General features: G+C 54.5%; 32 protein-coding genes (2 of these 32 running past the window's edge). 23 read left to right on the forward strand and 9 right to left on the reverse strand.

Annotated features, from left to right (window positions below; translation table 11 throughout):
* Together BN2106_RS03355 and BN2106_RS03360 are read right to left on the reverse strand one after the other, a co-directional pair.
* Positions 1-240: the 5' portion of a sensor histidine kinase gene (locus tag BN2106_RS03355; RefSeq protein WP_050697163.1), read on the reverse strand. Its footprint begins 789 nt before the window's first position; the window shows 240 of its 1029 coding nt (coding positions 1-240); it begins with the start codon at positions 238-240; its stop codon lies beyond the left edge, outside the window.
* Between the two features lie 15 nt (positions 241-255).
* A complete protein-coding gene (locus BN2106_RS03360; protein ID WP_050697164.1) occupies positions 256-1866 on the reverse strand; it encodes a response regulator in 1611 nt (536 codons plus the stop codon).
* 181 nt (positions 1867-2047) lie between these two features.
* On the opposite strand from BN2106_RS03360, the gene BN2106_RS03365 reads away from it, so the two are divergent.
* The 6 genes from BN2106_RS03365 to BN2106_RS03390 all read left to right on the forward strand — a co-directional run bounded on the left by BN2106_RS03365 (position 2048) and on the right by BN2106_RS03390 (position 13746).
* Entirely contained in the window at positions 2048-3238 is a 1191-nt protein-coding gene (locus BN2106_RS03365) for an ROK family transcriptional regulator (RefSeq protein WP_050697165.1), read from the forward strand.
* Positions 3235-3855, forward strand: a complete 621-nt coding sequence (locus BN2106_RS03370) for a helix-turn-helix transcriptional regulator (protein WP_050697166.1) — start codon at positions 3235-3237, stop codon at positions 3853-3855. The genes BN2106_RS03365 and BN2106_RS03370 overlap by 4 nt, the downstream gene beginning before the upstream one ends.
* 374 nt (positions 3856-4229) lie before the next feature.
* The gene (locus BN2106_RS03375) at positions 4230-10247 is read left to right on the forward strand and encodes a GH92 family glycosyl hydrolase (protein ID WP_050697167.1); all 6018 of its coding nucleotides are present in this window, start codon (positions 4230-4232) and stop codon (positions 10245-10247) included.
* Between the two features lie 309 nt (positions 10248-10556).
* A complete protein-coding gene (locus BN2106_RS03380) occupies positions 10557-11771 on the forward strand; it encodes an ROK family transcriptional regulator (RefSeq protein ID WP_050697168.1) in 1215 nt (404 codons plus the stop codon).
* Between the two features lie 11 nt (positions 11772-11782).
* Positions 11783-12745: a type I phosphomannose isomerase catalytic subunit gene (locus BN2106_RS03385; protein WP_242846238.1), complete on the forward strand. Its 963-nt coding sequence runs from the start codon at positions 11783-11785 to the stop codon at positions 12743-12745.
* Between the two features lie 35 nt (positions 12746-12780).
* Positions 12781-13746, forward strand: coding sequence for an ROK family protein (locus tag BN2106_RS03390; RefSeq protein ID WP_050697169.1), 966 nt, complete (start codon positions 12781-12783; stop codon positions 13744-13746).
* A gap of 109 nt (positions 13747-13855) precedes the next feature.
* Here the strand turns inward: BN2106_RS03390 and BN2106_RS03395 are convergent, their stop codons facing one another.
* The 4 genes from BN2106_RS03395 to BN2106_RS03410 all read right to left on the reverse strand — a co-directional run bounded on the left by BN2106_RS03395 (position 13856) and on the right by BN2106_RS03410 (position 24044).
* Positions 13856-14581, reverse strand: a complete 726-nt coding sequence (locus tag BN2106_RS03395) for a polysaccharide deacetylase family protein (RefSeq protein WP_050697170.1) — start codon at positions 14579-14581, stop codon at positions 13856-13858.
* Positions 14582-14726: 145 nt separating this feature from the next.
* Positions 14727-15071 carry a hypothetical protein gene (locus tag BN2106_RS03400; RefSeq protein ID WP_050697171.1) on the reverse strand — a complete coding sequence of 115 codons (345 nt, stop codon included), beginning with the start codon at positions 15069-15071 and terminating at the stop codon, positions 14727-14729.
* Between the two features lie 224 nt (positions 15072-15295).
* Positions 15296-22048 (reverse strand): glycoside hydrolase family 38 N-terminal domain-containing protein, encoded by a 6753-nt coding sequence (locus BN2106_RS03405; protein ID WP_050697172.1) that lies wholly within the window; start codon positions 22046-22048, stop codon positions 15296-15298.
* Between the two features lie 211 nt (positions 22049-22259).
* Entirely contained in the window at positions 22260-24044 is a 1785-nt protein-coding gene (locus BN2106_RS03410) for a YciI family protein (RefSeq protein ID WP_207641691.1), read from the reverse strand.
* Positions 24045-24325: 281 nt separating this feature from the next.
* Here BN2106_RS03410 and BN2106_RS03415 point away from each other — a divergent pair, with 281 nt between their 5' ends.
* From BN2106_RS03415 to BN2106_RS03430, 4 genes are all read left to right on the forward strand, one after another.
* The gene (locus BN2106_RS03415) at positions 24326-26014 is read left to right on the forward strand and encodes a hypothetical protein (RefSeq protein WP_050697174.1); all 1689 of its coding nucleotides are present in this window, start codon (positions 24326-24328) and stop codon (positions 26012-26014) included.
* A gap of 729 nt (positions 26015-26743) precedes the next feature.
* A complete protein-coding gene (locus BN2106_RS03420) occupies positions 26744-32281 on the forward strand; it encodes a glycoside hydrolase family 3 C-terminal domain-containing protein (protein WP_050697175.1) in 5538 nt (1845 codons plus the stop codon).
* Between the two features lie 830 nt (positions 32282-33111).
* Positions 33112-33750 (forward strand): dihydrofolate reductase family protein, encoded by a 639-nt coding sequence (locus BN2106_RS03425; protein ID WP_456236311.1) that lies wholly within the window; start codon positions 33112-33114, stop codon positions 33748-33750.
* Between the two features lie 12 nt (positions 33751-33762).
* Positions 33763-34245: a nucleotidyltransferase domain-containing protein gene (locus tag BN2106_RS03430; RefSeq protein WP_050697177.1), complete on the forward strand. Its 483-nt coding sequence runs from the start codon at positions 33763-33765 to the stop codon at positions 34243-34245.
* A 160-nt stretch (positions 34246-34405) separates the two neighbouring features.
* On the opposite strand, the gene BN2106_RS03435 is transcribed toward BN2106_RS03430, so the two are convergent.
* Together BN2106_RS03435 and BN2106_RS03440 are read right to left on the reverse strand one after the other, a co-directional pair.
* On the reverse strand, positions 34406-36712 hold the full coding sequence (locus BN2106_RS03435) for a GH25 family lysozyme (protein WP_050697178.1): 2307 nt from the start codon (positions 36710-36712) through the stop codon (positions 34406-34408).
* A gap of 266 nt (positions 36713-36978) precedes the next feature.
* Positions 36979-38013, reverse strand: coding sequence for a reverse transcriptase family protein (locus BN2106_RS03440; RefSeq protein ID WP_050697179.1), 1035 nt, complete (start codon positions 38011-38013; stop codon positions 36979-36981).
* Between the two features lie 497 nt (positions 38014-38510).
* Between BN2106_RS03440 and BN2106_RS03445 the strand changes: the two genes are divergently transcribed.
* The 7 genes from BN2106_RS03445 to BN2106_RS03475 all read left to right on the forward strand — a co-directional run bounded on the left by BN2106_RS03445 (position 38511) and on the right by BN2106_RS03475 (position 50730).
* Positions 38511-43811 carry a glycoside hydrolase family 97 N-terminal domain-containing protein gene (locus BN2106_RS03445; RefSeq protein ID WP_050697180.1) on the forward strand — a complete coding sequence of 1767 codons (5301 nt, stop codon included), beginning with the start codon at positions 38511-38513 and terminating at the stop codon, positions 43809-43811.
* Positions 43812-44108: 297 nt separating this feature from the next.
* Positions 44109-45479, forward strand: coding sequence for an FG-GAP repeat protein (locus BN2106_RS03450; protein ID WP_050697181.1), 1371 nt, complete (start codon positions 44109-44111; stop codon positions 45477-45479).
* A gap of 73 nt (positions 45480-45552) precedes the next feature.
* A complete protein-coding gene (locus BN2106_RS03455; protein WP_050697182.1) occupies positions 45553-46257 on the forward strand; it encodes a response regulator transcription factor in 705 nt (234 codons plus the stop codon).
* A 36-nt stretch (positions 46258-46293) separates the two neighbouring features.
* Positions 46294-47757 carry a sensor histidine kinase gene (locus BN2106_RS03460; RefSeq protein WP_242846239.1) on the forward strand — a complete coding sequence of 488 codons (1464 nt, stop codon included), beginning with the start codon at positions 46294-46296 and terminating at the stop codon, positions 47755-47757.
* Positions 47750-48727: a DUF1385 domain-containing protein gene (locus BN2106_RS03465; protein ID WP_050697183.1), complete on the forward strand. Its 978-nt coding sequence runs from the start codon at positions 47750-47752 to the stop codon at positions 48725-48727. The genes BN2106_RS03460 and BN2106_RS03465 overlap by 8 nt, the downstream gene beginning before the upstream one ends.
* A 177-nt stretch (positions 48728-48904) precedes the next feature.
* Positions 48905-49759 carry a peptide chain release factor N(5)-glutamine methyltransferase gene (gene prmC / locus BN2106_RS03470; RefSeq protein WP_050697184.1) on the forward strand — a complete coding sequence of 285 codons (855 nt, stop codon included), beginning with the start codon at positions 48905-48907 and terminating at the stop codon, positions 49757-49759.
* Between the two features lie 98 nt (positions 49760-49857).
* Positions 49858-50730 (forward strand): helix-turn-helix domain-containing protein, encoded by an 873-nt coding sequence (locus tag BN2106_RS03475; protein ID WP_050697185.1) that lies wholly within the window; start codon positions 49858-49860, stop codon positions 50728-50730.
* 115 nt (positions 50731-50845) lie between these two features.
* On the opposite strand, the gene BN2106_RS03480 is transcribed toward BN2106_RS03475, so the two are convergent.
* Positions 50846-51631 carry a Cof-type HAD-IIB family hydrolase gene (locus tag BN2106_RS03480; RefSeq protein ID WP_050697186.1) on the reverse strand — a complete coding sequence of 262 codons (786 nt, stop codon included), beginning with the start codon at positions 51629-51631 and terminating at the stop codon, positions 50846-50848.
* A 313-nt stretch (positions 51632-51944) separates the two neighbouring features.
* Between BN2106_RS03480 and recA the strand changes: the two genes are divergently transcribed.
* The 6 genes from recA to cysS all read left to right on the forward strand — a co-directional run.
* Positions 51945-53120 (forward strand): recombinase RecA, encoded by a 1176-nt coding sequence (recA, locus tag BN2106_RS03485; RefSeq protein ID WP_074017397.1) that lies wholly within the window; start codon positions 51945-51947, stop codon positions 53118-53120.
* A gap of 45 nt (positions 53121-53165) precedes the next feature.
* On the forward strand, positions 53166-53786 hold the full coding sequence (locus BN2106_RS03490; protein ID WP_050697187.1) for a regulatory protein RecX: 621 nt from the start codon (positions 53166-53168) through the stop codon (positions 53784-53786).
* Between the two features lie 4 nt (positions 53787-53790).
* Positions 53791-55155: a 30S ribosomal protein S12 methylthiotransferase RimO gene (gene rimO / locus BN2106_RS03495; RefSeq protein WP_242846240.1), complete on the forward strand. Its 1365-nt coding sequence runs from the start codon at positions 53791-53793 to the stop codon at positions 55153-55155.
* Complete coding sequence (gene pgsA / locus BN2106_RS03500; RefSeq protein WP_050697189.1) at positions 55139-55738, forward strand: CDP-diacylglycerol--glycerol-3-phosphate 3-phosphatidyltransferase; 600 nt, start codon at positions 55139-55141, stop codon at positions 55736-55738. The genes rimO and pgsA overlap by 17 nt, the downstream gene beginning before the upstream one ends.
* A gap of 411 nt (positions 55739-56149) precedes the next feature.
* Entirely contained in the window at positions 56150-56797 is a 648-nt protein-coding gene (gene epsC, locus BN2106_RS03505) for a serine O-acetyltransferase EpsC (protein WP_050697571.1), read from the forward strand.
* An 82-nt stretch (positions 56798-56879) separates the two neighbouring features.
* Positions 56880-57671, forward strand: the 5' portion of a protein-coding gene (gene cysS, locus BN2106_RS03510) for a cysteine--tRNA ligase (protein ID WP_050697190.1). 615 nt of this gene lie beyond the right edge of the window; the window shows 792 of its 1407 coding nt (coding positions 1-792); its start codon is at positions 56880-56882; its stop codon lies off the right edge, out of view.

Below are 57671 nucleotides of genomic sequence, written 5' to 3' on the forward strand. Positions count from 1 at the left end.
GCCGTCTACAAAAAGATTCAGCATCTTTTCCGTTTCCCGGTAGGGCAGATAGACCCAGCGGTGGCCGAGATAGAGGATGGCGGTCAACAGTGCCGCGCCGCCCAGCAGTACCCAAACGGCCCAGGGTTGTTCCGCGATGGAGATGGCCAGCGCGGCCAGCAGCAGGCCGACCAGAATGCTCAGCAGGGTGACGATTCGCGCAGACCGGTGGGAAAGAAAGCGAAATTGCAGTTTTTTCATTTGTTCACCCGCCTGTCAGGAGTAGAGCTTGCGGAACTCGTTTGGCTTGAGACCGGTCGCTTTGCGGAAACTCTGGGTAAAGTGCTTGAGATCGCTGTAGCCAACCTGGCTGCAGATGTTTGCCACAGTCAGATTGGTCTCTTTTAGAAGCTCCTTGGCGCGGTTCATGCGCACCTCGGAGAGGTATTCCAAAAAGTTTTTCCCGCTCTCTTTTTTAAAAAGCGTGCTGAAATAGGAGGCGTTGAAGCCGACGAAATCCGCCACCTCCTCCAAACTGATGGGGCGCATGAAGTTTTCCTGTATGTATTGCTTGGCGGCACGGACGGGTTTCTTTTCCGCCTGGCGACGGTCCTGCAGAATGGCGTCGACGGAATTGCACACCATGCCGGAGAGATGGCGGAACAGCTCCTGCGCGCTGCCGCACAGATCGCAGCGTTCGGAGAAGCGCTGATAAAGATCGTCCGTGTTTTCCACATGAATGTGGTGTTTGCGCAGCACGACCAGATAGGTGTGACAGGCGTCCAGCGCCAGAGAGATCAATTTTTGCCCGCTGACGCCGGGAGCGGCTAGCGCCGCTTTACGGAACCGGTCCAGCGCGCCGGACACCGCGTCGCGGTCAAGAATTTCCAAAGCGGTTTCCAGCTCCCGATTCAATTCCGCCAGCAAGCTGTCGCTCTCATAGGGAAGTTCCGGGTGGGAGGCGTCCTCCAGCACCTTGCCGGTCCCGTCCACCAGACGCTGCGCGCAGACGTTTTCCGCGGAGTGCAGGGAAAGGACAAGCTGTTCCGGCTGTGTCACCGCCTTGCCGAGTGCAATCGTCAGCTCCGTGTTCTCAAAAATGCCAAGCTGCACCTGCAATTCGTCCATGGCGGTTTTAAAGAGCTTGCGCACATTGGCCTGCCTGCTCTCCGCATAGTTCAGCACGCCGTAAGCGCGGCTGCCGATAAAGCAGATTTCCATGTCAAAGCAGATCGGCTGCAAAACGGCGCGCAGCTGCTGGGCCACCTTGAACTCCAGAATTTTGGTGCTGTCCTGGCAGAGCTGGCCCGGCGGGCAGTCCACCTTGACAATAAAAAGCCGGAACAGTCCCGGCTGAAATTGAAAATGATAATCCGTGTTTGCCTGCTCCAAAAGGAGCGGTTCCTGCATCTGCTGTGCCAGCAACCGGCTGAACAGGCCGGAACGGAGCTTGTCGATGTCGCTTTGCAGGCGGATTTTCAGGCGTTCCTCCTGCGACATCTTCTCCGTGCGCATCTGATAGCGGCTGCGCATCTTTTCCAGCGTGGCGGCAAGTTCCTCTTTCTTGATCGGTTTAAGCAGGTAATCAGACACGCCGAACTTAATGGCGCTCTGCGCGTAATCGAAGTGGCGGTACCCGCTGATGATGACACATTCCAGGTCGTCGCGCACCTGCTTGGCTCGCTCAATCATTTCCAGGCCGTCGTATCCCGGCATACGGATGTCTGTGACCAGCAGGTCCGGGCGGAGGCGTTCCACCATTTCCAGCGCTTCCACACCGTTGTGGGCCACTCCGATGATTTCCATATCAAACGCCGCCCAGTTCACCAGATTGCAAATCAATTGGCAGACCTTGACTTCATCGTCCGCCACGATTACTTTGATCATAAAGCTGACTCCTTATCCCCTGCAGCCGTTTTTTCTCCTTTTTACAACTGAAAAGTAAAAGAAAATAGAAAAACGAAAAAAAAATCGGCTGAATTCATAAAAACATTTGCATTTTTCTCAATTATTATATAATATGTATATTAGTAAAGTCAATATACTATTATTGCCTGGGGGAATTATTTTGGAAAAAACTGGTGGAATGAACAACCAGAATTTAAAATATCGAAACCGGGGACTGCTGTTGAAGCTGATCTGTACCCACGAGGGCTTGTCGCGCGTACATCTTGCGCAGGATACAGGGCTGACCAAAATGGCAGTGACAAATATCATTGCGGAGTTGATCGAACAGGGATACGTGGTGGAGAGTACCCCCAGCCGCAACACGGGAGTGGGGCGCAATCCAATTACACTGGAAATTGCCCCGGACGCGCCCAAAGTGCTGGGAATTCAGATCAGCCGGGAGGGCTGCACCGCCGTGCTGTTCGATCTCAAGCTGCGCATCCAGATGAAGCGCTTCATTCCCTTTTTACAGGAGGACAGAGCGTCCATCCAGGATAAGCTGTTTTGGATGGTGGACCAGATCAGCGAGCGGGAACCCAATATTTTGGGCTGCGGCGTGTCCGTGGTAGGTCCGCTGGATGTGGAGGACGGTGTGGTGCTGAACCCGCCCAATTTTTTCGGCGTCTCCAATTGGCCGCTCCGGAAAATTCTCTCGGAGCATACCGGCCTGGAAGTCTTTTTGAACAATGATATGAACTGCGCCGCGCTGGGAGAGAAGATGTTCGGCGCGGGGCGGGATTTTCACAATTTCCTCTATGTGGGCCTTTCAGTCGGCATCGGCTCCGGCATTATTGAAAACGACGGCCTGTACCAGAACAGCAGCGGCTTTGCGGGGGAACTGGGGCATACCAGCATTGACTGTGAGGGACTGCCCTGCGGCTGCGGCAACCGCGGCTGTTTGGAAGAATACATCGGCATGCCCATTGTCCTGGGGCGGCTGCGCGCCGTGACCGGCTGGGATTGCAGTTTTCCGCAGTTCTGCGACCGCGCGGGGGATCCCCGGGTGGACGCGGTTCTGACGGATATGCTCGGCAAGCTGGCGCACGCCCTGGTGAATGCAGTCAACCTGCTCAATCCGCAGGCGATCCTGATTGGGCATAACGGGGTGTACCTGCCGGAGCGGTATCTGATCTTTCTGGAAGAAGAGATCAACCAGCGCAAATTTTCACAGGAATATCGGAAGATCCGGGTACGGAAATCACGGTTCGGGGTGGATTCCTCTTTGTACGGGAGCGGCTGCGTACTTTTGAAACATCTTTTTGAAAATGGGAAGGTGGAACAGGATGCGTATGTACGGGTAAATCCGCTATGATACGGGTGCTGATCGCGGCAGGCGCGCCAATGGCCCGGCTGCTTCTGGCGTCAATCCGCTGGGAGGCCCTGCGGGCGGAGGCGGTTGTCGCCGGGACGAAAGAAGATGCCCTGCACGCCATGCGGGAGCGGAGTCCCGACCTTCTGCTGGTGGAAGATGGCGCGCCCTTTGAGGAACTCTCAAAAATAGAGGGAGCTGGCGTCCAAGTGGTGCGGCTCGACCCATGTGCGCTGTTGAACCAAACCGGGCCGGTTGGAAAGCGAGAGGCAGGCACTCCGGCTGGACGGGATACGGGCGGCAGCCGGGCGATCCGCCGGGCGCGGGCTTATCTGGAACAGAACTTTGCGGAACCGCTCCGGCTGGACGATGTGGCCGACTACGTGGAGTTGAACCCCGCGTATTTTTCCGCCCTTTTTAAAAAAGAAACCGGAAAGACGTTTTCTGATTATCTGGTGGAGCGCCGTCTGCGGGCGGCGCAGTCCCTTTTGCAGTCGACCGGGAAAAGCATTTCTGAAATTGCGGAAACAGTGGGCTATAACGACGTGAAATATTTTTCCAAGCTGTTCAAAAAGCATATGGGTGTAAAACCTTCTGAATACAGGCGCATTTCTCCCTGACGGCTATTTCTGATGGGGAGAAGATAAGGTTTTTTCACTTATTAAAATCAAAATTATAAGTCAGCCCTATAAAGGTTTGAATATTTATAAATAAGCAATAAATTTGTGTTAAATTGGAATAAATATCACAAAAAATAAAATTGATTTGAATAAAAACCAAAATTTTTCCACTTTTTCTATGGAATACACCTTTGACGGATGAAACGATCATTGCTAGAATGTAGCTAAATTACTTATATTTGCGCCGCAAGTTCATTTCTATTGGTCGAAATAACAGGTGAGCTTACGGGCAGAAATCCTTTACCGCAAAGGGGGGCAGGCACGGAGATTCAATCATTGGCCCATGTGTACGAGTAAATTTAAGGAGGAAAACAATGAAAAGGTTGCAAAAACTGATGGCAATCGCGTTGGCGGCAACGCTGGCCCTTCCGGGCAGCGTGCTTTCCACCGTTGTCTCCGCGCGAACGGCGGAATCCGAAGGGTTCTATACCTCGTTTGAGAAGGAGGAGGAGCTGTCCGGCCTGTTCCAGGAGTCCACGTTGGAAGTCGTGGACGGTGTTGGAAAATCTCAGAACGTCATCAGCAGCACGAGCGAAGGCCTGGTGGGCGACGTTACCTGGATGGTGGATAAGGACTCCATACAGGGTTCTTCAGACTACAATAACAATGAAACGAAGGAAAAGCTGTTTGACAGCAATCCCAGCACAAAATACCTGTGCAACGACGGCGCTTCGGAAAGCGGACCGGTTTGGGTTTCTTTCCGGCTGAAAGAGGCAAAAGCCATCAAGACGTATGCGATGGTTTCCGCCAACGACGCCGAAGGGCGCGATCCGGAGAACTGGACGCTGTCCGGCTCCAACGACGGCGAAACCTGGACGGCGCTGGACAGCCAGACCGGTGTTCGCTTCAGCAAGCGGTATGAGACAAAGACGTTTGAACTGGACAATGATACCGCGTATCAGTATTACAAAATCAGCATTACAAAGAATCGAAGCGGCCAGATGGTCCAATTTGCGGACCTGAACCTGGCCACGCTGGACGAAGCGGACAGCCAGGGCGCGAAGGTCGCCATGGCCACGACAATTGAGAGCGGCCCCGCTTCCGTGCACGACGCCGCTTCCAACCAGGGCTGGACCGGCGCAAAGGCGCTGAAGGTCAGCGGGTATCATCAGGGCGAGGATGAAGCCTACGCATACAACGTCCTCTACGATGGCCTCAACATCCCGGTTACGGAAAATACACAGCTCAGCTACATGATTTTCCCGGAATGGACGACCGACAATTACGACTTTGAGTATACCTCCACGTATATCTCAGTGGACCTGGCGTTCAGCGACGGCACCTACCTCAGCGACCTGAATGCCATTGATCAGAACGGAAATATCGTTTCCCCGAAGGAACAGGGCCTCTCCAAAACGCTGACCACCAAGCAGTGGAATAAAATCTCCACCTATCTCGCAACCGGCGAGGACGTTGTCGGAAAAACCATCACAAAGGTTTTGGTTGGCTATAATAAGCCTTCCAACTCCACGGGTGATCTGGATGCGTTCACGGCGGACATTGACGATATCCGCATTGAGGATGTCACGCCGGTCGAACAGGAGCATCTTTCCGACTATGTCTATACCCTGCGCGGCACCAACGACGGCACGCACTATTCCCGCGGCCTGGTCTGTCCGGCGACGACGATGCCGCACGGCTTTAACTTCTGGGCGCCGGTTACCAAAGCGGGCGACAACAAGATGTACAATTACCAACACAGCCGTGACGGCGGCACACTGAAACATCTGACGATCAGCCATCAGGCGTCCTTCTGGACGGGCGAGCGCGGCACCTACGAGTTCATGCCGAACAGCAGCTTCGACGCGGCGTCCGTTTCCAGCATTGGAACCGGCGAACGGGCGGCGGGCTTCAGCCACGACAATGAGACGGCGCGTGCGCACTATTACAGCGTAAAGTTTAACGAAGGCGACGCAAAAGCCTCCAACGTGCAGATGGAAGTGACCCCGACGGAACACGCCGCGGTTCTCCGCTTTACCTATCCGGAAGACGCGGAACACTGCAACGTCATCCTCGATTGCGACAGAGCCAACGGAGATACAACGTTTTCTTCCGACGGAAAGACCTTCAGCGGGTATTCCGACCATACGAGCAACGGCATGCAGCGCATGTATGTATACGGCGAATTCAGCCAGAATTATGTAAACAGCAAGGAAATCGGCAAGGCCGGCATCGCGGAGTTTGAGAAGGCGGAGAACGGCGAGACGGTCGTCGAGCTGAAAGTCGCCACCTCCTTTATCAGCCTGGACCAGGCCAAAAAGAATCTGAATCAGGAAATCGCCGCGGACGAAGGCTTTAATGAAATCTTTGCCAAAGCGCAGCAGACATGGGACGACCAGCTTGGTATCATCGAGCTTGAGGGCGCGACCCCAAACCAGATGACCAGCTTCTATTCTGGCATGTACCGCCTGTTTATGTATCCGAACAACCTGTCCGAGCAGACCGGTGAAGGCAGCGAGGACGGCTGGCAGTACAAGAGCCCGTATGGCAAACACGAAGTAAAAGATGGCAAAATGTATTACAACAACGGCTTCTGGGATACCTACCGCACCACCTGGGCGGCCTACTCTCTCCTGACACCGGAAAAAGACGTGGAACTGCTGAACGGCCTTGTACAACATTACAACGACCAGGGATGGGTTCCGAGATGGATTGCGCCGGGCGGCACCAACAGCATGGTGGGCACCAGCTCCGATGTGATCTTTGGCGACGCGGCAAAGAAAGGGCTGGAATTTGACGCGGAAAACGCGTTCCTGTCCGCTCTGAAAAATGCCTCCGTTGTCTCCAACAACCTGACAAACGGCGGCCGTACCGGCTTGGGCACCGGCATTTTCTATGGCTACACACCGCTGGAAGAGGACGGCTTGAGCTTCTCCTGGGCGATGGAAGGCTTTATCAACGACTACGGCATTTATGAGCTTGCAAAATCTTTGGGCTATGCGGATGAAGAGCAGTATTACCGCAACCGCGCGCAGAACTATGTAAACCTATTCAATCCGAACATCGAGTGGTTTATGAGCCGCCGGAAGGACGGTTCCTTCCGCACCAACAGCAGCTCGTTTAACCCGGGCATCTGGTGGGGCGATTACACAGAAACAAACGCTTACAATATGGCGTTCAGCGTGCCGCAGGACGGCCAGGGACTGGCAAACCTGTACGGCGGCAGAGAAGCGCTGGCGGAGCGTTTGGACGGACTGTTCAACGCAGGTCCGGAGCTGATCGAAGACGGAACCATTCATGAGATGGTTGAAGCGAGAGATCTCAAGATGGGCCTCTACGGCCACAGCAACCAGCCCTCCCACCACATCCCGTACATGTACAACTATGCGGGCCGTCCGGACCGCACACAGGAAGTCGTGCGTGAAGTGCTCAAGAGGGCATATGTCGGCAGCGACATCGGTCAGGGCTATATCGGCGACGAAGACAACGGCGAAATGTCCGCCTGGTACATTTTGAGCGCGCTGGGTTTCTATCCGGTCAACATGGGCAGCGGCGAATACGCCATCGGCAGCCCGCTGTTTACCAAGGCGACCATCCATCTGGAAAACGGCGAAGACCTCGTGATTAACGCGCCCAACAACAGCAATGAAAATATCTATGTACAGAGCGTGAAGCTCAACGGCGAAGCGTACGAGAAAAACTATTTCCTGCATGAGGACCTTGCCAAGGGCGCCGTGATTGACTTTGATATGGGCAGCAAGCCGTCCGGCTGGGGCAGCTCCGAAGACGCGCTTCCCGCTTCCCTGACCACGGGAGATAAGGCGGCGGAACCGATTCAGGATCTGGCAAGCACCTATTCTGTTGTAGGACAGTCCGCGCCATCCAGCAGTGTGGCGCAGGACACCGTATACAGTGCGCAGACCGCGGATGCGGCAAAGCTGTTTGACAACACGTCAGCTTCTGCGGCAAACTTCAGTGAAAATACGGCTTCCGTTTATTATAGCCTCATGAAACCGGGCATTGTGGATATGGTGACCGTCACCTCCAGCACCAAGCCGGAAAAAGCGCCGGTTGGATTTGAACTGTTCGGTTCAAATGACGGGACCAATTGGACCAGCCTGGAGAAGCGCGAGGGATTGGCCTTCGATTGGGCAAGATACACCCGCCCGTTTGCAGTCAACGCAACGGAAAAATACGAGCATTACCGTCTCGACCTGATTGGTTCTGAGAATGGTCTGGAAATTGCCGAGCTGGAGTTGCTGGGCAACCCGAAGAAGTCGATCGACCGCAATACATTGGGCGACATGATCGAAAAAGCGAACCGGATCGATCTGAAAGCCTATACCACCGCAAGAGCGGAAGCTTTTGCAAAAACATTGGCGGACGTAACCGCCGTTTACCAGAATGAAAACGCCTCAGAGGAAGACATTCGCACAGCAGTAGCGGATTTGGAGAAAGCCCTTGCGATCCTGGGCACTTCCAGAAACGCCTATGACAGGCTGGAGGGCGAGACCTTCAACGACGGCAACGTGGTGCGCGACGTCAACGCGGACCGCAGCGGCGGCGGCAACATCGGCGGCGCGCAGAACGGTTTCTGGGCGGAGTTTGACAACGTCAGCTTCGGAGAGAACGGCGCGGGCCACGTTGTGATGAGCTATTCCTGCCAGTCCAGCGACGGCTCCAACAACGGCCAGGTACAGCTGTTCCTGGATTCCATGGAGGGAGAACCGTTTGCCATTCTGAAGACCCATAACACCGGCAGCAATTGGTCGACCTATATTGACACGGAAACGGACATTGTGCCGCCTGTCACCGGTACGCACGATGTGTATCTGAAGCTGGTCAGCGGCGACGGCAAAGCCTATGTCGCCAACATCGACTACTTTGACTTTACCGAGTCTGAGCCGCAGACGGAAGCGAATCTCACCGTCCAGTACAGCGGCAGAGAAGCAAGCCTTGCCGTTGACGGTGAAGCGCAGAAGCTGGCCGACCTCATCGGAAAATATAAGAATGTGGTTTCCTCCGGCTCCGATGTGGAACTATCCTTTGTCCCGGCCGTGGAAGGCAGAACATTCGCGGCGGTCACCCTGAACGGAGAGCCGCAGACCCTTACCGATCCCAACGAATTTGTTTACACACATAAGATGGCGGCAGCGGATACCGAGCTGCAATTTGCATTTACGCTGGTCAACAAGCAGGTTCTGAACGCAGTGGTCGATGTGGCGGAAGGCCTGCTCGACGGCAGCGAGTTCAACACGGCGCTCCCGTCCATCCAGAAAAAGTTCCGTTCCGCTTTGGAGAATGCACAGAAGGTACAGAAGAATCTGTCCGCGACGCAGAAAGAGATCGACAAAGCGTGGAGCGACCTGCTCGATATCATCCATTTCCTGAGCTTTGAGCTGGGCGACGTGTCCGCGCTGGAAGACCTGATCACCATGGCGGAAGCTGCTTCTGAAGACAATTTCACCGCCGAAAGCTACCAGAAGCTGGCGGAAGCAATTGCAGCGGCAAAGGAAGTCGCAGCGCAGGACGAACCGCTGAAGGCTGATGTGGAGAAGGCATACGATGACCTTTACAAAGCCTTTATCGGTCTGCAAGATGCTTCTGATCTGAGCATGTTGAATTATTACATCAGCCAGGCGGAAGAGATTGTTCCGGATCTGGAAGAGCAGTATCTGCCGGACGGCCAGGAGGAATTCCTTGCCGCACTGGATGCCGCCAAGGAACTGACCAAGGATTCCAAACAGAAAGAGATTGATGCAGCGGCGGCGGCTCTCAACAAGGCGATGTCCAATCTGCGCAAGATTCCGACAAAGGATGCGCTGAAGGAAATCGTTGATGAGACGGAAAACATTCCGCAGGGCGATTACACCGCATCCAGCTACGCGGTTCTGCAGGCATCTCTGCGGACAGCGCGCGCGGTGCTGGCAAATCCGAACGCAACGAACAAAGAAATCGCGGCTGCATATGACGCCGTGGTCCATGCAAAGAACGGCCTTGTGGCGGTCGAGAAGAATCCCTCCACCTCCAAGAGCTCCGGCAGCAGAACACCGTCCTATACAGGCAACAGCTACGGCGCGGAGGGCGTCGCAGTGGTCGGCGCGGCGCAGAGCGTGCTTGGAAAAGCGACGGTTATCTCCGACACCACAGTTGACTTTACCCTCAGAAGAGGCAGCGCATACTGCTTCAAGATGACGGTCAATGGAACAGACGCGGTGCCGAGCTTTACGGCGGGCGACGGCAGTGTTTTAAAGACGCAGTTTGTGGCAAAGATCGGCAATGCGTATTATTACCGCGTTTGGGCGGTCGGCGCGCCGGGCGCAAGCACGGGCGTGTACACCCAAATCCTGAACGGAGAGCCGCAGAAACATTGTGCCATCACAATTGCCTAAGACAGTTCTCACAATAAGCGCATCCAAGATTCAACCCCGGTGACGATTGGTCAAAGTCAGCCGATTGGCTGCGCGAATAAAACAATTGAATGCATGCAAAGACACGGCGCTCCTCGCCGTAATCCGGACCGGCCGTAGAGGCTGGAAATGGCAAAGTTTTGACAAGAGGTCCGCGCCGCAAAGAATCCATTCTTTGCGGCGCGTTCCACGTCAAAACCCTTTACTTCACACGATGTATCTTTTATGATGGGAATGTGGGAAGAGCAATAGAGATGGAATATGCATCACCTTGGATTTGGGGGAATGGAAATGGTAGGAAATATCAACAGCGAAACCATGCGGGCGATGAATTTGAAAGTGATTTTTGATTATATCCGGCGGAACGAGCCCGCGTCGCGGCGGGATATCGCCGAATTCGGCGGCCTGACGGTCGCGGCTGTTTCCAATATTACTTCAAAATTACTGGCCAACGGCCTGGTGGTGGAGGTGGGCGCGGGGGAATCCGTGGGAGGCCGCCGCCCGACACTGCTGGGGATCAACGCGGACTGCCGCTATGCGGTCGGTATTGATCTTACAACCAAGCAAATTAAATTGGTCATTACCAATTTTAAAGCGCAGATCATTTATGAATGCTCCTGCGATACACAGTTAGAACAAGGGCCCGGCTATGTGCTGGATAAAATGGCGCAAATGGTAAAATGCGCCGTGGCGGAAGCAAGGATTGATCCGCAAAAAGTGGTCGGTGTGGGCGTCGTGTCCGCTGGCCCCTGTGACCCGGAAAAGGGCGTCATGCAGAGCCCGCCGAACTTCCCGGATTGGGGAAACGTCCCGATCCGGGATTATATCCAGGAACACACCGGCTATCCGGCGTTCTTTGACAAGGATTCCGTCGGCGTCGTCATGGCGGAATACTGGTTCGGCAAGGTAGCGGACTGCAACAGCGTATTTGGCTTTCTGATCAACCGGGCGGGCGTCGGCGGCGCGCTGCTGGTCAACGGCGAGGTGTTCCGAGGATGCAGCGGCGGCGCGGGCGAGGTGGGCCACACCATTGTGGACGTGCGCGGGGAACGGTGCTCCTGCGGCAGCTACGGCTGCCTGGAAACGCTCGTCAATGAACAGCGCCTGCTGGCGGATGTGGCGGCGGATTTGAAGCTGGGCAGGCCTTCTCTGCTGGCGGATGCGGCAGATTACAATGCCGTTACGATGCAGCAAATCATGGAGGCCGCGGAGCAGGGCGACGCGCTCTGCAAGGAAAAACTGGACCGCATGGCGGAATACCTGGCGGTCGGCGTGCGCAACATTGCCACGCTGTTCGCGCCGGAAAAGATCGTCCTGTCCGGCGGCATGATCTCAAAATATCCGTATTTTACGCGCGTGATTCTGGAAAAGGCGCAGAAAAAACAGGATGAAAAGTTTGTCAAACACATCCGCGTGGTGGAGTGCAGCTTTCATGAAAATCAATGCGCGCTGGGCTCCGTGGCGTTGGTATTGGAGAATTTTTATAAAAGTATCCAGTTAGAATAAGGAGAGACGATATGAATGGATTTCCGATGAAGCTTCGCCCGGTCTACAAAGATAATCTCTGGGGCGGGGAGCGTTTAAAAACAGAATACAACAAGCGGACCGATATGACGCCTCTGGCGGAGAGCTGGGAGTTGAGCTGCCACAAGGACGGGAGCTCCGTGATTGCAAACGGCCCGTGCGCCGGTATGACGCTGGCCGCGTATCTGGAACAGTACCCGGAAGCGGCTGGGACGCGCGGCATGGATTTTCCGGCGTTTCCCATCCTCTTCAAGCTGATCGACGCAAAGGACGACCTGTCCGTGCAGGTGCACCCGGACGACGATTATGCGCAGCGTGTGGAAGGGGAATACGGTAAAACGGAAATGTGGATCGTTCTGGAATGCGAACCCGGCGCAAAGCTGGTCTATGGGTTCCGGCAGGAGATGGACCGGGAGACATTCCGCGCGCGGATAGCGAACAACACACTGCTGGAAGCGGTCAACGAGGTTCCGGTACATAAGGGGGATGTTTTCTTCATTCCGGCGGGGACGCTGCATGCGATCGGAAAGGGCATTGTCATCGCGGAGATCCAGCAGAATTCCAACACCACATATCGCGTATACGATTATGGCCGTGTGGATGCAAACGGCCATCCGCGGGAACTGCATGTTGAAAAAGCGCTTGACGTGACCCATCTGGAAGCGTATCGCGCGGGATGGAAGGCATATCCGATGCACAAAGAAGCGGGCGGAACGGTGACGCTGTTGGCGGACTGCCCTTATTTTAAGACCAGGCAAATTCAATTGGACGGATGCATGAACCGCATTGTAGACAGCGGCTCGTTTGAGGGGCTGTTTTGCGCGGAGGGCGCGGCGGTTCTTCGGACGGAAACAGAAGCGTGGGAGCTTCAAAAGGGCGACACGATGTTTTTGCCGGCCGGACTGGGCGCATACGCATTGGAAGGGCGCGCCGTATGTATTTCCATGGGCGTGTGACGTCCGATATCAGAAGAACTTGGAGGAATAATCATATGAAATATTATGCGGGGATCGATCTGGGAGGCACCAACATTGTCGCGGGCATCGTGGATGAAACATTTCAAATTATTGCTTCCGCAAAGCGCAAAACCGCTCTGCCGCGCCCATGTGACACGATTATTGAGGACATGGAAGCCACCGTACGGGAAGCCGCAGGTCAGGCGGGCATAGCGGTGCGGGAGCTGGACTATGTGGGGCTTGGTTGTCCGGGGATGATCGATATTACCACCGGCATCGTCATTTACTCCAATAACCTGGAGTTTTACCATGAGCCGGTCGGGGAGAAATTGTCCGGGCGGCTGGGGATTCCGGTGCTGATGGCAAATGACGCGGACGCGGCGGCCTTTGGGGAATTTAAAGCGGGCGCGGGGAAAGGCAGCCAAAATATGATTGCCATTACATTGGGAACAGGATTTGGTTCCGGAATCATCATCCATTCCAAGCTGTACACGGGCTTCGCCTACGGCGGCGCGGAAATTGGACACAGCCTGCTTGTAAAGGACGGGGAGCTGTGTACCTGCGGGCGGCGCGGCTGTCTGGAAGCCTACGCCTCGGCGACAGGTTTGATCCGCCTGACGAAGAACCGTATGGAGGGCTGTAAGGAAAGCCTGATGTGGAAGCTGGTGGACGGCGAGTTGGAAAAAGTCAGCGGCCGTACGGCGTTTGATGCGATGCGGCAGGGGGACCCGGAGGGAACCGCCGTGGTGAAGAAGTACACCGAGTATCTGGCCGAGGGCATGGTCAATATCGTCAACATTTTCCAGCCGGAGATCATCTGCATCGGCGGCGGTATCTCCAAGGAGGGGGAGAATCTCCTGGGGCCGATCAACACCTATATCAACCGGTACGCGTTTTCCCGCTTTGCGGATCAGAATACCTCCGTGCGCATCGCGGAACTGGGCAACGACGCGGGCGTGATCGGCGCCGCACTGCTGGGCGAAGCGTTCCAGTGCAGGTAAAATCGTAGATAGAACTTAACAAACCACCGCTGTGCTTTTCCTGCCCGAAAAGCACAGCGGTGGTTTGTTATGCAGGGATTTGCGTATTTCAGTTTGTGCGCGGGCTGTGTTATGGAGCGTTCCAGCTGGCATTTGGGCAGTCCACTTCGATCAATGCATAGTCGCCTACTGCGGAAGCGATAGCTGTACTTACAAGAAAGGAATCAGGCCTTAAGCAGAATGCATAATACGCGCGGTTATCGTCAGATACCAAATTACCAAATATGGATTTGTCTGGGACGTCTTTGACAAGGATCTGCATCTGCTCTTTGCGGATATGGCCGCCTTTGACCGCTTCGTTTGTAACGTTTTCAGATTGCTTGATTTTCCGCACGAGGTCCATGTTGATATCCATGAAGTCGGAGAGCTTTAATTTTTCCACATGGTGCAGATCGATGGTGGTTGCATAAATATCGTCTGAGATCCGGCAGGAGCCTCTAACATCCGGACGTCCGGTATAATAGGTGGAAGTTCCCGTGTAAAGGATACTCAACAGCTCAGGGGTGTGTAAAGTGACCTGATAATTTAAATCCAATTCAAGAATGTCTATCGGACCGATGCTGTCCAAATCCACCTGTGATTTGAGGTCGTCCCGGATGAGTTCATTGATTGCTTTTTCCTTGACGGAATCTTTGAGCCCATGAATCTGCGGATACTTGAGCGTTGCTTCCCCTTGGGAAAAGGTTTCCGTCGTGATCTGATAAGGCTCCCGTTGGATAAAGTGTTTGGCGGACACGACCAGTCCCAACAGCAAAACAATAGCAATCAAAATGCTGAAAAACTGTTTCCTGTTCATTTTTATCCCCTTATTTGAACATGGTAGCGCCGGCAGATTCAATGCTGTTTCGCATGAACGGCTTATCGATGTTTCCAGAATAGCAGATCATTTGCTCTGCGTCAATCAGGGCGATTTTATCTGCAAATGAAAGATAAGGGTTCCATTAAAATGTGCTTCTCCGATCTTCCTTGAGTCGGATTTCTTCTTTGATTTTGTCCTTTATTTCCTTGCACAGCTGCTCGGTGCCGATTCGCTGCCATTCCTGTCCTGCCTTTTCAATTAATAAGCTGGTCATTGCCTGATGCAGTACGTCGTTGTAACAGTTTTTAAGAAACAGTACGGGAATCCATTCATGGAACCCGTTGCGCTCAAAAAGCTCCATGGTTTCGATAAATTCTTCCGGGGACACCTCAGATTCATCATCGCATAATCGGTACTGAACTTTTGGATGGTTTACCAGCCAGTTCACCATCTGCACCAATTTATCTTCGTTAATTTTTGTTTGCATATCTTTTCCTCCCTTATTGTAGTGTAAATGATTCCAAAATGGTTTCTATATATAATTGTAATAGAACAGGAGAACAAAACCGGTACCGGATGGTATCCTTTTTCATAGAAATTTTTATACGATCAGAGATGACAGTAAAAGCAAAGAACCGCCCCCGGATTGGCAATGCCAACCCGAGGGCGGTCTGTTTGTCTGCTTACATTCTATTAAGAGGTTTACAGGAGTTATCCAATGGTTACCGTGCAGTGCTTAACGGCTTGCTGCCCCGGTAGGGTGGTATACACGCCCGTGCTTTGGCCCGGCGCGCCGACTGCCCATACGCGGTAGTAATAATCGTTGCCGATTTTGGCGACGTACTGCGTCTTCAAAACATCGCCGTTGCCCACGGTGAAGCTCGGGGCTTCGTTTGTGCCGTTTACAGTCATCTTGAAGCAGTACGCGGCGCCTCTCTTGAGGGTGAACGGCAGGGTCATGTCGGAACGGACGCTTGCGCCGGAGACGATGTTCTGCGCGGCGGCGACGACCGGCGTTGCGACCGCGGTGCCTTCACCATCGGTGTTGATCGACGGCTTGGAGGAACTGCTTCCGCCGCTGGAATTGTGCTTCGGCGTATCCTTTTTCAGACCGTTGATTCGCGTTTCGATCAGTTCACTGATGGAGTCGACCTCTTCCTGTGTCGCGGTGTTGCTCTTCATCGCGTTCATGCCCAGATTATAGGCGGCGCGGAGCGCGGACACGCTGATGTTGGTATAGCCGCTGAGGTCTATATTATCGACCCTATCGAGCAGCTCGCCCAGGTAATCCTTATTCGGAATCTTGCGCAGCGCCATCATCGCGTTGACAAGCGCGGTTTCCGCTTCATCCACCTTGGCCTGTGTGGAGTTCTTGGCGTCGTAAACCTTCTTTGCCTCTTCCAGGGCAGACGTGAAATCTTCTTTGCCGGTATCCAGATACTGGTCAAGGTTCTCGTAGACAACGTCAGCCTTTTCAATCGTACGGTTCAGGCTTGCCTTGTCGGCGATTGCTTCCAGATCCATCATTGCGTCGTACAGGTCGTCATAGGCCTTTTCAACGTCCGCAACCAGTGCGTCGGGATCGTCCGCGACGGTCTGAGCGGCTTCGAACGCTTCTACAAAGGCGGCCCAGGTTTCAGTTGTAAAGTCTTCCTCGCTCAGGGTGTCGGCGTTGGCCAGCAGGGTCTGCAAGTGCGTGACGTCGCCCTTTTCAAAGCTCAGGAAGTGAATGGACTTGAGCAGCTTGCTCCATGCGTTGTTGATGGAATCCTGTGCGGCGGTCTTATCGGCTTCCACATCCTTCGCATTCTTCAGCGCACTGTCAAATGCCTTCTGGACGGATGGAATCGCCTTTGCGTATTCGTCGCCTTCCTTCAGTTCGTCCGCTGTCGCGATGATATCGCGCAGGGTCATCTTGTTGACAACCGTGAACAGGAAGGACAACTCTGTGTCTTCGCGGCCCATAGCGTTGGTATATGTGTAGCTGGTGGTATCCGTATCTTCGTCAAAGACCACGTCGGTCCCGTTGACGGAGATAGCGGCAAACTCTCTGCCTTCCACGCGCGGCGTGAAGACAAACTCGTAGTCTTCTCCGGACAGGATCTCCGCTTCATATTTGCCGATCAGGTTGGCAATTGTCGCGTCGCCGCCAGTGATTGCAACCCGCGCCTTGTTGGACGGGAAGGTCATGACCAGGTTCTGCTCGGTGGGGACGTCGATTTCTGTGGAAATTTCGATCGGGTTACTGTAGATGACCGGGCCCTGGTCGATGCGGACTGTGGTGCGGACAAACTTGCCGGCCATATCCTTTGTGACCGTCAGGAACTCCGAATAGGAGCCGGAAACCGGGGTGAAGACGCCGTCCTTGGCATCGGAAATCAGCCAGCGGTAGCGCGCATACGGTCTGTATTCGTCTTCCACGGTGAAGGACGCCTGCAGCTTGTCGCCCGCGACCGGCGTTCTGTCGCCGTTGGTGTTGACGACCTTGACGTCTTCCGGAATGACGTCGGTAATGTCGGTATCTGGCACGTTGGAGCCGCCGCTGTCCTTGTCGGCAAAGTCGGTCAAGGTGCCGTAGCCGAGCACCTCGTACAGGCGTACGCAGCTGTTGCCGTCGTACGGGCTGCCGTCCTTATTCTTTGCAACGCCCTGCGTGACTTCTACTTTGATGTATCGGCCCACAACGCTGCCCGTGTCGTAGGTGTGCTCCGTTACACCCAGTCCGTCGTCATTTTCACCGGCGGTGATGAGGGTCCAGTTCTTCTGGTCATTGCTGACATAGAGGTTGTACTTGCGGGTGTTGTATTCCTTGAAGCGGTCTCTTTCGTCCGCGCCGGGCAGCTTTTCGTCGACCGCTGCGGTTGCATGGCGCAGGGTGATCTTACTCAGGTCGTAAATACCGTTGAGGTCGATGACTGCAACGCGCGGGTCTTCCTCGGAGACGCCGTCCGCGCACCATTTGGTAAACAGATCACCGTCCGTAATCATACTTCCGGCTTCACCTGCATTAAACTGCTTGTCCGCGACGGTTGTTTTGCCCTGGAAGACGTTGACGCCGTCACCGCTGACAATATAGGTGGTGTTGATCGGCTCGCCTTCCACGCCGTCCACGGTAACCGGGGTCACTTCAAACTTGAGGGCGTTCAGTTTCAGCGCGTCTTCTTTGTCCATGGTCAAGGTGGATTCCGTCGCACCGTCGATGGGAGCAAAGGTTTCCCCGTCGTTACTGTGATACCACTGGAAGGTGGACTCGCCTTCCACGCCGGTCACGCCCGCGTTAATATAGGTGTATCCGCCTTCAAAGACGACCTTGGAATCATCTTCCTTATCTTTGTAAGCCGCGATGGTGGCGTTCTCCGCGGAAGGAAGCACTTCCTTATTGGACTTGCCCCATGCCTGGAACTCATAGATGCGCGGGCAGTTTTTATCGCTTTCGGTTTGGCCCGCATAATCCGGAATCAGTTTGAAATATCTGGCCTGCACCGGCTCTTCCATAACAAGTTCTACAATATCGTCCTTGTTATTCTTGACGTTGACCTGTTCCGTCCAGTTTTCGCCGTCGTCGCTGGTCTGAATGCGGAAGTCGCGCGTGATATAGCTTTCTCTTTCACGGCCCGCGTTGACCAGGCGGAATTTGTCGATGGTCCAGCCGTTGTTTTCGCCGAGATCCGCCTGAAGGTATGTGCCGTCCTGGCGGAAGCACCACTTGGTTCCCTCGTCGCCGTCAAATGCGCGGTACGGCTCTTCGTTGTTGTAGCCACCGGGCGCGCTGATTTTATCCTTGGAAAGATTCAGGAACGCGTTGTCCAATCCACCCTTGACAACATTGGAGACATCGGAAAGTTCCGTCTGGTTGCCGTTCAGATCGACGCCGATCACCTTGTAAACAAACTCACCGTTATAGGGAAGAGTATCGGTAAAGGTGCCGTTTTTGCCGCTCACGGTACCGGCCAGGGTGCCTTCCTCCAGAGTAAAGTCGGAAGATGTGCCTCTGTAAACGCGGTATGTGGCGATGTTGTCCGCTTTGTCCCAGGAAACAACAGCCTTGTCGCCCAGCGCGCCTTCGCCGGTTTCCATGGCGGCGGCGACGTTTTCAACGGCGGGCAGCGTGATGGTTTCTTTCTTAACCGCTTCTCTCGCGACACGCAGGAAGTCGCTGTCGGCAAGGGAAATCGCGGTGATCTTGATGCCGCGCGCATCCGGAAGCTCGATGGAATCGAGCGCAACGTCCGGGTCGACCGGAATGGCATAGACGAACTGGTAGTTGTCACAGGTCATGCGGTCCTTGCTGCCGTTGTGGAAATGGGTGAAGAAGTGGCCGACCTGATCGTAGACATACGGGCGCAGGTCGCTGTTGGAGAAGCGGTCCCAGCCGGAGAGCTCGGAGTCCCAGTCGGCAAAGGAAATCTCTTTGGTAACGGAGGTCCCGTCTGCCATGTTGACGGTGAAAGTGTCGGATTTGTCGCCGGAACCGGCGGCCGCGCCCAGCAGGTAGACATATTTATAGTTGGACTTCGGCAGGTCGATCTTCTGGCCTCTGGCCTCCACGACGTTCTTATAACCGTCTTCCTTCGGCCCGAGCTGGAAGTCTACACCCTGGAAAGTAACGGAATCGTCCCAAAGCTCCGCCGGAATGGTATTACCCTTGCCGTCGTAGCTGCCGTCCTTGCGGTCCTCGTTGAAGCTGACCGCGTCGACATTGTAGTAGTCGTACAGGTCGACCGCCTCAGATTTCAATGCGACGGATTCGTCCGCATACGGCTCGATTTCCAGCGCAATCGTGGTGATCTCATATTTGTCCATCTGGAAGCTGATCTGGTTGCCGTTGACAGCGATATCCTTGTTCAGGTCCTCGTCCTCAAACTCGATCATGTTGACTTCCTTGGCGGACTTGACATTGCTGGGCAGGGTCAGGGTAACGTCGGTATTATCCTTGCCCTGGGACTCATAGACGCGGACGATCAGCTGATCCTTCGCGTCCGGGTTTTCCATCGGGGTCTTGATGACCGTCAGATGGACGTTGTCTGCGGAGGAAGCGGCAAAGGAGTGGTTCGCACCCAGCTCGCCTTCGTGTTTCTCAGATTGGACGGCCTCCGTCCTGTAGTTGAACTCAGAACCCTTCTGGTCGGAATTGGCGTCCTGCCAGGTGCCGCTGTGCGGATAGATGGAATAGGAGAAATCATGTTCCGTTTTGTCAATATAATAGGCCGCCGGGTCCCAGCCGGAGCAGCGGACACCTGCGCCCATCGGGGAGCGCAGCGCGGTCATGCGCATGCGGGTTGCCTCGACGTTGCCCTCTTCGTCTTTGAGCTGAATGGCATCCCAACCGTACTTGGAATCATTCAGAATGCTTGTACCGTAAGAGCCGCTGTCGTCCGTGACGTCCGCCCATTTGTGGCCGGAAACCTCGAACTTGGCGTTATCAATGCTGTTGTCGCGGGTGGTTGGGCGCTCCAATGCGCCATACGCGATTTCATAGGTGGCGTGGTCTGATTCCGCGGCAAGTGGGAAGGCAATCTTCATCATGCGCTGGTTCTCGTTCCAGCTGACATGCATTTTAACGTCCACACGGTCGGTATCCGGATACAGGGAGATGTCCTGATACATGGTGGAATCGGACCAGTCTCTGGCGACGCGCACGACCACTTTGTCGGCGGAATTTTCAACGATTTCAATGGATTCCGGCGCGTCGTTCAGGATGGCGACCGGGTCGGCGTTCATTTCTTCCATGACCAGATCCCAGGCGGGATACGCACTGCCGCCGGTGTCTTTCAGAATATGAATTTCATTGCCCTGGTAGCCGTCTGCAAACACGGGACGGTTGTTGTCGTTCTTATTGTAAATCTGTGCAATGTTACCGGTGCTCTTGTCGATCTCCACCTTCAGTGCAGCATTTTCCAATACGAAGAGTCCGTCTTCTTCCTTTGCGCTGAGATTGGTTTCCACGGCGCTCTCTCCGGCCTTGACATTGAAGACCTTGAAACCGACGGGCGGCAGGTCCTTCGCCTGGAAGCGGATCGTCGCGGTGTTCTTTTCTGTATCTCTTGCGACAACGGTGGAGGGAAGCTCAGTGTCGCCGTCGTAGACGACCAGGCTCTCCGGAACAGCGCCGTCAAAGCTGACGATGGTTTCCACCATGTCGTCACGTGCCCAGGAAAGGGAGTTGAACACCAGAACCGGCGTGCCGTCCACATTGGTATCCGCCTTATAGGCGATGGCCTGCAAGCCGTTGTCCTGCACATTGTTCAGCAGGTTCTTTGCCAGCTCCTGGTTGTTATAGGTGACCTGATACTGGTACGGGATGGAGGAGCCGGGGAGCACGTCGTGGAACTGATTGATCAGAATTTTATCCCAAGCCTTGCTGACTTCGTCGTTGCCCGCGCCCGGCAGGACGCCCAGCCAGTTGCCCAGCGTGCCGGCCTTCTCCGCCTTTTCCGCCAGGATTTCGTTTTTGCGGTTGTATTCCTTTACGCGCGCCCAGGAAGTATAGGTGCCGCGGTGGTTCTCAAAATACATTTCGCCTTCAACCGTGCGAACCTTGCTCAGGTCTTCGGTCTCGCGGACGCTGTCGAAGTATTCGGTGATGGTGGCCAGCTCCGCGCTGGCGCCGTTGATCGCGTCTGTGCCGTTGGTGTTGACAACCGCCGCGTAGTCGCCACTGTTGGGGCCGCCGCCGTGGTCGCCGTTCCCGAACATGCCCAGCGCTTTTTTGACGCCGGTTTCCTTGCCGGTCTGGTTGTTGCGCTTCATGGCTTTCATCATGGCGTCCGCATTGTAGGTGCTCACATAGTCCCGCATCGGTGCGTAAGAGAGCACTTCCGAGCCGTCGATGGACTGCCACTTGAAAATATCGGAATCGCGCTGTACATTCTGCTGTTGCCAGTTGAGCTTTGTGGTGACAAAATTGTCCATGCCGGACTTTTTCAGAATTTGCGGGAACTGGCCGTTAAAGCCGAAAGTGTCCGGCACATAGCCGACGGTACTCATCTGGTTAAATTCGTTCAGGAAGAAATGCTGGCCTTCCAGGCTCTGGCGGACAAGCGCCTCGCCGCTGGGTAGGTTGAGGTCCGGCTCCACGACCTGGCCGCCCGGGTTGTCCCATTGGCCTTTGGCGATGAGTTCCTTGACGTCCTCGTACATTTCCGGATAATACTCTTTGGTCCACTCATAGTGTTTGGAGGCGGACATGCTGAATTTATAGTTTTCGTTGCTTTTGAGATTGTCAATGGCGCGCTTGAACGTGTCGCTGATCACGTCGCGCGCGGTGTCCTCATACGGCCACTGCCAGGCGGTGTCGATGTGGGCATTTGGGACCAGATACATGGTCCAGCTGCTGTCGATCTGTGCGTTGGAAGGTGCGTCTTCATTGGGGCCCGCCAACATGGTGGTCGGCGCCGCGGCGGAAACCGCCAGCATGGCGGCCAGCATCAGGGAAACGGTTTTTCTAAGATTTTTCCTTTTCATACTTCTCTCCTTCTTTTGGCGGTACGCATGCGCGCCCCGCGAATTTTTTATCTGGAAACTGCGGTTGGATTGAATGGACTATCCCTCCTTTGCCGGTTCACTTGTCCGGAACGAAATCGAAAAGCGGCCTGTGGTGTGGACCGCCTTTCAACGTCCGTTTGCTCATTGTGTTATATTCTGATAACGTCCCTGACGGGCGTTTCATCAGCCGTTATTTTGCGTATCCGACTTTGCTCACATAGTCGGCCCACGTTTGCCCGTTTTCCAGGGAGTTCAGTTCCGCCTTTACGCCGGCGGCGCCGGGATCCTCAATGCCGCACAGATCGGCGCGCAGAGCGTTTTGCATCAGGAGCAGATAGACCGTCTCGGAATAGTCTTTTACAATGGCCTCCATCTCCGGGCTGGAGAAGGACAGCTTTCGGTCCGCAATCTCTTTGTTTAAAGCGTCTGTGTTAATTAAAAATACAGGATCATAGGGATAATCGACATACTGTTCCTGATAGAGTTCAGAGAGCAGGTCCTCGTAAGAGGAGAGCAAGTCTACGGTGCTTTCCTGATCCATCTCCTGCGCGGAAAAATCCCAGTAGTTGGGAATATAGGAGCTGCCGGAGAAATAGGCGCGCACGGCCATCTCATCCTTGCCGAGCAGGTCCTTCATCAGCTTGGAAACGTTGATATCCTGTCGGGACGTTTGTTCCTGTAAGTAGCGGAGCAATGCGTTCGGCTCGTTTTGTCCCGCGTATTTTTCAATCGTGTGTAGGATCAGCGGAACCTTAACATTGTAGTAAAAATCCTGCTGCGCGCTGACCATGCTGTCCTCCATGTCGGAGGAGAGGGACGCCAGAATGGGGTCTTTCAGAGAGAAGAACAGGTACTTCATGTATTTCCGGTTCATGTCGTCCTGTACTTCAATGCCGTAGCGTTCCTTGAGCTCCAGCGGCAGCGCGTTTGCGGAGTCGTCCAGGTAGTAGCTTTCCAGTCCTTTATACAGCCATTGGTTTGGCGTGAAGTGCAGGTTGCGCGCATAGACTTTGCTGTCAAAAAAGGCGTGATAAATCGTGCGCGACATGGTCTGGCACTCGCCGGGGGTGAGCATGGAAAGGGAAATCGCAGCGCTTTTTCCGCCTACGCCGCCCAAAATCACGCTTTCGCCATCCTCGGCGCTGCGCAGCAGTACCAGGGGCATGTCGTTGAGACCTTCCCCAAAGACGCCCGCATAGTAGTTGCAGAAGGAGACAACTGTGCTCAGGTCGTTGACGTCCGCACTGTTGTCGATGGACTTGTCCAGATACAGGGTTCCGGTCCCACCGGCGGCGGACAGGTTTAAAGGTTCAAAGCTTCCGAAGCAGAAGCTGGAATTGCTGATATCATAGAAGTCGTACCAGGTGGGCTTGTTCAACTGGAAGGACGCATCCGTTCCGTTGGTTTCCGCAAATGGCATGATGGCGTTCCAGCCGGGATTGTTTTGCAGCCGGAACGATACACGGCTGATATAGCGGTCCATATAGGGGGCGTTGTCACTGTCGAACCACGGAATCATCAGGACCTTTTTGCCCTGAAAGACCATCAGGTCCTCATACAAATTGCCTTCCACCTGGAAGTCTTCTCCGTTGCCTTCTCCCAGCTTGACGTCGTAGGTAAAGAGAACGGTTTTACAGTCTTCGGGCAATGGGCCGATCTCCCAGACGCTGCCCAGATCTTTCAACGTGAGTTCCGCGCCGTCACCACCGGTGCATTTCGGTTTGGAGCCGTCCACTGCACTCGCGTCCAGATAAAGAGTGCGGTCGGCAGAGAGCTTTTCCGGTGTCAGCTGAATGGTGACAGACGCCAGCTTCCCTGCAATATCGACCGGCTCCACAGTATAGTCCACCGCAAACTGCGAGATTGCCGGGTCCACATGCTGAGACGCGCTGACCTGGCTGCACCACATGCCAAAGGAAACCACGGCTACGATCAGCAACGCCAGGAAGCCGCCGATCCAATATTGTCTTTTCAAAATATCCACCTCCAGAAAATGGACCTGTGCATGTTCCATAAAAATGGTTCCGCCGGAATCCGCCGCCGGAACCTGGCCCTTGCCAATATTATACAAGGAAAGGCAGGTAAAAAAGTAGGGGAGGTTTTTTTGATTGCAGGGGGGTTCCTTTGGAAGAAAAGACAATTTGCGAATGATATGTAGAAAAAAATTAATGATAGTATCCATTTCGTAAATTTAGTTGACAAGAGGTTGCGGTACGAAGTATGATAAAAGCACCTTGATAAATGGAGCGAAAATGGATGAAAAAATGGAAAATTGGTGCGCTTTGCGCGATAGTATGCGTTTTGGTGATTTTGCTGGGCAGTGTGGTGGCATTTCTGGCGGTTGACCGGGGATATGGGATGGAATTTACCGTATCCGCACCACAGGACAGGCCTCACACGCTGGAGGTCTCCTTAAAGCTGCGCAGTTCTCTGCTCTCCAGGGACAGGCAGGTAGTGCTGTATACCGGCGGTAAGGAGATTACGCTGCGAACGGTGGGCGGCGGGGAAATACGCGAGGCCGAGGATACGCTGGAATGCGTATTGGGCCGCGGGAAGGAAATCCAATTGGTGTACGATGTGACGGTTGGCGCGGAGGGCAAGCATGGACGGCGCGGCGCGGTAACAGAAGACTATTGCGTGTTTGATGGCGGGCAGGCGCTGCTGCTGCCGATGGAGTTCTATGCGGACGGGTTCCCGGAGCAGGAGGCCGTCGTGAGCCGCCTCCGGGTTCAAATGGACCCGCGGGAAGGATGGACGGCGGTCCTTCCATTTGAAGAGCTGACGGACCTGACCTGGATGGACGCTTACAATATCAACAACAATTGTTTTGCCATGGGGCGGTTTGTATCGTGCGCGCTGCCGGGACAGGACACGGGAGTGCGCGTTTATCGGGTATCCGGGGAGGAAAATGAGCTATCCGGACAAACGCTGGAGGGAATTGCCGCGCTTGACGGCTATTATCAGGGGAAGTTTTCCAAACAGGACAGGCCGTATCAGGCGATTCTCCTGCCGGCCGGGGAAGGGGCGGTCATCGGCGGCGCGGGGGCCGGTTCCGTCTGTGCCACTTTTGATGAAACCAGCAAACGGGATTGGGAGCTGTTGAGCCACCGGATGTTTCACGCGTATTTTGACACCGCGTTTCCCACGCAGCGGTTCCATGCCGCGCCCCAGCTCTGGTTTTACGAGGGGCTGGCGACCTATTATGAGAATCAATCCGTGGCGGCGCTGCCGGAATCTGTGCGTACGGTGGCGGGCATCCAGCCGGAAACGCAGTTTGCCCCGCTGTTCAATCAGTACCTGTATATAAAGGTAAAGGACCCGGCACTGTTCTCGTTTGCACCGATGGATGAAGCGCGTATTTCCGAGTCCGAAGGGCGAAAGGAATTCCTGCATTATATCCAGGCGCCCCTGGTTGTCTGGTTGGTGGAATCACTTGCCGGGCAGGAGGACGCCATTTTGCGGGAGCTGACGGCCCAACGGGACCGCGGGGAAGTATTTGAAATGGAACCATTTCTGGTGCGGGTGCTCGGAAATCAGGCGGGCGGCGTTTACAACAACTATTTTCAGTCGGACGCGCTTCTGCCGCTTTGGAAACTCAAAGCGCCGGATAGGACGGAAGAACAGGTTCTGCAAGATTTGAACACGGTGGAGCAGATGCTTGCCAGTTGGATGACGCAGCAGCTGGGGCAGTATCCCTGCGACGTACTGGATTTGGAAACGGTGCGGCGGATCCAAAACAGGCCGGAGTTCCAGGATGCCGTTTTTGCCGATGCGGAGACGGAGACGCAGATAAAGGCGTATTCTCCGGCGATCTGGTCGCTTCTCAAGGAATACGCTCTGTGGGCACAGGTCTGCGGCGTGGAGTTTGACGAGCCCATGCTGCGCTATCACTTGCTGAGCGACAAAGAAAATCTTAAAAAATGGAAGAACTGGCTGGAAGGATAAAAGGGGCCTTTAGCCGGTCGAAAAAAAGGGGCCGTTGCAGTTTGTATTCTGCAACGGCCTCGAAAGTTTGCCCGACAGCACAAAAGGTCCGTGAAGGACTATATCACTCGTTCCCACTCGCTCTTCTCAGGAAAAAGACCTCCAGTCAGGACGCTCGCTTGAGGCTAAAGCCTCGCTCGACACTCTAAAATGACTATCGCCGCTTTTTAGAGACGTAGAAAGACATATGTAAAGAATTGCCACAAGGTGAAAACGGTCCTCGCCGTAGGCGCGTCCCGACCGGAGGTCCGCGAAAGACGTTGTACGTCCCGCTCCTTGCGAGGAGCGGCAAAGGGCTCTGCCCTTTGATCCCGCCGCTTTTCAGAAAAGCGGAAAAACGCATTCTGCTCTACGCCACAATCAGAATAAATACGGTTTTGCAACGTGCCCTTTTACTTTGTGCAAATCAAAGGGGATCAAAAACAGCTGCGTTATCCTAATAATCTGACAGAAAAGAATGATTGTGGCGTTTGGAAGTGAAAAATTTGGACGTTTTCTCGATACAATAAAAAAACTCTGTGCAATATAGATAAAGATATTGACAACTGTTGGAAGGAATGATTTAATATAGTTAGCATATAATTGGAAAAACTAGGAATCTGGCTAATTTAATTAGGCGGATTGAGAAGAAAGGAGGCCCGTATTTAAGCTTCGGATCGTTTAAATTGGATTTTGGAGAGGAGCGAAAAAATGAAAAAGAAATTGTCAGGAAACAAGTTCTGGAAGCGGTCTGTTGCCATTTTGTGCAGCGCCTGCTGTTTGGTTTCCGCTTTGCCGTTCGCATCGGTATCGGCAAAAGTACAGGTTGGTTTTGCCGACCTTTCCCGCCAGACAGCGGCGGAAGGCGCCGTCCTGCTCAAGAATGAAGGGCAGACGCTGCCTGTACAGGCGGACGAAAAAGTTTCTGTTTTCGGCCGTACACAGATCAACTACGTGAAGAGCGGCACCGGTTCCGGCGGTAAGGTAAACGTGGACCATGTGACGAACATTTTGGAAGGCTTCCGCAAGAACCCGAAGATCCATGTCAATGAGGAACTGGCGGCGATTTATGAAGATTGGATCGCAAAAAATCCGCCGGTCGGCGTCGGAGACTGGACCGAGCCCTGGAGCCAGGCGGAAATGCCTGTGACCGAAGAGCTGGTTGCGGACGCCGCCTCCAAGTCCGATAAGGCAATTGTTGTCCTGGGCCGCAACGCGGGCGAAAGCAAGGATGCCAGCAACACCAAGGGCAGCTTCCTTTTGACCGATATTGAAAAAGACATGATTAAAAAGGTCGCGGACCAGTTTGATCATGTGGCGGTGCTGCTGAATGTCGGCAATGTGATCGACATGAGCTGGGTAGATGAGCTTGGCGTCGAATCCGTCATGTATGTGTGGCATGGCGGTATGGAGGGCGGCAAGGCGGTCGCGGATGTCGTCAGCGGCGACGTACCGGCTTCCGGTAAGCTGAGCGATACCGTTGCAAAATCGTATGCGGATTACCCGTCCGCCAACAGCTTTGGCAACAATGCGTACAACAACTATACGGAAGACATTTATGTGGGTTACCGCTACTTTGAGACTTTTGCGCAGGACAAAGTGCTGTACCCCTTCGGCTTTGGCCTGACCTATACGGAGTTCACAGTGGATACGAAGTCCGTGGAGGAGAAGGACGGCAAAATCGAAGTCACGGTGGACGTAACGAATACCGGAGACTACAAGGGCAAACAGGTCGTGGAGGTCTATTACGGCGCGCCGCAGGGCAAGCTCGGCAAGGCCGTCAAATCGTTGGCCGGCTATGCAAAGACCGGCCTGCTGCAGCCCGGCGAATCCCAGGAGATGAAAATTTCCTACGATATCGACAGCATGGCTTCCTACGACGATGCGGGAAAGACCGGCCATAAATCCGCCTATGTGATGGAAGCGGGCAATTATCCCGTTTATGTGGGCACCTCCGTGCGCGACTGCGAAACGGTTTATACCTACGAGGAGCCGGAACTCCGCGTGACCGAGCAGCTGGAAGAAATCATGGCGGTGGAGCCGGACAAGGCGTTTGAGCGTTTGACCGCCTCCGAAGGCGAGAACGGCGAGATTGTCAAGGGCACAGAGACCGTTCCCACCCGCACGGTGGATGTGAAAGAGCGCATTCAGGAGCGCCTGCCCGAGGCAATCGAGATGACGGGCGATAAGGGTTACAAGCTTTTGGATGTGTACAACAACACAGTCACGATGGAGCAGTTTGTGGCACAGCTTCCGCTGGCGGACATCGCGTACCTGTGCCGCGGCGAAGGGATGAACAGCCCGAAGGTTACCCCGGGAACGGCTTCCGCGTTTGGCGGGCTTACCGCGAGCCTGAAGAGCTTCGGTATCCCGATCGGCTGCTGTGCGGACGGCCCGTCCGGCATCCGCATGGACGATGGAGAGCTTGCGACAGCAATGCCCATTGGTACGCTGCTGGCCTGCACCTGGAACACCGACCTGGTGGAAAAGCTGCATACCTTGTATGGGCAGGAACTGCTGCTCAACGAGGTCGATGTGACGTTGGGACCGGGCATGAATATCCACCGCAACCCGCTCTGCGGACGTAACTTTGAATACTTCTCCGAGGACCCGCTGCTCAGCGGTATGACCGGCGCGTCGGTCACCCGCGGCGTACAGAAGAGCGGCGCTGTGGTTTCGGCAAAACACTTTGTGGCCAATAACCAGGAACAGAACCGCAATAACAACGATTCCCGCGTATCGGAGCGCGCATTGCGTGAAATCTATCTCAAAGGCTATGAGATTCTGGTGCGCGACGCGAACCCCGGCACAATCATGACCTCCTACAACAAGATCAACGGCATCTGGGCTTCTTCCAACTATGACCTGTGCACCACTGCTCTGCGCAAGGAGTGGGGCTTTAAAAACATGGTCATGACCGATTGGTGGGCAAACCAGAATGAAGAGGGACTGCTCCGCCAGGAAGCCGCGATGGTTCGTGCGCAGAACGACGTTGCAATGCCGGTTGCAGATGAAGCTGACTCCATTGTCAACGCGGTCAACGCCGGCGTTCTGACGGTCGGCGAGGTGCAGCGCAGTGCCATTAACGTGCTGAACTGTCTGATTAAGTCCCCTAGCTTTGCGCGGATGTATAATCTGGACTACGAAAGCACCTATGAGCCGGGCGAGCGCTGGTTCAGCGTGGAGAAGAGCGAGCCGGGCGACCCGATGATTAGCAATCTGAAGATCGGCGGACGCAGCATCGCTGTTTTCAATCCGCTGGTGCTCGACTATGAGATTTATACCAAGCTGAGCGAAGGTGTGGAAATCCCGGAAATCACCGTGGAAGCGCCGGACGGCGTGGAGTTGAAGGTGGTCCAGGCAACACAGGAAAGCCCCATCGCGGTTATCTATGCCAGCGAGGGCATGGAAGAACGCATCTATAAAGTGATCTTTACCGACGAAGCCGGTTTACCGCCGGTATTCGACAATCCGATCTATGCCTATGCCGACGATATCCGGGTTAACGGCGAGTCCCTGCTGGACTTTGAATCCACGATCACCGCCTATTCCGTATTGGTGGAAGATCTGGAAGCCGTGCCGGAAATCACCGCGGACGTACCGGACGGCGTTTCCTACAGCGTTTCCTATGACGCGGCGGAGAAAATCGCGACCATCCGTTGCGAAAGCCCGGATCAGGCGATGGAATACACGGTCCGTATGTCTCAGGGACCGCGCAGCGACGAATTTGACGGACCGGAGCTGAACAGCTTCTGGACGTTGCACCGCCCGAATCCGGATACCTTTAAGATGGAAGACGGCGCGCTCTGCATCACCACAGAAGTGGGCGATCTCTATCAGACCAACGATAACCTGCGCAATTATGTAACGCAGTCCGCCGCAGGCAACTGGGATGCGTACACAAAGGTTACCTTTGATAAGAAACCCTACCGTGAATACCAGGAGATCGGCATGATCGCCATGCAGGATGAGAACAACTATCTTACCTTCCGCATGGAGTTTAACAATTCTACCAGCAGCCAGAGGCCCGGCGCGAATATGTTTATTTCGCAGGAAAGCTCCGGCACGCATACGCAGTTGGTGGCAAACGCAGACCTGGCAGACCTGTTCTCGGATGAGAATAACACCATGTACCTGAAGCTCTCCAAGCGCGGCAGCGTCTACACCGGTGCGGTCAGCGCGGACGGGGTGACCTATCACGATATGGGCGCGCGCGCAACCGCCAATTACACGGATCCGAAGATCGGCCTGCTGGCTTCCGACGGTTCCAAGGCGGGCGGCAACATCACTGCGAAGTTTGACTATCTCCGCTTCGACACCAGCATGGAAGCCAAGTACATCCAGGTTGGCAGCGAAGAAACAAAGGTCAAGGCCGCGGAAGAATACGCGAGCATTTCCTCCACGATGCGTGGTGAGAACTGCGGCGATACGGACGGCGGCCAGAATCTGGGCTACTGCGACAAGGGCGAATACGCTATCTATAACATTGAAATTCTGGAATCCGGCTACTACGATATCGCGGCACGCGTTTCCAGCGGTCAGGATGAGCTGGTACAGTCCTCCTTTGCCATGCAGATCAAGGGCAACACCATCGCTTCCTTTACCACAAGCGGAACCGGCGGCTGGCAGAAGTGGGTCACCAAGGAAGGCCCGCGCGTTTATCTGGAAGCCGGCAAGTATAAGATCAAGGTTCTGATGACGACCGGCGGCCTGAACCTTAACTGGTTTACCTTTACGCAGAACAACGGGCCGAAGGAAGAGCATGGACTCAACGTGAACTTCAACACGGCGGCGCAGTTGACAGTAAACGGCGAAGATACCCGTCTGGCGAACCTGATCGGCAAGTATCAGGCGTCCGTCATGGACGGTGACAGCTACACCCTGCACTTTGCTCCCAGAGTAGAGGGCAGAGAATTCTCCGCGATCGAGGTCAATGGCGAAGCGGTTGCCTTTGATAAAGACACCGATACGCTGGGTTACGACTATACCGGCAAGATGGGAATGCTGGATCAGGATATCAGCTTTGCCTTTATCGTCGTCAATAAGCAGGTTCTGTACACGGTTTTGGAGCAGGCGGCAGAGCTTGCGGAAGGACCGGAGTACGAGGCCGCGGTAGAGACGGTACAGAAGAAGTTTGATGCGGCCCTGAAAGCGGCGCAGGCCGTTGCGGGCGATAAGACCGCCAGCCAGGAAGCGATTGACAAAGCGTGGATCGATCTCATCGACGCATTCCACTATCTTAGCTTTGCGGCGGGCGATACCACAGAGCTGGAAAAATTGATCACCACAGCGGAAAACCTGACCGAAGAGGATTATACCTCCGAAAGCTGGGCCATTTTGGTTGAGAAGCTGGCCAATGCGAAGGACGTTGTTGCAGAGGACGAACCGCTTGCAGCCGATGTGGAAAATGCATACAACGGATTGCATGACGCAATTGAAAACCTCTCTTATAAGAACGACGGGAACGACCTGAGCGACCTGCTCGAGGCGATTGCACGCGCGGAGCTGATTGTTCCGGAACTGGAAGAGAAGTATTTGGAAATCGGTCAGGAAGAGTTCCTCACCGCTTTGGCGGAAGCCAAGGAAATCACCGCCGAGAATACGCCTGCGGAAATCAAAGCAGCAAAGGATAAACTGCTTGGTGCAATGTCCGCTTTGCGGCTCATCCCGGATAAAACCAAGTTGCAGGAAGACGTTGATTCGGCGCAGGCCATCGATACCAGCAAATATACAGCGGAGTCCGTCAAGGCGTTTGAAAAATCTTTGGCGAACGCCATCGCGGTTCTGAACAGTGATACAGCCGACCAGAAGGAAGTCGACGCGGCGGACGCGGAACTGACCGCATCCGTAAAGGCACTGGAGCTGAAGGATGTACCGAAGCCGAATAACAGCGGCAAGGGCAGCACCAGCAAAGTACAGGATAACAGCTACGGTTCCTCCGGTATCATTGGCGCGGCAGGCAATGTGCAGGCGGCAGCGGCGTATGTCCGTTCCGATACGACTGTGGACTTCCGGGTCAGAAGAGGCGCGGCATACTGCTTCAAGATGACGGTTGTCAACGGCGACGCGCTTACCCCAAGCTTTACAGTCGGCAACAAAGATGTTCTGAAAACACAGTTTGTGGCGAAGATCGGCAATGAGTATTACTTCCGCGTATGGGCGGTCGGCGCGCCGGGTACAAGTACAGGCGTGTACACCACCCTGCCGGGTGCTGCTGCTGTCAAGCACTGCACGGTAACCATTGGCTGATTAAAGATACCGTAGGTATGGACGACGCTGCACATCTCGTCAAATACTGCACAGTAGAGAAACTTTTAGCTGATGCGGACGTTTCAGACGATTTGTATTTGCAGTTGAAACAATGCATTTAAATCTCTTTATTCTCCGGTTGTCCGGTTGCGGAAATATCCGCAGCAGAACGATAGCAAGAGAATATGCGTACAATTTGTAGAAAGCAGATTTTATAATACAAATTGTATCGAAAACCGTTAAAAATACCGTCCGTCGCAATTGCGGCGGACGGTATTTTGTTTGTGCGTTTGGAATGCCGGATATTACCATGGGCGGGTTTAGGGGTCCTATGTTATAATAACCTCACGCCGTAAACGAAAGCGAAGCTTCCGACGGCTGGGAGAACATTGAATTGTTCCAGCTGGGATGAAGAGTTTCGCGAAGATGATATAACGAAGTCAAGCGTGAGAAAGGAACAATTGAATAACCTCACGCCGTAAACGGAAGCGAAAATAGAATCCTGTTAGCGAAGATAAAAAAAGAATCATGGTCTTAAAAGAGACCTGCTTTAAGTCGGGTATGATAAGATTAGGAAAAACATTGGAGGGCTGCAAAATGCTGGAAAACGGGAAAGAGACCTGTTCCTGCAAATGGAAAAACTGTCCACGCTACGGTGATTGCATGGCGTGCATGGAGCATCACCAGACAAAGAAAAAGGGTGTGCCTTACTGTAAACGGCGAAAGAAGAAGCCTTCCCCCGAAACGGAAGTGAAATAAAAGTAGCGAATTTATCTGGAAATAGTACGCTGCGATGAAGATTTGAAGTTGACGAACAGAAAAATGCGGGTATGATTTATCTCTGGGCGTCAGGAAAGCAAGGAGGTCCTATGAGAAACGTTGTTTTATATATTGCCATGAGTTTGGACGGATATATTGCCGATACCAAGGGAGGCGTCGCCTGGCTTAAAGGGGACGGCTCAGACCCAAAGAATGAGGGAAGCTATCCTGCATTCTATGATTCAATCGACACGGTAATTCTGGGTTACAAGACCTACCACCAAATTGCCACGGAGCTGTCGCCGGACCGGTGGATTTACAGTGATAAGAAAAGCTATGTGCTGACGCACAGAAACCTGCCTTCTACGGAGAAAATTGTTTTTACAAAAAAGGAACCGGCGGAGCTTTTGTCAAAGCTAAGAAACAACGGCGGCGGGAATATCTGGATTTGCGGCGGTGCAGAGATTGTTAACCAACTTTTGGAATCTGACCAGATAGACCGGTACTGTGTTTCCATTATCCCGACGATTCTTGGGAATGGCATTTCACTTTTTCACAAACACAGCGCAGAATATAAGCTGCGGTTGCTCTCTACCCGGCAGTATGATGGGATTGTCGACCTGGTTTACGAGCGTAGAATTCTTTCATCGTGGTTGACATGCCTTCAGATGGTCCGCTGGAATGAAAGGCAATTGCAAATGTATGAATGAAAGGGAACCCCTATGCAGGAAAGTACAAGCAAGGAAAATTTATTTGAAATTGTTGAACTGTTGGGCCACTTGAACATCCAATATTGGATTGACGGTGGTTGGGGAGTCGATCTGCTGCTTGGAAAGCAGAGCCGTATACACAGGGATGTCGATGTAGATTATGACAGTCTTCATACGAAACGCCTGTTGAATGCGTTAAAAGAAAAAGGTTATGCAATCACAACCGATTGGAGCCCGACGCGGATAGAACTGTTTCACCCGGCGTTGGGCTATATCGATATCCATCCTTTGGTAATCTGCGAGGACGGCAGCGCAAAGCAGGCCGGTTTGCACGGCGACTGGTACGAATTTCAGTCAGAATGGTTTACCAGCACGGTGTTTGAGGGAAGGGAGATCCCCTGCATTTCCGCGCAAGCACAGAAGCTGTTTCACAGCGGGTATGAGTTGCGGGAGGTTGACCGCATTGATTTAAAAAATCTGGAAACACTTCTGTGATTGATAACAGATCGTATACCGCCTTTCAAATGGACAGATACACCATTTGAAAGGCAGTTTTATGTTTGACTGGTCTGGCTGGACAGCGTCCATGAATGAAAGGATATAAATAGAGCGCATTGCTTTTCATCAGCAATGCGCTCTATGTTTTTGTTGTGGTTTATGCCACCGTAACGGTGCAGTATTTTACCGGCTGCTGGCCGGGCAATGTCGCATAGACACCGGTGCTTCCTTTAGAAATACCCTTGACCGTGAGCAGGTAAGAACCGTTGCGCAGGGTTAAACCGGCAGTCGCTAAGACATTGCCGTTGCCGGTTGTAAACTGCGGGGTTCCAATGTTTCCCTTGGGCGTAAACAGGAAGGTATACAGGTTTCCTGTTTTAATGGTAAACGGCGCGGTGGTATCGCAGACGAAACCCGAGGACGACGGCGTACCAGTGGAAGCCGATTTGTTGCCGGTCGCCTGGAAACTGCACGCAGAACCGTCCGCCGCAGTGGTGGTAATCAATGCAGTGCCCTGTCCCACATTGTTAATTTGGAAGATGTAACCATCGGAATCCTTTTTGCCGAACTGGACGGAAACGACCGCCGGGTTGGAGGAAACCGCTGTGGGTGCTGTGGCACTGTTGGTATATACCTTATAATAATACGCGCTGTTGGAACCAAAAGTATAGGGGGACGTGGTATCGCAGCGCAGCGCGGCCGGCGTACTGGAAGCGGATTTGTTTCCAGTGGCCTGGAAGCTGCACGCGGAACCGTCCGCCGCAGTGGTAGTAATCACCGCAGTACCCTGTCCCACATTGTTGATCTGGAAGATGTAACCGTCGGAATCCTTCTTGCCGAACTGAACGGAAACGACCGCCGGGTTGGAGGAAACCGCTGTAGGCGCAGTGGCGCTGTTGGTGTATACCTTATAATAATACGCGCTGTTGGAACCAAAGGTATAGGGGGACGTGGTATCACAGCGCAGCGCGGCCGGCGTACTGGAAGCGGATTTGTTTCCAGTGGCCTGGAAGCTGCAGGAAGAACCGTCTGCCGCGGTGGTGGTAATCACCGCCGACCCTTGTCCCACATTGTTGATCTGGAAGATATAGCCGTCGGAATCCTTCTTGCCGAATTGGACGGAAACGACCGCCGGGTTGGAAGAAACCGCCGTGGGTGCTGTAGAGCTGGTCGTGTAAACCTTATAGTAGTATGCGCTGTTGGAACCAAATACATAGGGAGAGTTGGTGTCGCAGCGCAATGTCGTGGCAGTACTCTTTGTGCCGGTAACCGGGAAGCTGACGGATGCCCCGTCCGCCGCGGTGGTGGTAATCACCGCCGACCCCTGTCCCACATTGTTGATCTGAAAAATGTAACCGTCGCTGACCTTCTTGCCGAACGTAACCGTCACAACAGACGGGTCGGAAGATGCCGCGGTGGGAACGGTATTGCTGGTAGTAAACACTTTGTAATAATACACATCGCTGTTACTAAAAGTATAGGATGCTGTGTCACATTTCAGCGAAGGCGTGCTCGGGGTACTGGGATCGACCGGTGTTCCAGATTTGGAATAATCCTTAAAAGAATAGTTCAGGTCGACATTGCCATCCACTCCGGGCAGCGTTCCATACGCATACTGCCAGATGGTGTAGGCCTTGTCAAAATTGGGAACATCCTTGCCCCAGCTTGCCACCCAACGGTCATACTTGTCCAACCGTGGGCTTGCAAGATTGGAATTAAAAATGCTGACGGAACTGTAAATACCGGTGCGGTAACCTGCCTCTTCCATCCGGGTGCAAAAGGCCTCCACTACGTCGGCCATCAGTTCCTTGTCCATGGTGCGGTGTACCGTATCCTCAATATCGTAAAAAACAGGGTAATCCAGACTGCGTCCGTTGAGAATGCTCAGGCAGAAATTGGCTTCCGCAATCGCGTCTTCCACATTTTCCGCATAACTGTAGTGATAAACGCCGACCTTGATGCCGTTTCGTGTTGCACCGTCGTAGTTTGTTGCGAAATACGCGTCGGTCTGTACCTCCGGCGCGGTTTTGCCATAGCCGGTGCGGATCAGCGCAAAATCGGTGCCCTGTGCGGCGATGGTACTCCAGTCCACGGTTTTCTGCCAGGCGGATACATCGATGCCCTTGAGGATTACGTGGACATAACAGGTGACGCTTTGCCCGGAACTGTTGGTGGCGGTGACCGCCGTGGTGCCGAGTTGTTTGCCCGTGACCATGCCGTTGCTGACGGAGGCAATGCTGGGGTTGCTGACCGACCATGTGGCGTTCATGATCGGCAAGCCGTACTCATACGCGGTAATCATAGCGCTTTCCCCGATCTTGACCGCCAGGGAAGTATTGTCAATGGTAAAGGTATTACTGGCCGCATAGGTGGCAGGCGTATCGCTGGCGTCATCTGCGAAGGCGACCGCGCCGCCGCAGAATACAAGCGTCAGGACCAGCAGCAGGGAGATCAGTCGTTTCAATATTTATCCTCCGGATATGCGGATACGCCACAAAAATATGCCAGTAGAGCTGCTGTGAGTACAAACCAGAGTGCCTTGATTACTTTTTTCATTACTTAATCCTCCTTCTGTCCGCACATAAGCCGGGCCGCATCCGGTATGATGGGGACCGCCGGTCCATGATAAAACCGGACGATATTTATGGTTTGATTATATGAGGTTTCCTAAGTTATGTCAAGTTCTGACACGGTGTTTCATTTAGAAAAAAACAGGAACCATTTGACGTTTTACAGTGCTTTTTTGCCGGCATGCGCCCGCAGCAGACCCAGGCAATAGGCGCGGTATTGCTGGAATTCCGGGTCCTCCGGACATATTTGCAAAACAAACGAGACTTTTCCCAGTAATTGGCGCAGGTATTGCTCCGGCTGGCCCGCGTCCGCGGTCCGCCCCAGATGCAGAAGATGCTCCCGCAGGCCGAAGCGGCGGATGTAATAAATTTGCTGGCGCAAATTGCGGCGGTAGGAACGGCTTACCTGAGGCGTCTCATTGATAACAACGCCGGTCACGCTTTTTCGGCATCCGCGTCCCGCAAGGACAGTCTTTTCCTCATGCAGAGTGAAGCCATACTCCGCCAGCAGGCGGCGGACAAAATGAATCAGCACTTCCGGATGAAAACATCCGGAGAAGGTCATATCGTCGCTGTAACGGGTGTATTGGATGTTCCGCCTTTCGCAATATGCGGCAATCTTGCAGTCCAGCGAATCAAAAACCAAATTGGAGAGGATGGGGCTGGAGGGCGCGCCCTGCGGTAAAACGCCGTCCAGCGTGCAGAACTGCGCCAGGTAAAAACTGAGCACGCTGTTGTAGTTGTGCGATTCGCGGCTGCCGTGCGGGTAATCTTTACAATGCCGGCCAACCTCCGGGTTCCGGCGCAGGGCATGGTCAATCGCATGAAAAACAGCGGGAAAGCGGATGCTGCCGAAGAAATTCCGGATATCCAGCTTGACCAGCAGTTCGCGGCCCACATGTGGCGCGGCGTTGTCCAAAACGGAACGGCCGGTCTGATAGGCGGTGGCATACGGAGAAACGCTGCCGTTTTTCAGCAGTGCGGCGGCGGCCCGCTGAATTTGCTTCAGTCCAGGGGACGGAACCAGGATACGCCGCGCGCCGCCGTGCTTTTTAGGAATCCAACATTCCCGATAGCTTTTACGGCGCTTGCGGCTGTCCGCGTAGGCGGCGAGCTGGTGGGAATTTTTGCGGAATTGCTCCGGTGTGAGACCGGGATAGACTGCGCGGCAAAAATCCTCCAGTGTGCGCAGCATGCAATCCCCTCCCTATGATATGTTAATTGATGACGGGGCAATACAAAAAACTTCATTTAGAAATGCAACCGCAGCCGTGTCTATTGATACACGCAGTGTATCCGGAACACGGCGAGGCTTGTTTTTCTCCCGGAATCGGGAATGACTGTCCGGCCCGGCGACTCGCCGGGCTGCCGCGCGGGAGGCGGAAGACGCTATTGCCCCGTCAATCGTACTGTAGCACATTCCGACAGAGAAATCCAGATCATACCCGTGAATTCTCAAAAATATGTCTAACCAAAAAATATCCTGTAAAAATAATCTAAAATGTTCAAAAGAACTGGAAAATATTAGAGGACAATGCTATAATACGAATGAATTGACTGATTGAATAGATTGCAATGCAGATATTTTGGAAAGGAGTGACTTTGGGGAGATCAGTCGGCGGGAAAAAGTCCCGTGTTTGACGAGTTGTAAAAAAGAAAAATGCTTCTTTAGGAGCAGAACAGGAGGAGAAAATGAAAAAAAGAAATGCACTTCGCTCTGCAATCGCGCTGATTTTGGCGGCGCAGATGGCAATGGCCAGCGGAGCAACGGTTATGGCGCAGACGGAGGACCCAGCCGCATTGATGGAGGCCGCCGCTGTGGAACAGGTGGAAGAGGCGGCCGAGCCGGAGGCGGAAACCATAGAACGCTATGTGAGCGATATGGAATATGTGAGCGCGCAGGTCGGTTGGCAAAACCTGATGATCGACGAGGGGTATGAGGATCTACCTCTTAAATTGCGTACGGAAGACGGCGGCACAAAAGTATATAATAAGGGCCTGTGCGCACATGCGGATTCTGAGGTGGTCTATGATATCGAAGGACGCGGCGCGATGCGATTCCAGTCCTATATCGGTGTCAACTACACAAAAACAAGCGGTACAGTTATTTTCATCGTAAAAGCTGACGATGAGGAAATTTACCGGAGCGAAATGATGCGGGAGTCCGATGTACAACAGTTTTTGGACTTGGAAATTCCCGAAGGAACCAAGCTTTTGACATTGATTACCGATAAGGCGGATGGCAGTAACAACTCCGACCATAGCGTCTGGGCAGATGCAAAGGTGGTTTTTGACGCATCCGTGCAGAAGGATCTGCGTATGGTCACCGCGTCCGCGGATAAGACCCTGCTGGAGGTTGATGAAAAAGCGAAGCTCAGCCTGAGCGGCGCACTTGTCGACGATTCCAAAGCGGACCTGTCCAAAGCGGACATCGTTTACACCAGCAGCGATGACAGCATTGCGGAGGTGGATGACAAGGGCGTCGTCACCGGCTTGGCGAACGGCCTGGCGACCATCACCTGCGAGGTGACGCTCGATGGGATTACAAAGACCGCTGAGGTCAATTTTATCATTGGTTCCGAGGTGGAGGGCAGAGTATGGTCCGTCGCTTCTCCGGACGGGAAAACCGGCGGAGTCTTTATGCTCGACGATCATGGAAAGCTCGCCTATTCGGCGCAGCAGAATGGACAGTCCATTCTGAATTTCTCCGCAATGGGTATGAATACCAGCGCTGCGGACTTTACAGAGGGCCTGACGTTTGTCGGCGTGACGGAGTCCAAAGAGGTGGACGAGACCTATACCGTTCATGCCCGCAAGCTGGACGCATATAAAAACCATTATAATGAGCGTGTGATTTCTTTTGAGAAGGACGGCGTTGGCTTTGACGTCACGATCCGTTCGTACGACGACGGCCTGGCGTTCCGCTATACCGTGCAGGCGGAGGACGGCGAGGAGATTGAAGTCCACGATGAGGCCACCACCTTCCAGATTCCGGCAAAATCCAAGGTCTGGTCGATGGCATACGGCAATGGAAACTTCTCCTATGAGTCCTTCTTCTATGAGAACACGGTGGAGTCCCTTGGCGGCAATCAGACCATGCCGCTCCTGTATGAGACGCCGGACGGCGCCTTCGGCATGATTTCCGAGGCGGACATCGCCGGCTATATGGGTTCCATGGTCGTAGCGAAGAACGGCACACTGAAAGTAAACGCAACCACGCAGCAGAGCGGCGACGCGGTGGTTACCGGCCCGTTTGCCTTCCCGTGGCGCTTTGTTGTGGCGGGCGACCTGGGCACCATCAATGTCAATACCATGACGGAGAACCTGAGTCCCGATCCCGACCCGGAAATGGATTATTCCTGGGCGAAACCGGGTGTTACCTCCTGGACCTGGCTGGTCGGTTACGCCGGTATGCAGAGCGATCCGAATGCGATTAAGAAATATCTGGACTTCTCCGCGGAGATGGGCTGGGATTATTTCATAATGGATGAGGGCTGGCAGCCCAGACCCGGCTCCGGGCAGGGCGACGGCGGCCGCTATTGGGGCGAATACGACTGGTTCCCCGAAGTGCGCGACTATGCGGACGAAGTGGGCATTGGCCTGTTGGCGTGGGTACACTGCGATGACCTCAATACGCCGGAGAAACGAGCCGCGCGCCTGCCCAGATGGGCGAAACTCGGCATCAAGGGCATTAAAGTGGACTTCTTTGACCGTGAGAATCAGGACAGAGTCCAGCTGATGGAAGACATTTATAAGGAATGTGCGGAGCTGGGGCTGATTGTCAACGCGCACGGCGCGAATAAACCCACCGGTGAAGTGCGTACCTATCCGAATATTATGACCCGCGAGGGCATCTACGGCCAGGAGATGGGCGACCTTAAGGCGGAGCAGTACACCATCATGCCGTTTACCCGCAATGCGGTCGGGCCGGCGGACGTGACGGAAACGGTCTATCCGCGCGGTTCTTCCACCACCATCGGCTTCCAGATGGCTGTTTCCGTGCTGTATACCAGCGGCCTGCATTGCTTTGCAAGCAGCGTAGAGGATTACCAGGGCAGCGGCGGTATTTCTTTCTATAAGAACTTCCCGGCTGTTTGGGACGGCTATCATTTTATCGACGGCTATCCGGGCGAATATACCGCGCTCGCGCGCAAGAGCGGCGAGGAGTGGTATGCGGCGGCAATTTCCACCGATGCGCGCGACGCAAAGTTCCCGCTCGATTTCCTGGACGAAGGACAGGAATATTACGCGGCGATTTATCGCGACGACGGAACCAATGCGCGCTCCATGAAGATGGAATTCCAGAAGGTGACTTCAAAAGACACCCTGACGATTCCCGTGAAAAAGGGCGGCGGCTGTGCCATTCGTCTGAGCAAAGAAAAGCCCTCCGCGGCGGAAACAATTGAGTTTGACCAATCGGAGATGACGGTCGAACGCAACCGCAGCCAGCGGATCAACGCAACCATTACGCCGGAGAAACCGGCTATTCCCAATTTGATCTGGGAGTCCAGCGATCCGGAAATTGCGACTGTGGACGGCAGCGGCATGGTCACCGGACTGAAGCCCGGCACGGCTGTTATTACGGCAAAATCTCCGGTGGATCCGAGTGTCAATGATTCCTGCACTGTTACGGTAGAGCTGGAAAAATATACGCTTGACCGGGATACGTGGGAAATCCAGCGCGAAAGAAGCGAGCATATCTCCTACACCGGCCCGAATTCCCTTGTACAGAATTCCCTGGCGGGTGACATCGATGGCAACGCCGACCTTTCGGGCCTGCCGAAGAACATGATTGTGCAGTCTATTGGTAATAAGGATTTCACCACAACCGTAAAAGTGAGCGGCGGTTTAGAAAAAGCATTCCAGACCATTTCTTTGACGGCATTTGTCAATAATAAAAACGTTATCTCCATGATGAGAAGATACCACAGCAACTTTGGCGGCAACTGTTTTGAACTGATGAAGTTTGAAAACGGATATAATGAAACTCCGGTTGCTGCGGATACACAGAAGGACGACGCTGCGTACTTGAAGCTGGAGCGCAAAGGCAATGTATTTACCGGCTATTACAGCTACGATGGGGTCAACTGGACCAAGGTTCGTGACGTGACAAGTTCCGGCGTTGCCAACGCAGCGGATGTCAAAATCGGTGTTTTTGCGACCAATGGTTCCGGCAACAACGAAAATATCAGCATTACAGTGGAAGACTTTACCTATTATGAAAATGGCGAGGGCGAAGGAACGGTCATTCCGTTTGCCGTCAGCACCGAAAAGTGTATCTTGAACGTGCCGAAGCTTGACCCGCTCGGCGTATCGCTGGGCAAGGCGTTTGAGAGCCTGAACCTGCCCAAGACCATGAAGGTCACGTTGGCGGATGGCAGCGAGAAAGAGCTGACCGTAACCTGGGAGCCAGGCGAGTATAATCCAAATGTTGCCGACACTTACACCCTGCAGGGCAGCTTTATCCTGGCAGACGGCGTGATGAACCTGGTCGGCTATCAGCCCACGCTGGATGTAGTCGTATCGCAGGAAGACCGCAGTGTAATTGTCAACTACGGCAAGAATGTAACGCTGAAGGTAAACGGCGAAGAGCAGAAGCTGGCGGACCTGATCGGCAGGTATACCCAGAAGGATGTGGACAGCGGCACGAAGCTGCAGCTGGCGTTCGCGCCGCGGCTTGAAAACGAGCTGTTCCGCTCCGTCTCCGTGGACGGCGCGGAACCGACGGTCATCAGCGGCAGAGAATACCTGTATGATTTCACAATGGGCATGGATGCGGCAAACCTGCAATTTGTCTTTGAGACGGTCAATAAGACCACGCTGGACCAGGTGGTCGCCTATGCAAAAGCGCGCATCGATGCGGGCGAAATAAAAGGTTTGCTCCCGGTGGTGCAGGAGAAGTTCATGGCGGCGTACGACGCGGCGGTCGCGGTGCAGAAGGATGCGGCGGCGACACAGGGCGAGATCAACACCGCGTGGAAAGACCTGATGAATATGCTCCACTATCTGGAGTTCAAACCGGGCGACAAGAAGGATCTCGACCATTGGATTACCGTGGCAGAGAGCATGAACGCGGACCTGTTCACAGAGGCGAGCTGGGCAGTCGTCGCAAACGCATTGGCAGAAGCCAAGGGCGTGATGGCAGACGAAAATGCGCTGCAGGGCGATATTACAAAGGCGCGGGATACCCTGTATGACGCGATTATGGCTCTGGTGGACAAGGTAGACCGCACAGAGCTGGATGCGTTCATTGCGGAAGGCACGAGAATCGAAGGCATTCTGGATACCGATTACCTGCCGGTTGGACAGGAAGCGTTCAAGGCGGCATTGAAAGCGGCGAGAGAGCTGCCGGCGGATGCAGACCAGGCGGCGGTCAACGCAGCGGCGCTGCGGCTGGTAGAAGCCATGTCGGGCCTGCGCCTGATCCCGACCAGAGAAGCGCTGAAAGAACAGATCGACGCGGCAGAGAGTATCGACCGCAGCCTGTACACAGCTTCCAGCCTGATGACTCTGGACGAGAAGATTGCGGCGGCGAAGGATGCGTACGAGAATGCGGAGACGCAGGAAGAGATTACAAAAGCGTTTGACGAGCTGGTGGACGCACAGGAGAAGCTGACGAAGAGGCAGGAAAATGGCAAGACGAGCTCCGGCAGCAGCACCAGCGTTGCGGACAACAGCTACGGTTCCGCGGGCACAGCGGTTGCCGGCGCGCAGAACACGGCGGCCTATGTACGCTCGGATACGACGATGAACTTTGCGCTGAAGAGAGGGCAGGCGTACTGCTTCAAGATGACGGTGTTCAACGGCAATGGCCTGGCGCCAAACTTCACGGTTGGCGACGGCAGCGTGCTGAAGACGCAGTTTGTGGCGCAGATCGGCAACGATTACTACTTCAGAGTGTGGGCAATTGGCGCGCCGGGCACAAGCGCGGGCGTGTATACCTCTCTGAACGGTAAGGAAGCCGTCAAGCACTGCACGGTTTCGATCGCTTAATTGCGGGCCTTATGGCCGCTGGGTGAGCCAGCAGTCTGAATCATATGCAGTATCAGCGAGGGAGGCCCTCCGGCAATCGCCGGAGGGCCTCTTTCCGTTCTTTGGCGATGCAGTTACATATTTGATACTGTTCATTTATTTGGGAAGATGGTATAATAACCTCACGCCGTAAGCGGAAGCAGAGCTTCCGACGGCTGGGCAAACATTGTACTGTTTGCGATGGAGGCTGCGCCTCTTTTATGGTATAATAAATAAAATCTGACACAAAAAAGATGGAGAATAGAGGAGGCGGATCACATGCGAAAGAGAATCTGTACGATTGGCAATGCATTGGCGGCGGCTGTATTGATTGTTTCCCTGTTTTCCGGCTGTTCGATCTCCGCTCTTGATACGCAGGCGCTGATGCGTCCGCCGCGCCCCACAGGAGAGCGCGCGCAGATTCATGACGAGCTGGAAAAGTCCGCGGGCGATGGACTGGTATTGAAATATCCCAGCCGCGGCAGTTATCGCTCGGCCGTGGTCATGCACGATCTGGTTAATTTGGGGCAGGAGGATGCCATAGCGTTTTATCAGAAAAAGGGGGAAAATGCCGGACTCAACGTCATGTTTATCCACAAGGAGGACGGCGCCTGGAAAACCATCGGTTCGTTCAGCAATCCCGCCAGTACGGTGGACGAGATTTGCTTTGGCGACGTAAACGGCGACGGACGGGATGAGGCCGTCATTGGCTGGGGCAGCAACCTGAATAATTCCACTGCTATCTACGTCTATTACTATGAAGACGGGCAGATGCAGGAGCTTCGGATGGACCAGTCGTATACGGAAATGGTGGTCATGGACTTTGACGACGATCTCAACGATGAAATTCTGACTGCCAGTGTTACCGTGGGCGATCAACCTGCTGCAGCCCGGCTGCTGCGGGTAAAAAACGGCAAGCCGGAAATTATCGGTTCCGCCAACCTGGACCGCGGCGTCACCAATTATGTCAATGTGGCCGCGGGACTCATCAGCGAAACGGGAGACCTGAAGGGCGTGGTTTTGGACGGCAGTAAAAGTGCCGACATGCGCGTGACGGAAATTTTGTACTGGGATAAGGATGCGTCCCTGCTGCGGTCCCCGTTCTACGACAGTTATTCGCAGACTGCCAATTATACCGCGAGGCGGACGCAGGCTATTTCGCAGGCCATCGGAGGCGGCAGGATTATCGAAATACCGATTGTCACCCCACTGCCGGGCTTTACCGCTGACACCGCGGTGGATGAAACGAGCTATCTGACCAATTTCCACCGTTTTAACGCAAAGGATAACATGCTGGTGCGCAGTGTGTCCATGTTGATGGATTATGCGGACGGATATTCCTTTTTGGTCCCGGATATGTGGCGCGGCAAGGTGACGACGCGGATGGATGCCGCGACGCGAACACTGACATTCTATGAATGGGTCGTTTCCGATCAGGCCACCAATTCCGGTGCAATGGGGGCGCCTTTGCTGCGCCTGCGGGTTTTCGCGGAGGGAGATTGGGTGGACGGGAAGGACACGGATGGGTATTACCGGATTATGGAATCCAACAGCCTGATCTTTGCCGCGTCGATTCCCAGTCCGGACCATATGTTGTCTCTCAATATCAGCGACATTAAGAGCGGGTTTAAACTAATTCAGACAGATTAAAGGTTTTATGCGGTATGGGTTGTGCCGAGGGGAAAATAGCAGCCGGGTTCCGGCGGAAGGGAGTTGTATCAAAGTGAAAAAGGTATTGGTAGCGGAAGATGAACAGGCGATCCGCGAATTTGTTGTCATCAACCTGAAGCGTGCGGGATATGACGCATATGAGGCCTCCAATGGGGAGGAAGCGCTGGAGGTATACGAGCGGGAGGGCCGCAACTTCGATGTGGCGATTCTCGATATCATGATGCCCGGCCAGTTTGACGGCCTGGCTGTCTGTAAGGAGCTGCGCAAGCAGAGCGGCTCTATCGGAATCATTATGCTTTCCGCGCGGACACAGGAGATGGACAAGGTCAGCGGCCTGATGATGGGCGCCGACGATTATGTGACAAAACCGTTCAGCCCTTCCGAACTGGTAGCGCGTGTGGATGCGGTCTACCGCCGGGTGGCGCTGGCGCAGATGCGCGATGAAAATAATTTCCGCGAGGAGATCCGCTCCGGAGACTTTGCATTGAATCTGCGCAACCGCACGCTGATGAAAAAGGGCGTGCCGATCGAACTGACGCAGGTGGAATTTCAGATTATGGAGTATTTCTTTTCCAATCCGACCACGGCGCTGGACCGTTCCGATATCCTCAAGCATGTCTGGGGAGAAGCGTACTACGGGGAGGAAAAGATTGTGGACGTCAACATCCGCCGCCTGCGGATGAAGGTAGAGGACGAACCCAGCAATCCCAAGCACATTGTTACTGTGTGGGGCCTGGGTTACAAATGGGAAGCATAAGAAATTTGTCGATTCGACAGGAAGGAGGGGACCGTCGTGCAGATTCAGACGAAAGGAATCACAAAACGCTGGCTTTTAAACAGCCTTGGTGTTATACTGGTTTTGATCGTTACCCTGGTCCTCTCCCTGTCTTTTGCGATCCAAAGTTATATTTATTACGGGATCCAGCAGACGATCAACGGGCGTTCCGATGAAATCACGAACGTCTTTTCCGATTATGGCAGGCGTTCCCCGCGGGATTTTTCTGTGGCGGCACGAAACTATGTAGAAAACTTTCCCAATAAGGAGAGCATGGAGCTGATGGTCTTCAACTCCAACGGGCGCATTATCACCACGTCCGTCGGCTTTGCACCGGACGAATCGCAGCCCATGCCGGATTACAATCTGGCGTTGACGGACCCGGACGGCTATGGCACCTGGACGGGGGAACTGACCAGTGGGGAAAAGGTGATGGCGGTGACGCGGGTTATCCGCAATGACGCCGGCAGTTTTGTTGGTGGAGTGCGCTACGTCGTCTCTTTGGAAGAGGCGGACAAGCAGATCGGTATGATCGTGTTTATCCTGATCCTGGCGGGCGCGGTTATCATTTTGATCATCATCACCACGAGTTATTATTTTATGAAATCGATTATTACGCCGGTCAAGGAGATTGGCGCAATTGCGCAGCGTATCGCCCAGGGCGATTTCAAGGCGCGCATTGAAAAATACAACGACGATGAGATCGGCCAGCTGTGCAGCACCATCAACGACATGGCGGTGGAGCTCGGCGCGGCGGAAAAGATGAAAAACGACTTTATTTCCTCCGTTTCCCATGAACTGCGCACGCCGCTCACGGCCATCAAGGGCTGGGCAGAAACAATGCAGGGCGGCGGAATGGACGACGATACCTTTGAAAAGGGTATGAGTGTCATCATCCGCGAATCGGAGCGGCTTTCCGGCATTGTGGAGGAGCTTCTCGACTTCTCCCGCATGCAGAGCGGCCGCATGACCTTAACCATGGATAAAATCGACATTCTGGCGGAGCTGGGCGAAGCGGTCTACATGTTCAGCGAGCGCGCGAAGACAGAGCATAAATTCCTGCTGTACGATGAGCCGCAGATGCTGTCTCCTGTGCTGGGAGACGTCAACCGCCTGCGCCAGGTGTTTGTCAATATTATCGACAACGCGTTGAAATACACGGAAGAGGACGGCACCATCGGGATTTCCGCTCAGGAGGAGCACGGCTATATCCGGGTTGTCATCAGCGACAACGGCTGCGGGATCCCGCCAGAACATCTTCCCAATGTGAAAAAGAAATTTTATAAGGCGAATCAGACGGTCCGCGGCTCCGGCATCGGGTTGGCGCTCGCCGATGAGATTATGCGGCTGCACTCCGGCAGCCTGGAAGTGGAGAGTCATGAGAATGTGGGCACGGCTGTGACCATTCGCATTCCCACGTTGAAACAGAAGGCGGCGGAACCGGAGCCGGACAAAGAAAGGATATCCGAACAGAATGGCTAGAGAAGAGACAAAACGCATTACATCGATAGGCGGGCAGGCGCTGATTGAAGGCATCATGATGCGCGGCCCGAAACGGACGGAAATCTCCGTCCGCATGAGCGACGGAACGATTTCGTCGGAAACGCTGGACACAAAAGGCCTGCGGGAAAAGTATAAATTCTGGCGGCTGCCGCTGCTGCGCGGCATCGCGGGCTTTATCGATTCCCTCACCGTGGGTTACAAGGCCCTGAGCATTTCCGCGGATAAGGCGGGTCTGGACGATGACGAGGGAGAACCTTCCAAGTTTGATCTGTGGGTGGAGCGCGTCTTCGGCGATAAGCTGATGGGTGTGCTGATGGCGATCAGTTCCGTGCTGGGCGTATTGCTGGCAATCGGCCTGTTTTTCTTTTTACCCACCTGGATTTTTAATCTGGTGCGCGACTATCTGGCGGGACCGGGGATCGAGGGCTGGCGTTCCCTTGTGGAGGGCGTCATGCGCATCGGAATTTTTGTACTATACATTGCGCTGGTCGCACAGATGCCGGATATCAAGCGTGTGTTTCAATATCACGGCGCAGAACATAAGACGATTTTCTGTTATGAAAACGAAGAGGAACTCACAGTGGAGAACGTTCGCCACCACAGCCGGTTCCATCCGCGCTGCGGCACCAGTTTTATGATTATCATGCTGCTGTTGGGCGTACTCATTGGGTTTTTCATCCCGTTTACCAACCCGTTCCTGCGCACGGTGGTTAAGCTGCTGTGCATCCCGCTGGTGGTGGGCATCGGCTTTGAGCTGATCCGTGTCTGCGGCAAGTATGACAACACGCTTACTCGCATCATTGCGGCGCCCGGCCTGTGGATGCAGCGCCTGACGGTAAAAGAGCCGGACGACAGTATGATCGAGGTTGCCATTGAGGCGATGAAAGCAGTCATTCCGGCGGACGGTGCAGACCTGAAATGCCCTGTCACCGGGAAGAAATCAGCGTAAAGGAAAAAGAACAATTGCATGGAGAGGTTGTCTCAAAATGCATGTTTTATACAATAATAGTGGCAGGATTAAGATCCCCCCGCCTTTGGCGGGGGGATTGCCCAATTCGGCCGGTTTTTTGTTCTCCCAATCGTGAGACGAATGCAATTTTTCACTGTACGGAAGGAGTGAGAATCGATGACATTGCGCGAAACCTACCAAAAGGGAAAGATGCTATTGCAGGATGCGGAAAACGAGGTTCCTGCCTTTGATGCGATCTGCCTGTTTCAAAAAACATTTGGTTTGGACCGGCAGCAGTTGATCCTGCACGGGGAACAGGCAGCCAAACCAGAGCAGGCGGAGGCTTTTCTGGCTCTGTGCGGGGAGCGGGCGCAGGGGCGTCCACTGCAATACATCCTGGGTGAATGGCCTTTCATGGACTTTACACTCACCGTAGGGGAGGGGGTGCTCTGCCCGCGGGAGGAGACGGAACTGCTGGTATATACGGCGGCGGAACGTTTAAAAGGGCGCAGGAACATCCACGCCGTAGACCTGTGCGGTGGCAGCGGCGCGGTTGCGCTGGGGCTGGCGTCGCTGCTGCCGGAGGCAGAGATTGCCTGCGTGGAGCGGTATGAGGAAGCGTATCGCTATTTGGAAGAAAATATTCGGCGGACCGGTTTTTCCAATGTAACGCCCCTGCGGCTCGATGTACTGGAGCCGTCCAGCGCCGTGCGGCTGGAAGCGCTTGACGCCATCGTTTCCAATCCGCCGTATGTGCGGGCGGAGGAAATTCCGCAGCTGCAAGCGGAGGTGCGGCGGGAACCGCGCACCGCGCTGGATGGTGGCGCGGACGGCTTGCTGTTTTACCGGGCCATTGTAAACCTTTGGCTGCCAAAACTGAAACCGGGCGGCGTTGCGGCGGTGGAGATCGGGGAAAATCAGGGTGGACCGGTTCAGGAGCTGTTTGAATGCGCCGGATTGGAATATGTGAAGGTCATTAAAGACTTCAACGGCTTGGACCGGGTAGTGGTGGGAAGCCGGCATTTTCTTTAAGGAAGAATGCTTCGCACCTGCAAACGGCCGCACAAAAAGTCACGAAGAATGATGACAATCCTCCTATAATGAGAAGCACAGAGAAGGGACGACACAGTATGAATTGGATCAGTGGACTGCAAAGCGCGATTGACTACATCGAAGACCATCTGACAGAGGAGTTGGACTATGCGGAGATTGCCCGGAAGGCGTATTCCTCCAGCTTTCATTTTCAGCGGGTGTTTGGAATCCTTTGTGGGTACACGCTGGGCGAGTATATTCGCAACCGGCGGTTGACGCGGGCGGCGGCTGATCTTCTTCTGTCGGACGCAAAGGTGATCGACGTCGCGCTGCAATACGGCTACGACAGCCCGGAAAGCTTCAGCCGCGCGTTTGCGAGATTTCACGGTGTTACGCCGTCACAGGCAAAGAAGGACCGTACCGCGCTCAAATCGTTTTCCCGACTCTCTGTGAAACTGATTTTAGCAGGAGGTACTGTAATGGATTACAGAATGGAAAAAACAGACGCGATGGAGATTGTGATGAAGAAGGAACGGTTCACCGGTGGCAGTGAGGTGAGCAAAATGCAGATCCCGGCCCTTTGGGACCGGAGTTGTGCGGACGGCACGATTCCAATGCTTTGCCAGCACTTGGATCCCGGTAGCCCGCTGGGGGAAGCGGTCATCGGCGTCAGCCTCAGCGACCCGGAAGAGGGGGACTTTGATTATGGAATCGGTGTGGCCAGTAAAAGCGAACAGATCGAAGACGGTTTGTCAAGGGTGAGCCTTCCCGCCGCCACGTGGATTGTTTTTCCGTGCAGGGGAAAGATTCCTGACGCGTTCTTTACCTTGATTAAGCGCATTTATTCGGAGTTTTTCCCGACGAGCGAATACCAGCCGAACGGCATGTGCCTGGAGGTGTATCCCGGAGACAAGATCGATATGGAGGACTATTACGGCGAGTTCTGGATTTCCGTTGAGAAAAGAGGATAAGACCGAGTTATAAAGAATTGGATAGAAATGCTCCCCTCGCCCAGGCGGGGGGAGCATTTCTATCCAGACGAATCTTTGATGCATTCTAACAACTTAGGTAAAATTAATTTTGTATTTACAGAATCCGAAAATGCTTTAATGCGTTGAGAATCCCGTCGTGGTCGACATCGTCGGTCACATAGTCGGCCATCCGTTGGACGTCCTTGCCAGCGTTGCCCATCGCGACACCGGTGTGCACACAGGTGAACATCTCTGTGTCATTGCCGCCGTCCCCGAAGGCCATGCTTTCCTCCGGAGAGATACCGTAGGCTTCCAGGCATTTCAGGATGCCGGTCGCTTTTCCGCCCTCTTTGGGAATCACGTCCATAAAGAGCGGATGCCAGCGCACAGACCGGCAGCCGGGAAGGCGCCGGAAGAATGCTTCTTCCTCCTCCGTGTCGACAAATGCGCTCAGCTGATATGTGCGGTGTGTAAAAATCCGGTTTGGATCGTCAAAGGGTTCTTTAAAAGCTGTGTCGCCCAGCTGTTCCCACATCTGCAAAACGCGCGGCGTTGCCCGGTTCAGGTAGATGTAGTCCAGCTCCATAAAATCGCAGGCAATCTGTTTTTCTTCCAAATAAGGTAGGATATTTGCCAGGTCCTCCGACGGGATCCATTGTTCATGCAGCACGCCGGCGTCATTGAAGCAGTATTGGCCGTTTGTGGTGATGTAGCCGTCAAAGGGAAACGGAAGGAGGTTTTTAATATGCGCGACGCCGGAGGGAGGCCGGCCGGTGGCGATAAACAGCTTGATTCCCTTGGCCCGCAGCGCTTCTAGCGCGTATTGCGTGCTGGCCGGGACCTGGTGCGTCTGAAAGCTGACCAGCGTCCCGTCGATGTCAAAAAAGACCGCTTTTATCATCGGAAAATCCTTTCTGTGGAGCCTAAAAAATTTTTAGGGTGTATCCTATATTTCTTTATATATTATAGCGCGCCGCAGGCAGGGAAGCTATTCGCTTTCTGCCCAATCCTGTTCGGATTCCGCTGTTTTTTCCATGTTCTTTGATGGCGGCGCAAAGAGATTTAAAACGGAATATTTGTTCGATAATTGCGCCGAATACATTGCAATTTTGGTTGGGATACAGTATAATAAATACATATTTTCCGCTGATCGATTGCGCCGGAGCGATTTCCGGCGCTTTTACTGAATGATCACAACGGACCGGAGGTAAAAAATGGCCATTGATAAAAGCAGGGGTGCCGGAGCGGCCGGCAAAACCATGGATAAAAAGACGGCGTTGGAAACGGCGCTTGCGCAGATTGAAAAGCAGTTTGGCAAGGGTGCGGTGATGCGTCTGGGCCAGAACGAGGCCATGCAGGTGGAAGCGATTCCCACAGGCTCTCTTTCCCTGGACCTTGCGCTGGGCATCGGCGGCCTGCCGCGCGGCCGTATTGTAGAAATTTACGGCCCGGAAAGCTCCGGTAAAACCACGCTGGCGCTGCACTGCATCGCGGAAGGCCAGAAGAACGGCGGTAACGCCGCCTTTATCGATGTGGAGCACGCATTGGACCCGGTCTATGCGCGCGCGCTGGGCGTAGATGTGGACTCTTTGCTGGTTTCCCAGCCGGACACCGGCGAACAGGCGCTGGAGATCACAGAGGCGCTGGTGCGTTCCGGTGCGATCGACGTCATCGTTGTCGACTCTGTAGCGGCGCTGGTGCCGCGTGCGGAAATTGAGGGAGAGATGGGCGATGCCCACGTCGGCTTGCAGGCGCGCCTGATGAGCCAGGCGCTGCGCAAGCTGGCGGGCGCAATCTCCAAGTCGAACTGTGTGTCGATCTTCATCAATCAGCTGCGTGAAAAAGTCGGCGTCATGTACGGCAACCCGGAGGTTACCCCCGGCGGCCGCGCGTTGAAATTTTATTCCTCTGTGCGCATTGACATCCGCCGGATCGAGACGCTGAAAAACGGCACGGAGCAGATTGGTTCCCGCACGCGCGCCAAGGTGGTCAAGAATAAGATTGCGCCGCCGTTCCGCGAGGCGGAGTTTGACGTGATGTACGGGCGCGGGATTTCGCGCGAAGGCGAACTGCTCGACCTTGCCGTCAAGCTGGACATCATCCAGAAGAGCGGCGCGTGGTTCTCCTATAAGCAGGAGCGCCTGGGGCAGGGCCGCGACAATGTGAAAACCTTCCTGGCGGGCAATCCGGAGGTGGCCGGTGAGGTAGAGAAGCTGGTGCGCGAGAATATCAGCACGCTCTACGCCAAATCCACCGCGCCGATTTCCACCAATGCTTCTCCGGCAAAGCCGCTTACCGTGCCGGAACCGGCGGCAGCGCCCGCGCCTGCACCCGCGGTCAGCCGTGCCGCATCGGCAAAAATTGACATAGAAGCGGACGACGACGAATAAGATACATTACAGGTATTTAAAGCCTGAGAAAAGGATGGAACCCATTTGCTGATTACGGCGATTGAACCGCGGCGCAAACGCCTCTCCGCGCTGTATTTGGACGGGGAATTCGCGCTTAAGCTGGACACGGAAACGCTGTTGTGTTCCGGGTATCAAATCGGCATGGAGCTGGACGACGAGCAGCTTCATGCGCTGATCCAGCGCAGCGAAAGCCGCCGCGCACAGGAAAAAGCACTCTATCTGCTGGAGCATCGAAACCACTCCAGGAAAGAATTGGCGGACAAAATTGCGCGCACCGTGGGCCATGAGGCGGCGGCGCGCGCAGCGCAGCATATGGAGGAAATTGGTCTGGTGGACGACGAACGCTTCGCGCGGGGCCTGGCGGCAGAGCTGCTGCACCGCAAGGGCTATGCCGCCCGCCGGGCGGAATACGAGCTGCTGCAAAAGGGAATCGACCGGGAACTGACGCGCGAAATCATAGAAGAAATGGAACCGGACCCGGGGGAAATGCTCCAAACCCTGATTGAGCAGAAGTACCTGCGTTCTCTTGGCGATGAGAAAGGCCGCCGCCGCGTCTTTGCCGCACTGCAAAGGCTTGGCTACCAGAGCGGGGATATCCGCGCGGCGCTGCGAAACTATATGGACGATGAAAATGAGGATGAATAAAACCATGGTATCTGTAGGAATGATCAGCCTCGGCTGTGAGAAAAACCGGGTGGACGCGGAGATGATGATGGCCAGCCTGCAAAAGGCGGGCTTTGCGCTGGCAGATGACGCCGCGCGGGCCGACGTTGCCATCGTGAACACCTGCGGCTTTATTGAGGCGGCAAAAAAAGAATCCATCGGGGAGATTCTGGAGCTGGGCCGGATGAAAAAAGAAGGACGGATCAAAGCGATCATCGTCACAGGCTGTCTGGCGGAGCGCTACCAGGAGGAAATCCGCAAGGAGCTGCCGGAGGCAGACGCGGTCTGCGGCATCGGCGCGGACGCGGATATCGTTTCTGTGGTGGAGCGTACGCTCAAGGGTGAGCATCCGGAGCTGTTTCCGGAAAAGACGCTGCTGCCGTTGTGCGGCGAGCGGGTGCGGTCCACACCGCGCTATTTCTCGTACCTCAAAATCGCGGAGGGCTGCGACAACCGCTGTTCCTATTGCGCGATTCCCATGATCCGCGGCCCGTACCGTTCCCGTCCGATGGAGAGCATCGTGGAAGAGGCAAAGCACCTCGCGCAGGGCGGCACAAAAGAATTGATCATCATTGCGCAGGACACCACGCGCTATGGGCTGGATCTCTACCAGAAGTTTATGCTGCCGGAGCTGCTGCACAGATTGTGCGGAGTGGACGGTATTGAATGGATCCGCGTGCTCTACTGTTACCCGGACTTTATGACGGAAGAGCTGATGGATACCATCGCGCAGGAACCTAAAATTGTCAAGTATATGGATATTCCGTTACAGCACTGCAGCGGGCCGGTGCTCAAACGCATGCGCCGCTTCGGCGACCGTGAGAAGCTGACGGCGCTGGTGAAAAAACTGCGGGAGCGCATCCCGGGCCTGATCCTGCGCACCACCATGATCACGGGATTTCCCGGCGAGACAGAGGCCGATTTTACGGAGCTCTGTGAGTTTGCCAAGGAACTCCGGTTTGAGCGGCTGGGCTGTTTTGCCTATTCACAGGAGGAAGGCACGCCCGCGGCGGACATGGAAGACCAGCTCGACGAGGACGAGAAACAGCGCCGCATGAACATCGTAATGGAACAGCAGATGGCCATTATGCAGGAATGGGGAGAGAGCCGGGTCGGCCGGGCGGAAACGGTTCTGGTGGAAGGCTACGACCGCGGCGTTGGGATGTGGTATGGCCGGACGTATGCCGATGCGCCGGAAATTGACGGCAGTCTCTTTTTTACGACGGACGGGGAAGAACCGCGGCCCGGGCAGTTTGTCCGCGTGCGTGTGACGGAATGCGCCGACTGTGACCTGGTGGGCAAGGCGGAATCCATCCCGGCCGAAGGAGGCATCGATGAATCTACCAAATAAGCTGACGGTACTGCGCATGGCGCTGGTGCCGTTCTTTGTGGCGGCGGTGCTCTGGCAGGGGCTGCCGCACCACTACCTGGTTGCGCTTTTGCTGTTTATTGTGGCGTCCTATACGGACCATCTGGACGGCAAAATCGCCCGTGAGCGAAATTTGATCACGAATTTTGGAAAATTTATGGACCCGTTGGCGGACAAAATCCTGGTGCTCTCCGCACTGGTGTGCTTTGTCAGCCTGCAGCTGATCAATCCCTGGTGGGTGGTCATCATCCTGGCGCGTGAGTTCCTGGTCACTTCCCTGCGGCTGGTTGCCGCGGACGAAGGGATCGTCATTGCGGCGAACATTTGGGGCAAGGTCAAAACGGTGAGCCAGATCGTTGCGATTGTCGCCATTCTTGCGATGCAGTACGCACAGGAGCTGATCGGTATGCATCTGCTGCCTGCGTTTGCGGTTGGGACGCTGGACAGCGGTGCGCTTTTCTACTGGGTGGGGGAACTGCTGGTCTTCATCACGGTCCTGTTTACGGCGCTTTCCGGCGTGATCTATGTGAAGCAGAACTGGAAAGTGGTCAGCAGCTCCAAATAAAAAGCAGATTGTTTGCGCCTCTGCTTGCTTGCAAAGGGATTCGTTTGTTTTCCCGTCCTGCTTCTCTTTACATTTTCCGCCGATCGGCATATAATAGGATGTACTGAAAACGGTATATTTTTGAAATGCAGGGAGCGGAAAAAGTACCTGCGGGATTTCCTACAGCAGAGAGAAGGCGCCGATGGCTGAAAGCGTCTTTTGCAGGCCCCGCTGGAAAATGCGTCCGCGACGCTTGGCCATCCGGCCCAGCGGTGCAGGCGGGGGGAAAGGAAGTATCCCCGCACGGTTGCCTCCGTTAAAAGGCAGCAGTGAGCAACAAAACGGAGTGGAACCGCGGTGCGCCGCCTCCGTCCTCTTACAGGGGGACGAAGGCGGCTTTTTATTTTGGGAAAGCAGGTGAAATGGGGAGATATGTTCCATCAATTGAAAGCAGAGTTGGACTCCATTATCGAGCGAGACCCGGCGGCCCGCAGCCGCCTGGAGGTGTACTTTCTCTATTCAGGCTTCAAAGCGGTGCGGTCGTACCGCAAGGCGCACTGGTTTTATCAGCGCGGCCATAAATTCATTGCGCGGTGGATCAGCCAGAGGGCGCGCCATAAGACGGGCATCGAGATTCACCCGGGCGCGACCATCGGCAAGGGACTTTTCATCGACCACGGCATGGGGGTCGTCATCGGCGAAACGACGGAGATCGGCGACAACTGCACCCTGTATCAGAACGTCACGCTGGGCGGTACGGGCAAGGAGCAGGGCAAACGCCACCCCACATTGGGCGACAACGTAATGGTCGGTTCCGGCGCAAAGGTGCTGGGGCCGTTCAAAGTGGGAGACAATGCCCGCGTGGCCGCCGGCGCAGTGGTTCTGGACGAAGTGCCGGCGAACGCGACAGCGGTGGGCGTGCCCGCCAGGGTGGTGCGCATCGACGGTGTGCGTCCCTGCAACCTGGACCAGGTGCATGTGGCGGATCCGGTCGCGCAGGAGCTGTGCCGGATGCAGGTGGAGTTCCTCAAACTCCAAAATCGGGTCGAGGAACTGGAAAAAGGAACGGACGACGCATAAAATCCCGTATTGCGGTTGTATTTTTGCCCATAATCCAATATAATAACGGGTACTGAGACGAAAAAGCTGGGAGGAAAGAGTCATGAAAATCTATAATACGCTGACGCGCCAGAAAGAAGAGTTTGTGCCCATTACCGCGGGCGAGGCCAAAATTTACGCCTGCGGCCCAACGGTATACAATTATATCCACATTGGCAACGCGCGTCCCATCTGTGTGTTTGATGTGCTGCGCCGCTACATGGAATACCGCGGCATGAAGGTCACGTTTGTGCAGAACTTTACGGATGTGGACGACAAAATCATCCGGAAGGCCAATGAGGAAAACAGCGATTATCTCACGGTCTCCCAGCGTTATATTGAAGAGTATAAAACGGACGCGGAGGGCCTGAACGTGCGTCCCGCTACGATCCATCCGCTGGCGACGGAGAGCATGGACGAGATCATCCAGATGGTTTCCGCGCTGATCGAGAAGGGCTACGCCTATCCCACGGACAACGGCGACGTGTATTTCCGCACCAAAAAGGACGACCACTACGGCAAACTGTCCCACCAGCCGCTGGAGGATCTGGAGGCCGGCGCGCGCATCGCGGTAGGTGAGGTCAAGGAAGATGCGATGGACTTTGCCCTTTGGAAGGCTGCCAAGGAAGGGGAGCCGAGCTGGGTTTCCCCGTGGGGAAATGGGCGTCCCGGCTGGCATATTGAGTGCTCCGCCATGGCGAAGCGCTATTTGGGCGAGACCATCGATATCCATTGCGGCGGGCAGGATCTGATCTTCCCGCACCACGAGAACGAGGTGGCGCAGAGCGAGTGCTGCAACGGCGCGCCGTTTGCCCATTACTGGATGCATAACGGCTATATCAACGTGGACAATCGC

Origin of the sequence: Anaeromassilibacillus senegalensis, assembly GCF_001261775.1 — a bacterium.
GTDB classification, from domain to species: domain Bacteria; phylum Bacillota; class Clostridia; order Oscillospirales; family Acutalibacteraceae; genus Anaeromassilibacillus; species Anaeromassilibacillus senegalensis.

What these genes read in the sequence shown, in the direction of transcription:
- BN2106_RS03420 (WP_050697175.1), top strand. Translation starts at nt 26,744, where the DNA reads ATGAAAAAGAAATTGTCAGGAAACAAGTTCTGGAAGCGGTCTGTTGCC.
- BN2106_RS03375 (WP_050697167.1), top strand. Translation starts at nt 4,230, where the DNA reads ATGAAAAGGTTGCAAAAACTGATGGCAATCGCGTTGGCGGCAACGCTG.
- BN2106_RS03480 (WP_050697186.1), bottom strand. Translation starts at nt 51,631, where the DNA reads ATGATAAAAGCGGTCTTTTTTGACATCGACGGGACGCTGGTCAGCTTT.
- BN2106_RS03450 (WP_050697181.1), top strand. Translation starts at nt 44,109, where the DNA reads ATGCGAAAGAGAATCTGTACGATTGGCAATGCATTGGCGGCGGCTGTA.
- BN2106_RS03430 (WP_050697177.1), top strand. Translation starts at nt 33,763, where the DNA reads ATGCAGGAAAGTACAAGCAAGGAAAATTTATTTGAAATTGTTGAACTG.
- BN2106_RS03465 (WP_050697183.1), top strand. Translation starts at nt 47,750, where the DNA reads ATGGCTAGAGAAGAGACAAAACGCATTACATCGATAGGCGGGCAGGCG.
- rimO (WP_242846240.1), top strand. Translation starts at nt 53,791, where the DNA reads ATGGTATCTGTAGGAATGATCAGCCTCGGCTGTGAGAAAAACCGGGTG.
- epsC (WP_050697571.1), top strand. Translation starts at nt 56,150, where the DNA reads ATGTTCCATCAATTGAAAGCAGAGTTGGACTCCATTATCGAGCGAGAC.
- BN2106_RS03405 (WP_050697172.1), bottom strand. Translation starts at nt 22,048, where the DNA reads ATGAAAAGGAAAAATCTTAGAAAAACCGTTTCCCTGATGCTGGCCGCC.
- BN2106_RS03395 (WP_050697170.1), bottom strand. Translation starts at nt 14,581, where the DNA reads ATGAACAGGAAACAGTTTTTCAGCATTTTGATTGCTATTGTTTTGCTG.
- recA (WP_074017397.1), top strand. Translation starts at nt 51,945, where the DNA reads ATGGCCATTGATAAAAGCAGGGGTGCCGGAGCGGCCGGCAAAACCATG.
- BN2106_RS03415 (WP_050697174.1), top strand. Translation starts at nt 24,326, where the DNA reads ATGAAAAAATGGAAAATTGGTGCGCTTTGCGCGATAGTATGCGTTTTG.
- BN2106_RS03400 (WP_050697171.1), bottom strand. Translation starts at nt 15,071, where the DNA reads ATGCAAACAAAAATTAACGAAGATAAATTGGTGCAGATGGTGAACTGG.
- pgsA (WP_050697189.1), top strand. Translation starts at nt 55,139, where the DNA reads ATGAATCTACCAAATAAGCTGACGGTACTGCGCATGGCGCTGGTGCCG.
- BN2106_RS03445 (WP_050697180.1), top strand. Translation starts at nt 38,511, where the DNA reads ATGAAAAAAAGAAATGCACTTCGCTCTGCAATCGCGCTGATTTTGGCG.
- prmC (WP_050697184.1), top strand. Translation starts at nt 48,905, where the DNA reads ATGACATTGCGCGAAACCTACCAAAAGGGAAAGATGCTATTGCAGGAT.
- BN2106_RS03380 (WP_050697168.1), top strand. Translation starts at nt 10,557, where the DNA reads ATGGTAGGAAATATCAACAGCGAAACCATGCGGGCGATGAATTTGAAA.
- BN2106_RS03385 (WP_242846238.1), top strand. Translation starts at nt 11,783, where the DNA reads ATGAATGGATTTCCGATGAAGCTTCGCCCGGTCTACAAAGATAATCTC.
- BN2106_RS03390 (WP_050697169.1), top strand. Translation starts at nt 12,781, where the DNA reads ATGAAATATTATGCGGGGATCGATCTGGGAGGCACCAACATTGTCGCG.
- BN2106_RS03370 (WP_050697166.1), top strand. Translation starts at nt 3,235, where the DNA reads ATGATACGGGTGCTGATCGCGGCAGGCGCGCCAATGGCCCGGCTGCTT.
- BN2106_RS03425 (WP_456236311.1), top strand. Translation starts at nt 33,112, where the DNA reads ATGATTTATCTCTGGGCGTCAGGAAAGCAAGGAGGTCCTATGAGAAAC.
- BN2106_RS03440 (WP_050697179.1), bottom strand. Translation starts at nt 38,013, where the DNA reads ATGCTGCGCACACTGGAGGATTTTTGCCGCGCAGTCTATCCCGGTCTC.
- BN2106_RS03475 (WP_050697185.1), top strand. Translation starts at nt 49,858, where the DNA reads ATGAATTGGATCAGTGGACTGCAAAGCGCGATTGACTACATCGAAGAC.
- BN2106_RS03360 (WP_050697164.1), bottom strand. Translation starts at nt 1,866, where the DNA reads ATGATCAAAGTAATCGTGGCGGACGATGAAGTCAAGGTCTGCCAATTG.